This is a genomic window from Streptomyces sp. 5-10 (assembly GCF_014712245.1).
GTDB classification, from domain to species: domain Bacteria; phylum Actinomycetota; class Actinomycetes; order Streptomycetales; family Streptomycetaceae; genus Streptomyces; species Streptomyces violaceusniger.
Window position 1 is genome coordinate 1 of sequence record NZ_JACVYG010000053.1, and the last position, 57,671, is coordinate 57,671.

The 57,671-nt window shown below is 72.7% G+C and carries 49 protein-coding genes, 1 pseudogene and 1 riboswitch (1 of these 51 running past the window's edge); of the genes and pseudogenes, 9 read left to right on the plus strand and 41 right to left on the minus strand.

Annotation, left to right across the window (positions count from 1 at the left end; all coding sequences use genetic code 11):
• On the minus strand, nt 1–1,475 hold a 1,475-nt coding region (locus IEJ02_RS38595; RefSeq protein ID WP_223865170.1), incomplete at its 3' end, for a PucR family transcriptional regulator ligand-binding domain-containing protein.
• A 232-nt stretch (nt 1,476–1,707) separates the two neighbouring features.
• Between IEJ02_RS38595 and IEJ02_RS38600 the strand changes: the two genes are divergently transcribed.
• The 5 genes from IEJ02_RS38600 to IEJ02_RS38620 all read left to right on the plus strand — a co-directional run bounded on the left by IEJ02_RS38600 (nt 1,708) and on the right by IEJ02_RS38620 (nt 8,238).
• Nucleotides 1,708–3,183: a sodium:solute symporter family protein gene (locus IEJ02_RS38600; RefSeq protein ID WP_191069059.1), complete on the plus strand. Its 1,476-nt coding sequence runs from the start codon at nt 1,708–1,710 to the stop codon at nt 3,181–3,183.
• 53 nt (nt 3,184–3,236) lie between these two features.
• Nucleotides 3,237–4,901: a thiamine pyrophosphate-binding protein gene (locus IEJ02_RS38605; protein ID WP_191069060.1), complete on the plus strand. Its 1,665-nt coding sequence runs from the start codon at nt 3,237–3,239 to the stop codon at nt 4,899–4,901.
• A gap of 170 nt (nt 4,902–5,071) precedes the next feature.
• Nucleotides 5,072–5,797 (plus strand): ABC transporter ATP-binding protein, encoded by a 726-nt coding sequence (locus IEJ02_RS38610; RefSeq protein WP_191069061.1) that lies wholly within the window; start codon nt 5,072–5,074, stop codon nt 5,795–5,797.
• Nucleotides 5,779–7,035 carry a hypothetical protein gene (locus tag IEJ02_RS38615; RefSeq protein ID WP_191069062.1) on the plus strand — a complete coding sequence of 419 codons (1,257 nt, stop codon included), beginning with the start codon at nt 5,779–5,781 and terminating at the stop codon, nt 7,033–7,035. Before IEJ02_RS38610 ends, IEJ02_RS38615 begins: the two co-directional genes overlap by 19 nt.
• Before the next feature lie 105 nt (nt 7,036–7,140).
• On the plus strand, nt 7,141–8,238 hold the full coding sequence (locus tag IEJ02_RS38620) for an LOG family protein (protein WP_191069063.1): 1,098 nt from the start codon (nt 7,141–7,143) through the stop codon (nt 8,236–8,238).
• A gap of 69 nt (nt 8,239–8,307) precedes the next feature.
• Here IEJ02_RS38620 and IEJ02_RS38625 read toward each other — a convergent pair whose 3' ends face one another.
• The 9 genes from IEJ02_RS38625 to rpsB form a co-directional block, all read right to left on the minus strand.
• A complete protein-coding gene (locus IEJ02_RS38625) occupies nt 8,308–9,345 on the minus strand; it encodes an ABC transporter ATP-binding protein (protein ID WP_191069064.1) in 1,038 nt (345 codons plus the stop codon).
• A complete protein-coding gene (locus IEJ02_RS38630) occupies nt 9,346–10,959 on the minus strand; it encodes an ABC transporter permease (protein WP_191069097.1) in 1,614 nt (537 codons plus the stop codon).
• Nucleotides 10,960–11,054: 95 nt separating this feature from the next.
• Nucleotides 11,055–12,128, minus strand: a complete 1,074-nt coding sequence (locus IEJ02_RS38635) for a thiamine ABC transporter substrate-binding protein (protein WP_191069065.1) — start codon at nt 12,126–12,128, stop codon at nt 11,055–11,057.
• Nucleotides 12,124–12,228, minus strand: a riboswitch (TPP riboswitch). It overlaps the preceding gene by 5 nt.
• A 73-nt stretch (nt 12,229–12,301) precedes the next feature.
• Nucleotides 12,302–13,408, minus strand: coding sequence for a dual-specificity RNA methyltransferase RlmN (gene rlmN, locus IEJ02_RS38640; protein WP_137979773.1), 1,107 nt, complete (start codon nt 13,406–13,408; stop codon nt 12,302–12,304).
• 72 nt (nt 13,409–13,480) lie between these two features.
• The gene (locus IEJ02_RS38645) at nt 13,481–14,656 is read right to left on the minus strand and encodes a phosphatidate cytidylyltransferase (protein WP_191069066.1); all 1,176 of its coding nucleotides are present in this window, start codon (nt 14,654–14,656) and stop codon (nt 13,481–13,483) included.
• The gene (gene frr / locus IEJ02_RS38650) at nt 14,656–15,213 is read right to left on the minus strand and encodes a ribosome recycling factor (RefSeq protein ID WP_030834259.1); all 558 of its coding nucleotides are present in this window, start codon (nt 15,211–15,213) and stop codon (nt 14,656–14,658) included. The genes IEJ02_RS38645 and frr overlap by 1 nt, the downstream gene beginning before the upstream one ends.
• Nucleotides 15,214–15,317: 104 nt before the next feature.
• Entirely contained in the window at nt 15,318–16,100 is a 783-nt protein-coding gene (gene pyrH / locus IEJ02_RS38655) for a UMP kinase (protein ID WP_137979772.1), read from the minus strand.
• A 155-nt stretch (nt 16,101–16,255) separates the two neighbouring features.
• Nucleotides 16,256–17,092: a translation elongation factor Ts gene (gene tsf, locus IEJ02_RS38660; protein WP_191069067.1), complete on the minus strand. Its 837-nt coding sequence runs from the start codon at nt 17,090–17,092 to the stop codon at nt 16,256–16,258.
• 110 nt (nt 17,093–17,202) lie between these two features.
• Complete coding sequence (gene rpsB / locus IEJ02_RS38665; protein WP_137979770.1) at nt 17,203–18,102, minus strand: 30S ribosomal protein S2; 900 nt, start codon at nt 18,100–18,102, stop codon at nt 17,203–17,205.
• 313 nt (nt 18,103–18,415) lie between these two features.
• Between rpsB and IEJ02_RS38670 the strand changes: the two are divergent.
• Nucleotides 18,416–18,940, plus strand: a pseudogene (locus IEJ02_RS38670) (murein hydrolase activator EnvC family protein); the annotation flags it as partial.
• 315 nt (nt 18,941–19,255) lie between these two features.
• On the opposite strand, the gene IEJ02_RS38675 reads toward IEJ02_RS38670, so the two are convergent.
• The 18 genes from IEJ02_RS38675 to proS form a co-directional block, all read right to left on the minus strand.
• Complete coding sequence (locus tag IEJ02_RS38675) at nt 19,256–19,795, minus strand: TetR/AcrR family transcriptional regulator (protein WP_191069098.1); 540 nt, start codon at nt 19,793–19,795, stop codon at nt 19,256–19,258.
• A gap of 93 nt (nt 19,796–19,888) precedes the next feature.
• Nucleotides 19,889–20,722 carry an RNA polymerase sigma factor WhiG gene (gene whiG / locus IEJ02_RS38680; RefSeq protein ID WP_069866419.1) on the minus strand — a complete coding sequence of 278 codons (834 nt, stop codon included), beginning with the start codon at nt 20,720–20,722 and terminating at the stop codon, nt 19,889–19,891.
• Nucleotides 20,723–20,851: 129 nt separating this feature from the next.
• On the minus strand, nt 20,852–22,291 hold the full coding sequence (gene dprA / locus IEJ02_RS38685) for a DNA-processing protein DprA (RefSeq protein ID WP_223865171.1): 1,440 nt from the start codon (nt 22,289–22,291) through the stop codon (nt 20,852–20,854).
• Nucleotides 22,291–23,913 carry a YifB family Mg chelatase-like AAA ATPase gene (locus IEJ02_RS38690; RefSeq protein ID WP_191069068.1) on the minus strand — a complete coding sequence of 541 codons (1,623 nt, stop codon included), beginning with the start codon at nt 23,911–23,913 and terminating at the stop codon, nt 22,291–22,293. The genes dprA and IEJ02_RS38690 overlap by 1 nt, the downstream gene beginning before the upstream one ends.
• Nucleotides 23,913–24,272, minus strand: a complete 360-nt coding sequence (locus IEJ02_RS38695) for a YraN family protein (protein ID WP_191069069.1) — start codon at nt 24,270–24,272, stop codon at nt 23,913–23,915. Before IEJ02_RS38695 ends, IEJ02_RS38690 begins: the two co-directional genes overlap by 1 nt.
• Before the next feature lie 221 nt (nt 24,273–24,493).
• A complete protein-coding gene (locus IEJ02_RS38700) occupies nt 24,494–24,802 on the minus strand; it encodes a DUF2469 domain-containing protein (protein ID WP_004944840.1) in 309 nt (102 codons plus the stop codon).
• Nucleotides 24,803–24,841: 39 nt separating this feature from the next.
• Nucleotides 24,842–25,372: an NUDIX hydrolase gene (locus IEJ02_RS38705; protein ID WP_191069070.1), complete on the minus strand. Its 531-nt coding sequence runs from the start codon at nt 25,370–25,372 to the stop codon at nt 24,842–24,844.
• Nucleotides 25,365–26,135 (minus strand): signal peptidase I, encoded by a 771-nt coding sequence (gene lepB / locus IEJ02_RS38710; RefSeq protein ID WP_137979765.1) that lies wholly within the window; start codon nt 26,133–26,135, stop codon nt 25,365–25,367. The genes IEJ02_RS38705 and lepB (IEJ02_RS38710) overlap by 8 nt, the downstream gene beginning before the upstream one ends.
• A 96-nt stretch (nt 26,136–26,231) precedes the next feature.
• Nucleotides 26,232–27,029: a signal peptidase I gene (lepB, locus tag IEJ02_RS38715; protein WP_191069071.1), complete on the minus strand. Its 798-nt coding sequence runs from the start codon at nt 27,027–27,029 to the stop codon at nt 26,232–26,234.
• An 82-nt stretch (nt 27,030–27,111) separates the two neighbouring features.
• Nucleotides 27,112–28,305, minus strand: coding sequence for a signal peptidase I (gene lepB, locus IEJ02_RS38720; protein WP_191069072.1), 1,194 nt, complete (start codon nt 28,303–28,305; stop codon nt 27,112–27,114).
• On the minus strand, nt 28,298–29,149 hold the full coding sequence (gene lepB / locus IEJ02_RS38725) for a signal peptidase I (RefSeq protein ID WP_191069073.1): 852 nt from the start codon (nt 29,147–29,149) through the stop codon (nt 28,298–28,300). Before lepB (IEJ02_RS38725) ends, lepB (IEJ02_RS38720) begins: the two co-directional genes overlap by 8 nt.
• Nucleotides 29,150–29,232: 83 nt before the next feature.
• Nucleotides 29,233–29,583, minus strand: coding sequence for a 50S ribosomal protein L19 (gene rplS / locus IEJ02_RS38730; protein ID WP_030834224.1), 351 nt, complete (start codon nt 29,581–29,583; stop codon nt 29,233–29,235).
• Nucleotides 29,584–29,716: 133 nt separating this feature from the next.
• Nucleotides 29,717–30,571, minus strand: coding sequence for a tRNA (guanosine(37)-N1)-methyltransferase TrmD (trmD, locus tag IEJ02_RS38735; RefSeq protein ID WP_191069074.1), 855 nt, complete (start codon nt 30,569–30,571; stop codon nt 29,717–29,719).
• A complete protein-coding gene (rimM, locus tag IEJ02_RS38740; RefSeq protein WP_191069075.1) occupies nt 30,568–31,257 on the minus strand; it encodes a ribosome maturation factor RimM in 690 nt (229 codons plus the stop codon). Before rimM ends, trmD begins: the two co-directional genes overlap by 4 nt.
• Before the next feature lie 81 nt (nt 31,258–31,338).
• Nucleotides 31,339–31,578, minus strand: coding sequence for an RNA-binding protein (locus IEJ02_RS38745; RefSeq protein WP_005311361.1), 240 nt, complete (start codon nt 31,576–31,578; stop codon nt 31,339–31,341).
• A gap of 2 nt (nt 31,579–31,580) precedes the next feature.
• Nucleotides 31,581–32,024, minus strand: a complete 444-nt coding sequence (gene rpsP, locus IEJ02_RS38750) for a 30S ribosomal protein S16 (RefSeq protein ID WP_037948612.1) — start codon at nt 32,022–32,024, stop codon at nt 31,581–31,583.
• A gap of 155 nt (nt 32,025–32,179) precedes the next feature.
• Nucleotides 32,180–32,773, minus strand: a complete 594-nt coding sequence (locus IEJ02_RS38755; protein ID WP_137979763.1) for a hypothetical protein — start codon at nt 32,771–32,773, stop codon at nt 32,180–32,182.
• Nucleotides 32,774–32,970: 197 nt separating this feature from the next.
• A complete protein-coding gene (gene proS / locus IEJ02_RS38760; protein WP_137979762.1) occupies nt 32,971–34,386 on the minus strand; it encodes a proline--tRNA ligase in 1,416 nt (471 codons plus the stop codon).
• Between the two features lie 319 nt (nt 34,387–34,705).
• Between proS and IEJ02_RS38765 the strand changes: the two genes are divergently transcribed.
• A complete protein-coding gene (locus tag IEJ02_RS38765) occupies nt 34,706–35,608 on the plus strand; it encodes a methyltransferase domain-containing protein (protein ID WP_191069076.1) in 903 nt (300 codons plus the stop codon).
• Between the two features lie 97 nt (nt 35,609–35,705).
• Here the strand turns inward: IEJ02_RS38765 and ffh are convergent, their stop codons facing one another.
• The 5 genes from ffh to nsdA all read right to left on the minus strand — a co-directional run bounded on the left by ffh (nt 35,706) and on the right by nsdA (nt 43,554).
• A complete protein-coding gene (gene ffh / locus IEJ02_RS38770; RefSeq protein WP_191069077.1) occupies nt 35,706–37,253 on the minus strand; it encodes a signal recognition particle protein in 1,548 nt (515 codons plus the stop codon).
• 322 nt (nt 37,254–37,575) lie between these two features.
• A complete protein-coding gene (locus IEJ02_RS38775; RefSeq protein WP_191069078.1) occupies nt 37,576–40,164 on the minus strand; it encodes a [protein-PII] uridylyltransferase in 2,589 nt (862 codons plus the stop codon).
• 40 nt (nt 40,165–40,204) lie between these two features.
• Complete coding sequence (locus IEJ02_RS38780) at nt 40,205–40,543, minus strand: P-II family nitrogen regulator (RefSeq protein WP_014055184.1); 339 nt, start codon at nt 40,541–40,543, stop codon at nt 40,205–40,207.
• On the minus strand, nt 40,540–41,832 hold the full coding sequence (locus tag IEJ02_RS38785) for an ammonium transporter (RefSeq protein WP_191069079.1): 1,293 nt from the start codon (nt 41,830–41,832) through the stop codon (nt 40,540–40,542). Before IEJ02_RS38785 ends, IEJ02_RS38780 begins: the two co-directional genes overlap by 4 nt.
• A 207-nt stretch (nt 41,833–42,039) precedes the next feature.
• A complete protein-coding gene (gene nsdA / locus IEJ02_RS38790) occupies nt 42,040–43,554 on the minus strand; it encodes a transcriptional repressor NsdA (RefSeq protein ID WP_191069080.1) in 1,515 nt (504 codons plus the stop codon).
• 451 nt (nt 43,555–44,005) lie between these two features.
• Here nsdA and IEJ02_RS38795 point away from each other — a divergent pair, with 451 nt between their 5' ends.
• Nucleotides 44,006–44,677: a bifunctional DNA primase/polymerase gene (locus IEJ02_RS38795; protein WP_191069081.1), complete on the plus strand. Its 672-nt coding sequence runs from the start codon at nt 44,006–44,008 to the stop codon at nt 44,675–44,677.
• 120 nt (nt 44,678–44,797) lie between these two features.
• Here the strand turns inward: IEJ02_RS38795 and ftsY are convergent, their stop codons facing one another.
• From ftsY to IEJ02_RS38820, 5 genes are all read right to left on the minus strand, one after another.
• Nucleotides 44,798–46,015, minus strand: coding sequence for a signal recognition particle-docking protein FtsY (ftsY, locus tag IEJ02_RS38800; RefSeq protein WP_191069082.1), 1,218 nt, complete (start codon nt 46,013–46,015; stop codon nt 44,798–44,800).
• Nucleotides 46,016–46,050: 35 nt separating this feature from the next.
• A complete protein-coding gene (locus IEJ02_RS38805) occupies nt 46,051–46,701 on the minus strand; it encodes a response regulator (RefSeq protein WP_191069083.1) in 651 nt (216 codons plus the stop codon).
• A 132-nt stretch (nt 46,702–46,833) separates the two neighbouring features.
• Nucleotides 46,834–48,966, minus strand: coding sequence for a sensor histidine kinase (locus IEJ02_RS38810; protein ID WP_223865172.1), 2,133 nt, complete (start codon nt 48,964–48,966; stop codon nt 46,834–46,836).
• Between the two features lies 1 nt (nt 48,967).
• Complete coding sequence (locus IEJ02_RS38815; RefSeq protein ID WP_137979758.1) at nt 48,968–49,282, minus strand: hypothetical protein; 315 nt, start codon at nt 49,280–49,282, stop codon at nt 48,968–48,970.
• A 131-nt stretch (nt 49,283–49,413) separates the two neighbouring features.
• Entirely contained in the window at nt 49,414–49,854 is a 441-nt protein-coding gene (locus IEJ02_RS38820; RefSeq protein WP_191069084.1) for a YqxI family protein, read from the minus strand.
• Between the two features lie 205 nt (nt 49,855–50,059).
• Between IEJ02_RS38820 and IEJ02_RS38825 the strand changes: the two genes are divergently transcribed.
• Complete coding sequence (locus tag IEJ02_RS38825) at nt 50,060–51,046, plus strand: LLM class flavin-dependent oxidoreductase (RefSeq protein ID WP_191069085.1); 987 nt, start codon at nt 50,060–50,062, stop codon at nt 51,044–51,046.
• Between the two features lie 43 nt (nt 51,047–51,089).
• Here IEJ02_RS38825 and IEJ02_RS38830 read toward each other — a convergent pair whose 3' ends face one another.
• The 3 genes from IEJ02_RS38830 to IEJ02_RS38840 form a co-directional block, all read right to left on the minus strand.
• Nucleotides 51,090–52,508: a sugar porter family MFS transporter gene (locus IEJ02_RS38830; protein ID WP_191069086.1), complete on the minus strand. Its 1,419-nt coding sequence runs from the start codon at nt 52,506–52,508 to the stop codon at nt 51,090–51,092.
• Nucleotides 52,509–52,724: 216 nt separating this feature from the next.
• Nucleotides 52,725–57,329 (minus strand): AAA family ATPase, encoded by a 4,605-nt coding sequence (locus tag IEJ02_RS38835; protein ID WP_191069087.1) that lies wholly within the window; start codon nt 57,327–57,329, stop codon nt 52,725–52,727.
• A 239-nt stretch (nt 57,330–57,568) separates the two neighbouring features.
• Nucleotides 57,569–57,671 carry the final stretch of a hypothetical protein gene (locus IEJ02_RS38840; protein WP_055547295.1) on the minus strand. It continues 104 nt past the right edge of the window, so only the last 103 of its 207 coding nucleotides appear in the window; the start codon falls outside the window, past its right edge — the gene reads right to left on this strand; it ends in the stop codon at nt 57,569–57,571.

The following is a 57,671-nucleotide window of genomic DNA, read 5'->3' on the forward strand; positions in this document are numbered from 1 at the left end:
TCGGCGCCGCCGCGCGTCAGGTCCGCGGCCGGTACGGGCGCCCCGACGCCCAGGGTCCAACCGGGCTGCGCCCGTACCTCCCCCTCGCCCGGGACGAGGGCGCACAGCGCGTCCCCGTCGAGGTCGACCAGCGGCGTCCCGAGCCCGGCCGCGAGCGCCGCCGTGGCCAGCAGCCCGTCGTCCCGGCCGCGGCCGCGCCGCCGCCCGTGCACCACGGTCCACAGCCCGCCGCCCTCCGGGGGCTCGGAGGACGCCCCCTGCCGCCCGGGCCGCCCCAACGCGCCCGATTGTCCGGCCTGCCCCGGCGTCCCCGGCTGCCCCGGCTGCCCTGGCGTCCCCAGCTGTCCCGACTGCCCCGACTGCCCTGGCGTTCCCAGGTGTCCCGACTGTCCCGGCGTTCCCAGGTGTCCCGACTGCCCTGGCGTCCCCGACTGTCCCAGCTGCCCTGGCGTCCCCGACTGTCCCGGCGTTCCCGGCTGTCCCGGCGTTCCCGGCTGTCCCGGCGTTCCCGGCTGTCCCGGCGAGGGACTCAGCAGCCCCGCCACCCGCGCCGGTTCGGCGCCGAGCATCAGCCGCACCAGCGCCGATGTGCGCTCGGCCTCGGCCCCGACCACCCGCCGGGCCGTCAGCAGCGACAGCAGCACCACGGCCATCCCCACGATCGCCCCGTCCGCACCGTCCCTCCGGGGTGCGCAGACGCCGAGCGCGAGCCGGTCCTCCGGGCCCGCCGGGCCGCCCAGCCCGTACGCGGTCAGCAGCAGTTCCTCACCGGCCGCGCCGGTCGCCCTGCCCGCCGCCGAGGACGGACCCGAGCGCAGCCGGGCCGCGAGCGCGCCGAGCGCCCTACGGGCCTCGCGCGGCGGCCTCGGCCCGGCGGCCGCGAGCTCCGCGCCGTCCGGAGCGTCCGGGGCGTCCGGTCCGGCCGGGCCGTAGAGCACCGTCCAGGCCCCGAGGTGCTGGCTGAGCTGGCGCAGCACGGCCGGTACGGGGTGCGGGCGCGCCGCGGCGGTGGCCAGCGACTGCTGCGCCTCGGTGAGGCTCCGCAGCTCATGGTGGCGGCGCTCGGCCATCGCGTCCCATACGGCGCTCGCCACAGCCGTGAAGGTCGTCTGCCGGGGCACCTCCACCAGAGGCAGCCCATGCCGGTCGCACGCCTCGGCCAGCGCGCGGGGCACCGTGTCGTGCACCGGCGCGATGCCGAAGCCGAGCGCCGCCGCGCCCGCCTGGACCGTACGGGCCACATAGCGGTCCCAGTAGGTGCCCGCGCCCGCCGCCTCCGGGCAGTGCACCCCCGCGCTGAGCAGCAGCTCCCCGCCCAGCAGATACGGGACGGGGTCCTCCATCTCGCTGGTGTGGACGAAGTACACGGGCGTGTCCGCCTCGCGCCCGCCCGCGACCTGCCGCAAGCCCAGGGCGGGGTGGCGCAGGAGGGTGGAGAGCGGGACGGGGGCCGTCGGGGGGACGCGGTCGTTCATCACGGCGGGCCTCGCGAGGGGATGGTTCGTACATCCCGGGGATCGGGAGTGGAGGAAACGTACACTTCCCGGACGCCTCGGCGACACCTAGGGTCTCCGTCACTCCCCACATTCCCCCGGGGCTCGATCCCCGCGGATCGCCGGGACCTCCCCTATCCCGTGCGTCCCCGCCCACCCGACGTCCCGATCTCCCGACCGCCAGCCGACCCCCGCCGGACCGAGGAGCACCGCCATGACCGCTGTCGACTACACCGTGATCGTCGTCTATCTCGCGGGCATGCTCGCGCTCGGCTGGTGGGGGATGCGCCGCACCAGTTCCACCAGCGACTTCCTGGTCGCGGGGCGGCGGCTGGGGCCGCTGATGTACTCCGGGACGATGGCCGCGATCGTGCTCGGCGGCGCGTCCACCATCGGCGGCGTCGGCCTCGGCTATCAGTACGGGCTCTCCGGCGCCTGGATGGTCATCACCATCGGCCTCGGGCTGCTGGCGCTGTCGGTCTTCTTCTCGGCGCGCATCGCCCGGCTCAAGGTCTACACGGTCAGCCAGATGCTGGACCTGCGCTACGGCGGCTCCTCCGGGCTGATCTCGGGCATCGTGATGTGGGCCTACACCCTGATGCTGGCGGTCACGTCGACCATCGCCTACGCCACCATCTTCGATGTGATCTTCGGGCTGGACCGGGTCGTCGCCATCGTGCTCGGCGGGGCGATCGTGGTCTGTTACTCGACGCTCGGCGGCATGTGGTCGATCACCCTCACCGACATGGTGCAGTTCGTGGTCAAGACGGTGGGCGTGCTGCTTCTGCTGCTGCCGATAGCGGTGGTGAAGGCGGGCGGCTTCGGCGCGATGAAGGCCGAACTCCCCCACGGCTACTTCTCCCCGATGGGCATCGGCGGGCAGACCGTCTTCACCTATGTGCTGATCTACTCCTTCGGCATGCTGATCGGCCAGGACATCTGGCAGCGGGTCTTCACCGCCCGCGACGACCGGGTCGCCCGCCTCGGCGGCACCGCGGCCGGGACGTACTGCCTGGCCTACGCGGTCGCGGGGGCGATCATCGGCACGGCGGCCAAGGTGCTGTACCCCAAGCTGAGCGCCCCGGACGACGCGTTCGCGACCATCGTCAAGGACGCGCTCCCTGTGGGCGTGAAGGGGCTGGTGCTGGCCGCCGCGCTGTCCGCGGTGATGTCCACTTCCTCGGGCGCGCTGATCGCCTGCGCGACGGTGGCCAACAACGACATCTGGGCCCGGCTGCGCGGCCGTACGCTCCGTACGGCCGGCGCCTCCCATGACGAGGTCGGCGGCAACCGCGTTTTCATCCTCATCATGGGCGTCGCCGTGATCGGCATCTCCGTGGTGCTCAACGATGTCGTCGAGGCGCTGACCGTCGCCTACAACATGCTGGTCGGCGGGTTGCTGATGCCGATCCTGGGCGGGCTGCTGTGGAAGCGCGGCACGGGCGCGGGCGCCCTGGCATCGGTCGGTGTCGGCGGCCTCACGGTCATCGCGCTGATGGGGTGGAAGGGCATCCTCGCCAACGAGCCCATCTACTTCGGGCTGCTGGCCTCGCTGGTGGCGTACGTGGCGGTCAGCCTCGCCACCAAGCCGACGGACGCGGCGATCCTGGACGTCTGGCGGCGACGGCTGGCCGGGGAGCCCGCCGCCCCCGCCTCGGAGACCACCAGTCCGGCCACCGCGGGCGCCTGACACCACCTCACGCTCGCTCTTTTCGATACGCATCGTCAGAAAGGCACCATTCCATGCCCACCGCACAGCGCGCGCGTCACGGCGGCGACCTCGTCGTGGAGTCCCTCACCGCGCTCGGGGCGAGCACCGTGTTCGGGCTTCCCGGGCAGCACGCTCTCGGGGCGTTCGACGCGCTGCGGCGGTCCGGGCTCGCCTATGTGGGGCTGCGGGTGGAGAACAACGCCGGGTTCGCCGCCGACGCCTTCGCGCGTGTCACCGGCACGGTCGCGCCGCTGCTGGTGTCCACCGGGCCGGGGGCGCTCATGACGCTCGCCGCGCTGCAGGAGTCGGCGGCGGCGTCCGCGCCGGTCCTGGCCATCGGCAGCCAGGTGCCGACGGCGGGGCTCGGCGGCGGGCGCAAGGGCTATCTCCATGAACTCGTCGACCAGAAGGCGTCGTTCCGCGACGTGGTGAAGTCCGTCCACACGGTCCGCACCGCCTCCCAGATCCCCTCCGCGGTCGCCGCCGCCTGGGCGTCCGCGCTGGAGGCCCCCGCCGGGCCGGTGTGGCTGGAGATCCCGCAGGACGTGCTGCTCGCACCGGTATCCGTACCGCCGGTGACCTCCCTGCGGGCCGAGCCCCGGCCGCTGCCGCCCCGGCCCGAGCTCACGGCGGAGGCCGCCAGGCTGCTGAACGCCGCCGAGCGTCCGGTGATCCTGGCCGGGGGCGGAGTGGTGCGCGCCGGGGCGCGGCGGGAGCTGCGGGCGCTGGCCGAGGCGCTGGACGCGCCCGTGGCGACGACCTTCGGCGGCAAGGGCGCGTTCCCGTGGGATCATCCGCTCTCGCTCCAGTCGTGGCTGGAGGACGCGCACACCACCGAGTTCCTGGAGGACGCCGACGTCCTGCTGGTCGTCGGCTCCGGGCTCGGTGAACTCTCCTCCAACTACCACACGTTCCGCCCGCGCGGCCGCCTCGTCCAGATCGAGGCCGACCTCGGCAAGCTGGAGTCCAACCACCCGGCGCTCGGTATCCACGCCGACGCCCGCGAGGCGCTGGCCGCCCTCGCCGAGGCCATCACCCCCCGCCCGCCGGGCACGGCGGCCAAGGCCGCGGCCGGGCTGCTCGCCCGGGTGCGGGAGCGGATCGACGCGCAGGGTCTGGAGTTGGAGCGGCGGGTGCTGGGCGCGGTGCGGGACGCGCTGCCCGATGACTCCCCCAGCTTCTGGGACATGACGATCCTCGCCTACTGGGCCTGGTCCGCCTTCGATCCGCGTGCGGGCGCCCTGCACTCGGCGCAGGGCGCGGGCGGCCTCGGCTACGGCTTCCCGGCCGCCCTCGGAGCCGCCGCCGCGGACCGCGGCCGGCCGGTGCTGGCCGTGTCGGGCGACGGCGGCGCCATGTACTCGATCGCCGAACTCGCCACCGCTCATCAGTACCAACTCCCCATCACCTGGTTGATCGTGGACGACGGCGGCTACGGCATCCTCCGCGAATACATGACGGACGCGTTCGGCGAGGCGACCGCCACCGAGCTGTCCCGCCCGGACTTCGTCGCACTGGCCGAGTCCTTCGGTGTCCCGGCGGTCCGTACCACACCCGAGCGGCTGCACGCTGACCTCGCCGGCGCCCTCGTGGCCCCCGGGCCGTCGGTCGTGGTCCTGCCCGCGCTGCTGCGGATGTTCGCGCCCACCCACCTCGACCGGCTCGCCGACGACGGCCCCGGTCCCGATCAGCACTGATCGGAGTCCGACACCAATCAGGGCTGATCGGAGGAAATGGGGGCCACCCGCGCCGAGCCTGGGCGCGGGCCCCCACCCGAGTCCTTACCGTGCCAGTGACCCATTGGCTCCGCGCTCGTTTCCCCCAACCGGGGGAACGAGACGATCGCAGGTAAGGCGAGGTGCTCGGGATGGTGGCTCCGCCGGACGACGACATGCTCGCGGCACGCACCGTGTCGTACGCCTATGGAGGCTCGCCCGCCCTCATCGGGGTCTCCCTCGGCGCCCGGAAGGGTGAGATCGTCGCCGTCACCGGTCCGCGCGGCTGTGGCAAGACCACCCTCCTCGCCTGCCTGGCGGGCCAACTCGTCCCGGACAGCGGGGAGGTGTGGTTCAAGGGCGTCCCCGTGCACAGCCTCCCTCCACTCGGCCTCGAACGGCTGCGGCGCGAGCACTTCGGCTGGATCGGCACCGAACCCCAGCTCGTCCCCGAACTCACCGCCTGGGAGAACGCCGCGCTCGCCCTGATGCTGCGCGGCACCGGGCGGCGCGCCGCGAAGAGTGCCGCGTACGAGTGGCTGGACCGGCTCGACGTCGGCGAGTGCGCCCGGGCACGGCCCGCCGCACTGCTGCAGTCGCAGCGCCAGCGGGTCGCGATCGCCCGCGCGCTGGCCGCCGGGCCCAGCGTGCTCTTCGCCGACGAGCCCACCGCCCCGCTGCACCAGACCGACCGCGCCCAGGTGCTGCGCACCCTCACCTCGGCGGCCCGCTCCCACGGCATCACCGTGGTCCTCGCGGCACACGACCAGGAGGTGGCCACCCTCGCCGACCACACCGTCGCCCTGCTCGACGGGCGCCGGGTGGGCTCGGACCCCTCCGAGGCGGAAGGCAGGGCCGCGTGCTCAGCCTCCGCCTAGCCCGCGGCGCCCGCCCGTCGGTGCTGCTGCGGCGGGCGCTGGTCACCGTCGCGGCGGCGGGCGCGAGCTTTCTGCTGCTGAGCGCCCTCGGGTTCGCCTCGGCCCATCCGGACGACTCGCAGAGCGCGGTGGGACGGCTCCTGTGGTGCCTCGTCCCGCTGGCCGCGACCGTCCAGCTGGCCGTCGCCGTGGGCCGCGCCGACCCCAGCACCGGCCCTGGCCCCGGTTTCGCCGCGGCCGGAGTCGGCCCGGCCCGGTCGGCGCTGCTCGCGGCGGTCTCGATGTCGGCCGCCTGCGCGCTCGGCGGTGTGCTGTCGCTGCTGGTCTTCCTCCATCTGCGCGGCGATCTCGGGGACTCCTGGCTGGACTGGGCCGGCAGCGGGGCGGCAGACCGACAGCTCGGCAGCGGCCGGCCGCTGCCCTTGGCCGGTACGGTCACGCTGCTCGCCGTCGTCCCCGTGGTGGTGGGCGCGGCATGTGCGGCCGCGCTGTGGCCCCGGCAGCCGCGCGCGGTGCACCAGCCGGTCCGCGGACCACGGGGCACTCGCCGCCCGGCGGTCCCGGCCCGGCCCACCATCGTGACGGGGCCGGTCGCGCCCCGGCCCCACCAGGCCACCTCCGGACTTCCCTGGGGCATCGCCCTGACCGCGGCCGGACTCGCCCTACAGGCGTACGCGAGCGGTAACGCGCCCCCGCTCCCCGACGCCCTGCTCGCCGTGCCGGGACGGCTCGGCGGCAACCCGCCCGGTGTGGTGGGCGGCTGGGCGCTGGCCGCCCTCGGGCTGGTGCTGGCCGGGCCCGGCCTCACCCATCTGTGCGGCAGGCTGCTGGCCGTCGGGCGGCCGGGCGTGCTGCGGCTGCTGGCCGGGCGCATGCTCCAGCAGGAGGCCGGGCTGATCGGACGTCCGGTCGGTGCGCTGTGCGCCCTGGCCGCCGCCGGATTCGCCGTCCTCGAGCTGTACGGAAGGGCCTCCGGGCCGTCCGGCGCCCATGCCTTCGGCCCGCTCACCGGTCTGGGCGCGGCCCTGGTCACGCTGTGCGCCGCGGCCACGACCCTGACCGCGGTCGTGGAGGCGAGGAGCGCGCGCGAGCGCACGACGGCCGCCCTGGTCCGCCTCGGCGCTCCTGCCCGGCTGCTCCGCGGGGCGGCCGCGCTGCGCGCGACGGCCCTGCCGGCGCTCCTGGTGCCGCTGGTGTGGGTGGTGGCGCATCTCACGGCGATGCCGTTCCACCGCTGAAATTCTCGGGTGTCGGTGTCCATGCCTGGATTGTGCGGCCAGGCGGCCTGGTCACGATTGCCTCAATCCACAGCCCCCCATCTCCGGTGTGATTAGCATGTCGGCGTGCAGGAACCAGACCGGGAAATAGAGTCCATCGAGGAGTTCGACCAGGTCGTCGCCCGCGGCACCCTGGCCGGGTTCCGGGTCCAGTCCGTGGACCTGACAGGCCGTACGGCCGCGCTCCTCTCCACCGACACCAGCGAGTCCGTCTTCCTCGGCTGCCCGATGGAGACCGAGGCGGCGGCGAAGGTCCGGGCCGGGGGCGCGCTGGTGTTCCCGCCGGTGCCGGATCTGCCGTTCGATCCGTACCGCGGCACCCTCTACTCCCCCGCGGAGCTCTTCGAGGGCCTCGCGGAACACGGTTACGTGCGGACGCCGGACGCGCTCGCCTACGCCTGGTTCCAGCGGACCAAGACCGACGGCGACATCTTCTCCTCGATGCTGCGCTCCATCCACGACGACGCGGTCTCCGACGCGCTGGACGAATTCCTCGTCGGGACGCGGGTGGTGGGCGTCATGGGCGGCCACGCGCTGGAGCGCGGCTCCGGCGGATTCGCGGGCGCCGCACGGCTCGGCCGGGCCCTGGCGCGGACCGGTCTCACGGTCGCGACGGGCGGCGGACCGGGCGCGATGGAGGCCGCGAACCTCGGCGCCTACGCGGCACCGCACGAGGACGCGGTGCTGGACGAGGCGCTCGAACTGCTCGGCGGGACGCCCTCCTTCCGGCCGTCCATCGGGGCCTGGGCCGAGGCCGCCTTCGCGGTGCGTGAGCGCTGGCCGGACGGCGGGGCGTCGGTCGGCATCCCCACCTGGTTCTACGGGCATGAGCCGCCCAACGCGTTCGCCTCGCACATCGCCAAGTACTTCGCCAACGCCACCCGCGAGGACGGGCTGCTGGCGCGCTCGACCGCGGGGGTGGTCTTCCTGCCCGGCGCCGCCGGGACCGTTCAGGAGATCTTCGACAACGCGACGCCGAACTACTACGAGTCGCGCGGTGAGCCGACCCCGATGGTGCTGGTGGACCGGGACCACTGGACCCGGCGGCTGCCGACCTGGCCGCTGCTCGAAGCGCTCGCGGAGGGACGGTCCATGAAGGCCCGTATCGCTCTGGTGGACTCGGTGGACGAGGCGCCCGAGGCGCTGCTGTCGATGCTGGGCTGAGCCGGAGTCAAGGAAGCGCCGAGTACCAGAGGAAGGGCTGACTTCCGGGGGAGGCAAGGGGCCCCGGCGTCAGGGCTCGGGGTCCAGGAGCACCACATCGGCCGGGTCGATGGCCGCCCCGACCCTGGCCCCCGCCTCCGGGGCGTCCCGCAGGGCGCAGGACGCCTCCAGATGCGGCGCTGCCGGGTCCGACAGCCGCAGAATGAGCGCCACATGGTCGCCGCGGAAGGTGCGCGCCGCCACGGTGCACGACAGCCCCTCCTCGGGGTCCGTCAGCCGCACCCCGGCCGGGCGGACCAGCAGCCTGCCCGGGCCCGGCCGGGACCCGGGCGGCACGGGCAGCTTGCCCCATACGGTGTCCGCGACCTCGCCGTGCACGATCGCCTGGACCACATTGTCGAAGCCGAGGAAGCGGGCGACGAACTCGGTGGCGGGCCGCTGCCACACCTCCAGCGGGGTGCCGGTCTGGGCGATCCGGCCGTTCTCCATCACCACCACCCGGTCCGCGAGCGCGAACGCCTCCCCCTGGTCGTGGGTGACCGCGAGGACGGTGGTGCCCAGCCGTTCGAAGAGCTCGCGCAGCTCCACCACCAGCCGCTCGCGCAGCCCCCGGTCGAGCTGGCCCAGCGGCTCGTCCAGCATCAGCAGTTTGGGGCGCGGGGCCAGCGCGCGGGCGAGCGCCACCCGCTGCTGCTCGCCGCCGGAGAGCGAGTCGACGGGGCGGCGCTGGGCGCCCGGCAGCCCCACGAGCTCCAGCAGTTCGGCGACCCGGCGGTCCGCCTCCGCCCGGCCCACCTTGCGCATCCGCAGCCCGAAGGCGACGTTGCCGCCCACGTCCCGCTGCGGGAACAGCTGGTGGTCCTGGAACATCAGCCCCACGCCGCGCCGGTGCGTGGGCACCCCGCTCTGGTCACGTCCGGCGAGCCACACCCGGCCGGCGTCGGGGCGCCGCAGCCCGGCCACCACGCGCAGCATGGTGGACTTGCCGCTTCCGCTCGGGCCCAGCACACAGACCGTCTCGTGCTCGGCGACGTCCAGGTCCACGGCGTCCAGCGCGTCGCGCCGGCCGAACCTCACGCTCACCTCGTCCAGTCGCAGCAGCGTCATTCAGAACTCTCCCGAACGGTCGGTGCGGATGCGCTCGAGCGCCAGCAGCGATCCGGCGCAGACCAGCATCAGGATCGTGCTCAGGGCCATCGCCTGCCCGTAGGTGAGCTGTCCGGCCCGGCCCAGGAAGCGGGCGATGGCCACCGGGAGGGTCGGATGGTCGGGGCGCGCGATGAAGACCGTCGCCCCGAACTCGCCCAGGGAAACGGCGAACGCGAAGCCCGCCGCGACCGCCACGGCCCGTCCGACCAGCGGCAGGTCCACCTCCCGCCAGACCCGCCACGGGGACGCCCCGAGCACGGCAGCCGCCTCCCGGAGCCGGTGGTCCACCGCCCGCAGCACCGGCAGCATGGTCCGTACGACGAAGGGCACGCCCACCAGGGCCTGGGCGAGCGGCACCAGGACCCAGGAGGCGCGCAGATCCAGCGGGGGCGCGTCCAGGGCGATCAGGAACCCGAATCCCACGGTGACGGCCGAGGTGCCCAGCGGCAGCATCAGCAGCGCGTCGAAGCCCCGTACCAACCTGCCCGCCTTACGGGTGAGCGCCGCGGCGGCGAGACCGCCCACGACGAGGGCGAAGACGGTGGCGACCGCCGCGTACCACAGGGAGTTCCCGACGGCCTCCATGGGAGCCACGAAGAAGGTGCCCCCGCTGTCGGCGGCCGACCGCAGTGCCTCGTAGTAGGTGAAGCCGTAGCCGTCCGGTCCGTTCAGCGAGCGCTCCACCAGCACCGCGAGCGGTGTCACGATCAGCAGCGCGACCACGGTCAGCACGCCCCACAGCAGCGCCCACTGGGCCGGGCCCTTCGGGCGGCGCGCGGTGCGGCCGGGATCGACCAGCCGCAGGGCGCTCTCCCGGCGCCTCACGGTCCACGCGTGCAGGGCCAACACGGCCGCGACCGCGGCGAACTGGACCAGGGTCAGCACCGCGGCCGTGGGGAGGTCGAGCAGCTGCGCGGTCTCCCGGTAGATCGCCACCTCCAGGGTGGCGTAGCGGGGGCCGCCCAGGATCTGGATCACGCCGAAGGAGGTGAAGGTGAACAGGAACACCATCAGCCCGGCGGCGGCCACGGCGGGGGCCAGCGCGGGCAGCGTCACCCGGCGCCAGGCCGACAGCCGGCTCGCGCCGAGCACCCGCGCGGCCTCCTCCTGGCGTGGGTCGAGCTGGGCCCACAGCCCGCCCACGGTCCTGACGACGACCGCGTAGTTGAAGAAGACATGGGCCAGGAGGATCGCCCAGACGGAGGTGTCCAGCCGCACCCCCCACAGCTCGTCCAGCAGCCCGCCCCGGCCGAGCAGGGCCAGGAAGGCCGATCCGGCGACGACGGTCGGCAGGACGAACGGCACGGTCACCACGGCCCGCAGCAGCCCCTTGCCGGGGAAGTCGAAGCGGGCGAAGACATAGGCGCCGGGCAGCGCCACCGCGAGCGTCAGAGCGGTCGAAGCGACCGCCTGCCAGCAGGTGAACCACAGGACGTCCAGCGTCGCCGGATCGGTCACCACCTCGGCGATCCGGCCGAACCGCCACCGCCCGTCGACGCGCAGCCCCCGGGTGACGATGGCGGCCACGGGATAGGCGAAGAAGACCGCGAAGAAGGCGAGCGGCACCGCCATCAGAGCGAGCCGGAGGGCGGTCGCGCGGCGGCCCCCGCCCTCGCCCTCATCGGCCTTACGGTGGCCGTCGGCCCTCTTACGGTTCTCGCGGGGCTCTACAGGACCAGCGAGGACCATGTCTTGACCCACGGCTCACGGTTCTTGGCGATCTTCTGCGGCGCCAGGGTGGCCGAGTCGGCGATCCTGACCCCGTACCGGGTGAACAGCTCCGGCAGCTTGGCGTCCTCGCGCGCCGGGTTGACGTACATGTTCAGCGGGACGTCCTCCTGGAACCGCTTGCTCAGCAGGAAGTCCAGCAGCGCCTTGCCGCCCTTGGCGTTGCCCGCGCCGTTCAGCAGCCCGGCGAACTCCACCTGCCGGAAGCAGGTGCCCGTCGCCACCCCGGTGGGGGCCTTGGCGGGCTTGCTCTTGGCGTCGGCCACCTCGGCGGGCGGGCTGGACGCGTAGGAGACGACGAGCGGCCGGTCGCCCTTGCCGCCGCCCGCCGAGCCGGAGAACCGGTCGTAATACGCCTGCTCCCAGCCGTCGACGACCTCGATGCCGTTGGCCCGCAGCTTCTTCCAGTAGCCCTTCCAGCCGTCGTCGCCGTACTTCGCGGCCGTGGCCAGGAGGAAGCCGAGACCGGGGGACGAGGTGGCCGCGTTCTCGGTGACCAGGAGGTTCTTGTAGGCGGGCTTGGTCAGATCGTCCAGCGTCCGGGGCGGCGTCAGCTTCTTGTCGGCGAAGTACTTCCGGTCGTAGTTGACACAGATGTCGCCGAAGTCGACGGGGGTGACGCGGTGCTCGGCCCGGTCGAGCTGAAGGGCCGCCGGGACCTTGTCCAGGCCCTTCGCCGTGTAGGGGGTGAACAGGTCGTTGTCGAGCGCGCGGGAGAGCAGGGTGTTGTCGACGCCGAAGAACACATCGCCCTGGGGGTGCCCCTTGGACAGGATCGCCTGGTTGACGGCGGCTCCGGCGTCGCCCCCGGCCTGCACCCGCACCTTGTAGCCGGTCTCCTTGGTGAACTCCTTGAGGACCGCCTTGGAGGCCGCGAACGAGTCGTGCGTGACCAGGGTGACCGTCTTGGAGTCCGAGCCGCTCTTGGTGTCCTCGCCGCAGCCGACGAGCGCGCTCAAGCCCAGTGAACCGAGGAGGGCGGCCGAGATGGCGCGCCGAAGCTGGCTGTTCATGGTGATGCTGACTCCCTACGCCGGTATGACCCGGATCAGGTCCGAGGGTCTGCGGCCGTGCCGCACTCTCAGCGCTCTGAGCGCTCCCCTGTCGGAATGTTCACTTGTACGGATGTTCACTTCTACGACGATCGCATGATGCGACGATGCCCAGGCACCGTATCAGCCGGTGCTCAACGCTCCGAAGCCGCCAGCTGCCCGCAGGCCCCGTCGATCTCCTGGCCCCGGGTGTCCCGGACGGTCACCGGCACCCCATGGGCCTCCAGGGCCGCCACGAACGCCTTCTCGTCCTCGGGCCGGGACGCCGTCCACTTGGAGCCGGGCGTCGGGTTGAGCGGGATGAGGTTCACATGCACCCGGTGGCCCTTGAGCAGCCGGCCGAGCAGATCGGCGCGCCACGCCTGGTCGTTGATGTCCTTGATCAGCGCGTACTCGATGGAGATCCGGCGGCCGGACTTCTCCGCGTACTCCCATGCGGCGTCCAGGACCTCGCGCACCTTCCAGCGGGTGTTGACCGGCACGAGGGTGTCGCGGAGCTCGTCGTCGGGCGCGTGCAGCGACACCGCGAGGCGGCACTTGAAGCCCTCGTCGGCGAACCGCAGCATCGCCGGGACGAGGCCGACGGTCGAGACGGTGATGCCGCGCTGCGAGAGGCCGAGGCCGTCGGGCTCGGGGTCGGTGAGCCGGCGGATGGCGCCGACGACGCGGTTGTAGTTGGCCAGCGGCTCGCCCATGCCCATGAAGACGATGTTGGACAGCCGGGCCGGGCCACCGGGGATCTCACCGTCCCGGAGGGCCCGCATCCCGTCGACGATCTGGTGCACGATCTCGGCGGTGGACAGATTGCGGTCCAGCCCCGCCTGCCCGGTGGCGCAGAACGGGCAGTTCATCCCGCAGCCCGCCTGCGAGCTGATGCACATGGTGACCCGGTCCGGGTAGCGCATCAGGACGGACTCCACGAGCGTGCCGTCGAACAGCCGCCACAGCGTCTTGCGCGTGGTGTCGTCGTCACAGCTGATGTGCCGCACCACGCTCATCAGATCCGGCAGCAGCCCGGCGGCCAGCTTCTCGCGCGCGGCGGCCGGGATGTCGCTCCACTGAGCGGGGTCGTCGACGTAGCGCGCGAAGTAGTGACGCGACACCTGACCTGCCCGGAAGGGCTTCTCCCCGAGGGCGGCGACGGCCTCCCGGCGCTCGGCGGGCGTGAGGTCGGCAAGATGCCGCGGGGGCTTCTTGGCCCCACGCGGCGCGACGAAGGTGAGTTCTCCGGGCTTAGGCATGGTTCACCCAGTGTCGCAGACGTACGAAGGGCCCCGCGCCGGGAGTGGCGCGGGGCCCGTGGGCGGGCGTGGTCAGCCGCCGCCCACGAAGATCACCAGCAGCAGCCACACCACCGGCGCGGTGGGCAGCAGCGAGTCGAGCCGGTCCATGATCCCGCCGTGGCCGGGCAGCAGCTTGCCCATGTCCTTGATGCCGAGGTCGCGCTTGATCATGGACTCGCCGAGGTCGCCGAGGGTCGCGCTGACCGCGGCGGCGAGGCCGAGCAGCAAACCCTGCCACCAGACGCCGTCGTCGATGAGGAACTGCATGCACAGCGCGCCCGCGGCCATCGCGAAGGTCACCGCGCCCAGCAGCCCCTCGCGGGTCTTGCCGGGGCTGATGCGCGGGGCCAGTGGATGCTTGCCGAAGCGCCAGCCCACCGCGTACGCCCCTGTGTCGCTGACCACGGTCAGCAGCAGGAAGGTCAGGACCCGCCACGGGCCGTCGTCGGTGTCGAGCATGAGCGCCACGAAAGTGGCCAGAAACGGTACGTAGAAGGCGGCGAAGACGCCCGCGGTGACATCCCTGAGGTAGTTGTCGGGCGGCTCGGTCATCCGCCAGACCAGCACCGCGAGCGCCGTAAGGGCGACCGCCACCACCGCGCCCTGGGCACCGCGCACATAGCCCGCGACGACCATGGCGACCCCGCCGACGGCGAGCGGCACCAGGGGGACCCGGATGTCCTTGCGCTCGGTGAGCCGCGAGGTCAGCTCCCAGAGCCCGACCACCACCGCGACCGCCACCACGCCGACGAACACGGGCTTGTAGATGAAGAGCGAGGCCAGGATGATCACGCCGAGGCCGACGCCCACCCCTATCGCGGCGCGCAGATTCCGGCCCGCGCTCTTCTTGCCCTGCCCGTCGTCGGCGCCGCGCGTGCCGTCGGCGGAGGCCGGGTCGGGCGCGGGGTCGGGGGGCGTCGGCCGGCGCCCGGCGGGCTGCCGGGGTCCGGGCTGCGGCTCCCGCTCGTCGCGGAAGAGGGGGCCGCTCAGCCGAGCGGCCCCCCGGTCACGGTCGGCGGCCTCGCCGGAGTCGCCGCCTGCGTGGGGCACGGTGGGCATGGGGCGAGTTTGCGCCGCCTCACCCACCTCGTGCGCGGGACCCGCCGAAGAAGTGGGCACCTCCCAGCCATAGCCGGGGGAGGTGCCCTGACCGCCCGGTCCCCGGAGTCCGGCGCTTGGTTGGGCCCCCCAGGAAGAGTCGTTCATCAGACCTCGAGCAGCTCGGCTTCCTTGTGCTTGAGCAGCTCATCCACCTGCGCGACATACTTCGCCGTGGTGTCGTCGAGCTCCTTCTCCGCGCGGCGCCCCTCGTCCTCGCCGACCTCGCCGTCCTTGATCAGCTTGTCGATGGACTCCTTGGCCTTGCGGCGGACGCTGCGGATCGAGATCTTCGCGTCCTCGCCCTTGCCCTTGGCGACCTTGATGAACTCCTTGCGGCGCTGCTCGGTGAGCTCGGGGAACACCACACGGATGATGTTGCCGTCATTGCTCGGGTTGACGCCCAGGTCGGAGTCCCGGATCGCCTGCTCGATGTTGCGGAGCGCGGTCTTGTCGAACGGCGTGACCACGGCCATCCGCGGCTCCGGCACCGAGAACGACGCCAGCTGATTGATCGGCGTCAGCGCACCGTAGTAGTCCGCCACGATCTTGTTGAACATCGCCGGGTGCGCACGCCCGGTGCGGATCGCGGCGAAGTCCTCCTTGGCGACCACAACGGCTTTCTCCATCTTCTCCTCGGCCTCGAGGAGGATCTCTTCGATCACCACTTGCTCCTGGTGTTATCAGTAAGCAGAGCCTCGCCCCTGCGTGCGTCTTCTCCTGCACGGTGTCCGACCGGCAGGCCGTTGTCCATCCCCCGTTCGAGCCGTCAGGCCCGGGAGCCCTGGTCGCTCACAAGCGTGCCGATCTTCTCACCCTTCACCGCACGCGCGATATTTCCTTCGGCCAGGAGCTCGAAGACGAGGATGGGCAGCTTGTTGTCCCGGCAGAGGGTGATCGCGGTGGCGTCGGCGACCTTGAGGTCCCGGGTGATCACCTCGCCGTACTCCAGGGCGTCGAACTTCACCGCGTCGGGGTTGCGGGCGGGGTCGGAGTCATAGACCCCGTCCACGCCGTTCTTGCCCATGAGCAGGGCCTGCGCGTCGATCTCCAGCGCTCGCTGGGCCGCGGTGGTGTCCGTGGAGAAGTACGGCATACCCATACCCGCGCCGAAGATGACCACACGCCCCTTCTCCAGATGGCGCACCGCACGCAGCGGAATGTACGGCTCCGCGACCTGGCCCATGGTGATGGCGGTCTGGACGCGGGAGTCGATGCCCTCCTTTTCCAGGAAGTCCTGGAGGGCGAGACAGTTCATGACGGTTCCGAGCATGCCCATGTAGTCCGAGCGGGCCCGGTCCATACCGCGCTGCTGCAGTTCCGCACCGCGGAAGAAGTTACCGCCGCCGATGACGATGGCGATCTCGGCACCGTCCCTGACCACGGCGGCGACCTCGCGCGCGATGGCGTGCACGACATCGGGGTCGACACCGAGTCCCCCGCCTCCGGCGAACGCCTCGCCGGACAGCTTCAGCAGGAAGCGACCGTGTTGGGCCGCGCCGTGCGCCTTCTTGTCATCGGCGGCCTGTTTGGCGTCCGCGCCGTGATTCATTGGAGATCTCCTCGTGCACATACGAAGAAGGCCACTGCCGGACGGGTCCTGTTACGACCTCTGCGGCAATGGCCTCCTCGTCACATCTGCGGCCGACCGGTCGACGGTTGGCTGCCTACGACCCTATCGGGGTCGCCGGTCATTCGCTGCTCGGCTCAGACGCCGACGCGGAAACGGGCGAAGCGCTTGAGCGAGACACCGGCCTCGTCCAGGACCTTCTGGACGGACTTCTTGTTGTCCTTGGCGAACGGCTGGTCCACCAGCACGTTCTCCTTGAAGAAGCCGGTGACGCGACCCTCGATGATCTTCGGCAGGGCGCCCTCGGGCTTGCCCTCCTCGCGGGCGGTGGCCTCGGCGACCCGGCGCTCGTTCTCGACCGTCTCGGCCGGGATCTCGTCGCGGGTGAGGAACTTCGGGGCGAAGGCGGCGATGTGCTGCGCGACGTCCTTGGCGACCGTGGCGTCTTCCTTGTCCAGCTCGACCAGGACGCCGACCTGCGGCGGCAGGTCAGGGCTGGTGCGGTGCATGTACGCCGCGACGAAGCCGCCGGAGAACTGCGCGAAGCGGTCCAGGACGATCTTCTCGCCGAGGGTCGCGTTGGCCTCGTCGACGAACGCCTGAACGGTCTTGCCCGCCTCGATCTCGGAGGCCAGCAGGGCCTCCAGGTCGGCCGGGGAGGTCTTGGCGACGTGGGCGGCGATGGCGTCGGCGAGGCCCACGAACTTGTCGCCCTTGGCCACGAAGTCGGTCTCGCACTTCAGCTCGACCAGCACGCCGGAGGACTTGTCGTCCGCGATGAGGGAGACGACGGCACCGTTCTCGGCGCTGCGGCCCTCACGCTTGGCCACGCCCTTCTGGCCCTTGACGCGCAGGACCTCGACGGCCTTGTCGACGTTGCCCTCGGCCTCGTCCAGCGCCTTCTTGCAGTCCATCATGCCGGCGCCGGTCAGCTCACGGAGCTTCTTGACGTCAGCGGCGGTGAAGTTCGCCATGATCTGTGAATCTCTTCTCGAAAGTCGAAAGCTCTACGGGTGAACGGCGGGGGCGGCGCCACCGGCACCGTCCCCCGCCGTCATACACCGTCTGAGTGACGTCTGAGTGGTCAGCCCTGCTCGGTGCCCGCGGCGGGGGCCTCGGCCGGCTTGGCGTCCTCGGTCGGCTTGGCGTCCTCGGCGGGCTTGTCCGCGGCGGCCTCGGCCGGCTTGGCCTCGGCCTCGTCGGCCTTCTTCTCGCCCTCGAGCAGGTCGCGCTCCCACTCGGCGAGCGGCTCGCCAGCGGCCTTGTCGGCCTTCTCGTCACCGGTGGCGACACCGGAACGGGCGATGAGGCCCTCGGCGACGGCGTCGGCGATCACCCGGGTGAGCAGGGTGACGGAGCGGATCGCATCGTCGTTGCCCGGGATCTTGTAGTCGACCTCGTCCGGGTCGCAGTTGGTGTCGAGGATCGCGACGACCGGGATCCGGAGCTTGCGCGCCTCACCGACGGCGATGTGCTCCTTCTTGGTGTCCACGATCCAGACGGCGCTCGGCACCTTCTGCATCTCGCGGATACCGCCGAGGGTCTTCTCCAGCTTGGCCTTCTCGCGGGAGAGGACCAGGAGCTCCTTCTTGGTGAGGCCGGAGGCGGCCACATCCTCGAAGTCGATCTGCTCGAGCTCCTTCAGGCGCTGCAGGCGCTTGTAGACGGTCGAGAAGTTGGTGAGCATGCCGCCCAGCCAGCGCTGGTTGACGTACGGCATGCCGACGCGGGTCGCCTGCTCGGCGATGGCCTCCTGCGCCTGCTTCTTGGTGCCGACGAACATGATGGAGCCGCCGTGGGCGACGGTCTCCTTGACGAACTCGTAGGCGCGGTCGATGTACGACAGCGACTGGAGCAGGTCGATGATGTAGATGCCGTTGCGCTCGGTGAAGATGAAGCGCTTCATCTTCGGGTTCCAGCGGCGGGTCTGGTGCCCGAAGTGGACGCCGCTCTCCAGCAGCTCCCGCATCGTGACGACGGCCATGGCCGTACTCCTTGAGGTACTCGGTTCCACAGCGGCCGGGCGGCCGCCGCTCCTGACGTCCCGGCGCGCCTGCCACGGACGGGGCCCTTTCGGGGGTCGTCCGAGGACCGAGGGGCGCGGCCACCGAGCTGACCGATGCGCGATCGGAGCACCGGTGGCGGGGCGTGCGAAGTCGATCCGGTGACCCGGATCGCCATAAGAAGTGTACGGGACCGGTACGGTGCCGGGTGACGGCGTTATCCACAACCAGTGAGTAGTCCCCCGATTCCGTCCATGATCCACCCGTTTCGGGCCGCCGGGCCATCGTGGGGGCATGCGAAGGCTTGTGGTGGGGCGGGCTCTTGCCCTGGTGATTCTCGTGCTGTCGGTGCTGTCGGTGCCGACGGCGCCTCCTGTGGCGTTACCTCTTCCGGCGGCACGGGCCGCGGCGGCGGATCCGCGCGCGGCGCCTACTCCGCGTGCGGAGCCGGAGCCGGGGACGAGACCGGGCGAGGGACGGTCGAGACCGAGCGGGGAGCGGTCGTGGCCGGTCGACGGTGCTCCGGGCGCGGTGCGGCCTGCCGTGCTGAGGGGCTGGCGGCCGCCTCCGGCGCCCTGGGCGGCGGGGCACCGCGGGGTCGACCTCGCGGTGCGCCCGGGCGAGCGGGTCCGGGCAGCGGGCCCGGGGCGGGTGAGCTTCGTGGGCCCGGTCGCGGGCCGTGGTGTGCTGGTGATAGAGGTGTCCGGGCCCGGCTCCCCTCCCCTGCGCACCACCTACGAACCGGTGCGCGCCACGGTGACCAAGGGGGAGCGGGTGACCGCCGGGCAGGTGGTCGGCGTGGTGGCGCCGGGCCCCTTCCACTGCCGGCCGGGCTGCCTGCACTGGGGGCTGCGGCGCGCGGACCGCTATCTCGATCCGCTGTCACTGCTGCCGCCGTCGATGCTGCGGGGCGGGCCGTCCCGGCTGCTTCCGGTGTTCGGGGTGCGCGACGCGCCCACGGTCTCCGCGCTCGCCTCCCCTGCCGGGGACACCCGGCTGCCGACGGCCGCGGCGCTGGTGGCGGCATCCCTCTGGGCCCGGATCCGGCTGGGTCGCCCGGGTCGGTCCGGGTCGCCCGGCCGTCCGGGCCGCATCTCGCGTGCGCCCGCCGGGGGCAGTGGAAGGGCCGGGCGGTCAGCCCCGGACGCCGCGCAGGGCCATGGCGGCGGCCGCCTCGGTGATCCGGTCGGGGTCCTCGGCCGCGCCGAGCTCGATGCGCCGGACCGCGGCGTCCACGACGCCCTGGAGGAGTACGGCCGAGAGCCGGGGCTGCTCATGCCCGAGGGCCGCGAGGGCCTCGACCACCATGGCGATCAGCCCGCCGTGGGCGGCCCGGATCTTCTCCCGCGCGCCCGCATCCAGCTCACCGGCGGAGATCGCCACCACCGCGCGGTGCCGACGGTCGCCGACGAGCGCGAGCTGGCGGCGGACATACGCCTCGATCTTCGCCTCGGGCCCGTCGGCCCGCTCCATGGCGGCCTCGACCTCTGCGGCCCAGACCGGGAAGTCCACGGCGCACAGCTCCTCGACCACGGCGGCGCGGGAGCGGAAGTACTCATAGACGGAGGACCGTGCGAGTCCCGTGCGCTCGGCGAGGGCGGGGAAGGTCAGCGCCTCCGTACCCCCCTCGGACAGCAGGGTGCGGGCGGCCTCCAGCAGGGCCGCGCGCTGCATCGTCCGGTGCTCGGCCACTGAGGCCGCTCGAATCCTGGGCACCCGACCACTTTACGGAAGAGGCCGCCCGGAGGGCGATGCCGGAGGGACGATTCAGCGCCCGACGTCGGCGAGTTTCGCCCGCAGCTGGAGCACCGATTTGGTGTGGATCTGGCTGACCCGGCTCTCGGTGACGCCGAGCACCTGGCCGATCTCGGCGAGCGTGAGCCCCTCGTAGTAGTAGAGCGTGACCACGGTCTTCTCCCGTTCCGGGAGGGTGTTGATCGCCCGGGCGAGCAGCCGGCGCAGCTCCCGGTCCTCGGCCACCTCGACCGGGTTGTCCGCCGCGGTGTCCTCGAGGGTGTCCATGAGGCTGAGCCGGTCGCCACCCTCGCCGCCGACGTGCAGCAGCTCCTCCAGGGCGACCACATTGGCGAGCGACAACTGACTGAAGACACCGTGCAGTTCCTCGAGGCTGATGCTCATCTCGGCGGCCACCTCGGCCTCCGAGGGGGTGCGGCGCAGCTGGGCCTCCAGCGTGGCGTACGCCCGCTCCACGGCCCGGGCCTTCTGGCGGACCGACCGTGGGATCCAGTCCAGCGCCCGCAGCTCGTCGATCATCGCGCCGCGGATCCGGGTGATCGCATAGGTCTCGAACTTGATGGCGCGCTCGGGGTCGAACTTCTCGATGGCGTCGATGAGTCCGAAGACCCCGGACGAGACGAAGTCCGCCTGCTCGACATTGGAGGGCAGCCCGACGCTGACCCGGCCGGCCACATATTTGACCAGCGGTGAGTAGTGCAGGATCAGCTGCTCCCGCAGCCGGCCGTCGCCCGTGGTCTTGTACGACCGCCACAGCTCGTCGAGCGATGAGGGCGCGGCAGGGTGCACCGCGCCGCGGGCCGCGGGCGGCGCCGCGCTGTCAGACCCGGAGATGTGCTGGGGCATTCGTCGCCTTGAGCCGTTCTGCCATGACATGGGTGAGGACGTACGCTTCCGCCGGAAACCTTGTGAGCGTAGCGTGACTAAGGCGTCGCGGTATGCGAACGGCGTCGGCTCGGCGGTGTGCGGATACGGTCATCGCCTCAACCCTTTCACCCGATTGCCCCGATTCGGGGGATCGCCTCGCCGTGCGCCGTCGCTCCGGCGCGGGGCCGGGACCAACTCCCATCGATCGCCATGACGTTCGACGAAGCCCAGGGCGAGCAGTTCATGGAGCCGGCCCAGGGCCTCGTCGCAGCCGGTCCCGGATTCCCGGGCCACGTCCCGCAGGTGGTTGCCGCCCCGTGCCGACAACGCTTCCAGCACCCGTGCCGTCACGGGATGGAGCAGGTCCCGCTCGACCAGCGGCCCCCGCCGCTCCGGGGCGAGGTCTCCGATGCCGCCGATGAGCTCGGCGACTTCGGCGGCATCGGTGACCAGGACGGCCTCGCCGCGCAGCAGTTCGTGCACCCCGGCCGAGAGCCCGCTGGTCACCGGTCCGGGCACCCCCATGGTGGACCGCCCGAGCTGTTGTGCCCGGCGCGCGGTGACCAGCGATCCGCTGCGGTACTGGGCCTCGACCACGACCGTGCCGCGGGTGAGGGCGGCGATGACCCGGTTGCGGAGCACGAATCTGTGGCGTGTCGGATGCGCTCCGGGTGGCAACTCGGCCAGCACCAGGCCCTGTTCGGCGATGCGCTCGATCAACTCGGAGTGCGCTCGCGGATAGGGGACGTCCACACCGGAGGCGAGCACCGCGATGGTGGCCCCACCCGCGGCGAGCGACCCTCGGTGAGCCGCGCCGTCCACGCCGTGGGCCGCCCCGGAGACGACCACCCAGCCCCGCTCGGCGAGCCCGGTGCCGAGGGACGCCGCGACATGCGCGCCGTAGTCGCTGCACGCCCGCGCGCCCACCACGGCGACCGAGCGCAGCGCCCACATCCGCAGGTCGGCCCGGCCGCGCACCCATAACCCGACCGGGCGAGCGTCACCGAGATCGTCGAGCTGGCCGGGCCAGTCCAGGTCCCCGGGGCAGATGAACCGTCCACCGCGCCGGGCGATCAGCGCGAGGTCGGCGACCGGGTCCACCCCGGCCGCCCGGAGGGCGCATCCGGCCAGCCGCTCCCCGGTGGCCCCGGGCGGGGGCTTGCCCTTCCCGGTGAGCGCCCGCCACAGCGCCACCGGCCCCATATGGCGCAGCCAACGCCCCACCGTCTCGTCCCCGGGCTCCACGAGCCGGGTGAGCGCCGCCCGCGCCAGCCGCTCCTCGTCCGGGGTGGCCCGCCGCTCAGCGAGCTCCTGCCCCTCGTCCGGGGTGGCCCGCCGCTCGGGGAGCCCCCGACCCTCGTCCGGGGTGCCCCTCTCATCCGGGACGCCCCATCGCTCGGGCAGCCCCTGCCCTGCGTCCGGAACGCCCCGCCCCTCCGGGCGCCCTTGTCCCTCGTCCCAGCCGCCCTGCCCCTGCCCGCGCCCCTGCCCGGGCTCGGAGAACAGTGCGGGGACGGCGCCGCGGCCGCCCGCCGAAGGAGTCGGCATCAGCACTCCCCCGCCGGGACCGGCACCCCGCGGCTGACCCCGGTGCGCAGCTGCAGCGCCTGGGCGATGTCCGGCGCCATGGGCCGGTCGTGCCCGGCCAGGTCGGCGACGGTCCAGGCGACCCTCAGCACCCGGTCGAGCCCCCGGGCGGTGAGCAGCCCGCGCTCCATATCGCGCTCGGCCTCGCGCAGCGCACCGGGGAACGGCTGCCAGCGGGTGCGCAGCTCATGGCCCGGCACCTCGCTGTTCAGCCGCCAGGGGGTGCCGTGGAGCCGGGCGGCGGACCGCTCCCGGGCCTCCCGGATCCGGGCCGCGACGGAGGCGCTGCTCTCGGCCCCGGCACGCGCCCCGGTGAGCTCGGTCCGGCTCACCGCCTCGACGCGGACCCGCAGGTCCACCCGGTCCAGCAGCGGTCCGGACAGCCGTGCCTGATAGCGGCGGACCGTGGCGGGCGAACACTCGCAGACGTCGCCGATCAGACCGTGGCGCCCACAGGGGCAGGGGTTGGCCGCCAGCATCAGCAGGAAGCGCGCCGGCATCCGCATCATCCCGGCGGACCGGGCCACCACCACATGCCCCGACTCCAGGGGCTGCCGCAGGGCGTCCAGCGCCTTCCCGCTGAACTCGGGGGCCTCGTCCAGGAAGAGCACTCCACGGTGGGCGAGCGAGACCGCGCCGGGTCTCGGCAGGCCGTTGCCCCCGCCGACGAGCGCGGCCATGGTGGCCGAGTGGTGCGGGGCGCAGTACGGCGGGGTCTCCACCAGGGGCTGCCCCGGCGGGAGGACCCCGGCGACCGAGTGGACCGCCGTGACCTCCAGGGCCTCCTGCTGGGTGAGCGGCGGCAGCAGCCCGGGCAGCCGCTCGGCCAGCATGGTCTTCCCGGCGCCTGGAGGGCCGCTCAGGAAGAGGTGGTGCCCGCCCGCGGCCGCGACCTCCAGGGCGATGCGCGCGGCCCGCTGCCCGGCGACCTCGGCCAGATCGGGCCGCCCCGCCCCGGCCCCCGGCACGGCGGCGATGCCGGTGCCCATGCCGGCGCCGGGCACGGTGAGCCCCGCCAGCATCGGGTCGGGGCGGCCCAGCTCCTGGGGTTCCTCCTCCTCGGGCACCGGCTCGTCCGTCAGCACCGCGATCAGCTGGCGCAGGCTCCGTACGCCCAGCACCGAGACGCCCGGCACCAGGGCCGCCTCCGCCGCCGTCTGCTCGGGCACCACGACCTGGCGGTAGCCCGCCTCGGAGGCGGCGAGCACGGCGGGCAGCACGCCGCGGACCGGCCGCACCCGGCCGTCAAGGCCCAGCTCCCCGATCATCATCAGATCGGCGATCTCCCGCGGGTCCACGCGCTCGGCCGCGCCGAGCACCGCGCAGGCCACGGCCAGGTCGAAGCCGCTGCCGCCCTTGGGGACGGATGCCGGGCTGAGCCCGACCGTGAGCTTCCGCTGCGGCCATTCACCGCCGGAATTGACCACGGCCGCGCGGACCCGGTCCCGACTCTCCACCAGGCTCTTGTCGGGCAGTCCGACGAGGGTGAAGGCGGCCACTCCCGGTTCCAGATCGGCCTGGACCTCCACCACCACGCCCTCGACCCCGACCAGCGCCACCGAGCAGGTGCGGGCGAACCCCATCAGGCCACCCCTCGCACATGCTCGACCACGGGCGCGCCCCGGCGGGGCAGCAACACCCCCACCACATCGATCCGCACCCCGCCCGGCGGCGGACCGCCGTGCCGCTCGAGCCAGCGCTCCGCCAGCCACCGCAACCGCTCGGTCTTGTCCGGTCCGACGGCCGCCATCGGATGCTCGTAACCACCCTCGCGGCGCGTCTTGACCTCGCACACCACCAGCGCCCCGGCGTCGAGCGCGACGATGTCGATCTCGCCGTCCCGGCACCGCCAATTGCGCTCCAGGACGGTCATCCCGGCTTCCGCCAATGTGCGGGCCGCCACATCCTCGCCGTAGCGGCCCAGCGCTCCTCGGGCGTTCATTCGGCACCACCTCCGGCACCGACTGTGACGCCCCCGCGTCCCGCTCAGGGATCTTGGAGCATTCCTGTGGACAGCCATCCGGCTGTGGAAAACTCGGCCACCCGGAAGGTGGAGTCAGCCGCACGAAAACGCCGGAGCCGACCGCCCGGAAGCCTGAGCCGACCGCCCGAAAGTCGGAGCCGACCGCTCGGAAGCCGGCGTCAGCCTCCCGGAAGCCGGAATCAGCCGCTCGGAAGATCGAGGTCGCTCTTGTTCAGCTCCTCGATATTCACGTCCTTGAACGTGAGAACCCGTACCTGCTTCACGAAACGGGCCGGGCGATACATGTCCCAGACCCAGGCGTCGGCCATCGACACCTCGAAGAAGACCTCACCCTGGACCGAGTGCACCTGCATCTCGTAGTCGTTGGTGAGATAGAAGCGACGCTCGGTCTCGATCACATATTTGAACAGACCGACGACATCGCGGTACTCCCGGTAGAGCTTCAGCTCCATCTCGGTCTCGTACTTCTCGAGGTCCTCGGCGCTCATGGCATGTTCCCCTTCAGCCGTGCGTCCCCCCATTGTGCGTCAGACGCGCTCAGTCTCCAGGATCACCGGTGCACTCGGGGGTCCCTCGACGAGCAGCGTACGCAACAGCTCCGCCAGCCGTGTCGGGTACACCGGCTCGGTGGCCGAGGCCAGCTCATCCGCCGTCCACCAGCGCAGACCGGCCACGCTCCGCCGCTCCAGCTCCGTCAGCCCGCCACCGGCGCGTGCCGGGGTCTGTTGGGTACGACACAGGTAGTACCACTCGTCCTGGTCCCAGCGCCGCCCGGCGAACGGGAACGAGCAGATCCGCCGCCACAGCAGCGGCCCGAGCCGCACATCGGTGATCCCGGTCTCCTCCGCGAGTTCCCGGAGCGCCGCCTCCTCGCGGCTCTCCTCGCCCTCCAGGCCGCCTCCCGGGGTGAACCACCAGGTCGAGGACGGATCGTCCGGTTCGAAGCCGTGCAGCAGCAGGATCCGGTCCCGCGGGTCCAGCAGCACCACCCGGGCGACCTTCCGCAGCCGCCGCTCGTCCGTGCCGCTCCGCTCGCCTATGTCCGACCCCTCAGCCACTTGCGGCCACCTTCCCCTTCGCCGCCTGGTCCCGCCGTGCGCCACCGCCCGACCTGCGCCGGACGATCGGCCCATGGGCCGCGCCCACCAGGATCAGCACCGCGCCCACGACGACCGCGATCAGGATCGGCCCCAGCGGCCCCGGCTGCGAGATCCCGCCCGGCAGCGCCTTGAAGGCATCGGGCCGCCCCACGGTCCCCCAGGACCCCAGCGGCCAGGCGGTGGCGTCCACCCGGGCGTCCACCGCGCCGCGCTCCACGGCGCCGCCCGCCTCGTCGGTGAGGTGCACCCGCGAGTCCAGGGAGTCGCTGCGATGGTCGCCCAGCAGGAACAGCCGGTTCTTGGGCACGGTGGTGGAGAAGACCGAGGAGGACGCCTGCTCCCCCGAGCGCAGATACGGTTCCTCGAGGACCTTGCCGTTCACCCGCAGCCGGCCCTGCTTGTCACAGCACTCGACCCGGTCGCCGCCGACCCCGATGACCCGCTTCACCATGGGCAGGTCGCCCCACACCTGGTCGTGGAAGACCACCACGTCCCCGCGGCGCACGTCGCCGCCGTCGACCCGCTCCGCCAGCACCCGGGCGCCCTTGCCGATGGTCGGCGCCATGGAGTCGGTGGGGACCGTGTACGGCTTGTAGAGCACCGCGCCCCAGACGAAGCCGCCGAGGAACAGCACACACCCGACGGCCACCGCCAGCCCGGACAGCACGCTGCCGGGCGTGCGCCGCGGCTTGCCGCCCCCCACCCCTTGGGCTCCGCTCATTCCAGTGCTCCCGCCGTACGCAACAGACGTAGAAGATCAGGTTCCGTGTGCCCCGGGGCACACGGAACCGCACCTTACCCGGCGGTACGGGCCCCGTCAGCAGTCGGCGGTCAACCGCTCCGGCCGGCTCTCGGCCTCCGCTCGGACCTTGGCGGTCAGTCGGCGGCGGCGCCACAGGACGATCGGCACCGCACCGGCGAATCCCAGGGCCGAGGGGGCCATCGCGGCGGCCGCGCTCAGACCCGGCTGGTCGAAGGTGCTCGGCACCGGCAGGGTGGTCCAGCGGTTGATCGGCCAGGCGATGACGATCGCGCGCCCGACGACATCGTCCACCGAGACCGTGCCGTTGTGCAGGTTCTGGTGGTAGCGGGAGTCCAGCGAGTCCTGACGGTGGTCGCCCATCACCCAGATCCGGCCCTCGGGCACCTTGATCGGGCCGAACGGCTTCTCGTCGCAGGGGGTGTTCCCGGGAAAGATGTACGGCTCGTCCAGCGGCTTGCCGTTGACCATCACCTTGCCGCCGCGCTTGCAGGAGACGGTGTCCCCACCGACCGCGATGACCCGCTTGATCAGGTCCTTCTCCTCCGCCGACGGCATCAGCCCGATGAAGCTGAGTGCCTTCTGGATGCCCTCGGCGACCGGGCCGGAGCTCTTGGTCTGCGACTCGCCGAGCCAGCCGCCCGGGTCGTGGAAGACGACCACCTCGCCGCGCTCCGGCTCGGAGCCGAACCACGGGGTGAGCTTGTCCACCAGCACCCGGTCGCCCCGCTGCAGGGTGTCCTGCATCGAGTCGGACGGGATCGAGAACGCCTGCACCAGGAAGGTCTTGATCAGCAGCGCCAGAGCCAGTGCGATGATGACCAGGATCGGCAGCTCCTTCCAGAAGGAGCGCACCTTCTTGGGCTTGCCGAGCTTCCCGGGTCCGCCGGGCTTCCCGGGGCCCGGCTTCGACGCCCCGTCCCCGGGCCCGGACGGATCAGCGGCGCCGGGACCGTCCTGGGGATCGGAGGGTTCCGGCCCGCCATCGGATCCGTGTGGGTCCGACGCCCCGGGCGCGGCAGCCGCCCCGTTCGTGGGTGCACCGGCTTCGGGCGCCTCGTCCGCCCCGTTCGTGGGGTGCTCCGCCCCCGTCCCGGGCTGCCTCTCGGGCTCTTCGTGACCGGATCGTGCGCCGACCGCCAAATCCCCCACATCCACTCCTCACGCCTGACTGCCGCCTGCCCCACGAACGGCGCAGGATCACCACTCCCATAACGAGCGGGAGTTCCGCAGGGGTCGGGAGCTGGACCATTCCTTGCTGATCCATGGGGGACAGCCTATGTGCCGAGCCTTCGGCCTGTGTCGCCCCACTCGGCGCGTCCTTCACCGAGGCGTAGGTGCCCGGTTCCTCGAGCCGCCGCATGTGCCCGAACGGCCACGCGATCACCACGGCGCGGCCGACCACCATGTTGTCCGGCACCGTGCCCTGGTACGGCTCGTCCAGATGGACCCGGGAGTCCGCCGAGTTGGACCGGTGATCCCCCATCACGAACATCCGCCCCTGAGGGACCGTCACCTTGAACTGCTTCTGCGACGGCGGGTTCCCCGGGTGCAGATACGGTTCGTTCAGCGGCGTCCCGTTGACGGTGACCTTACCGTTCGTATCGCAGCACTCCACCGTGTCGCCGCCCACCGCGACCACCCGCTTGATCAGGTCCTGCTCGTCGGAGGACGGCAGCAGCCCGATGAAGGTCAGGAACTCCTTGCCCTGCTTGATGACCGGCGGGTCGTCCTTGGGCGGCTTCCGCTCGTCGTCCAGCCACCCGCCGGGGTCCTTGAACACCACCACGTCGCCGCGCTCCGGCTTCGAGCCGAACCACGGGGTGAACTTGTCCACCAGCACCCGGTCGCCGATCCGGATGGTCTGCTCCATCGAGCCGGACGGAATGACGAACGCCTGCACCAGGAAGGTCTTCAGGACGAGCGCGATCACCAGCGCCACGCCCACCAGGATCGGTATCTCCTTGACGGCCGAACGGCGCCGCCTGCGCTTGATACGCCGCTGGATCCTGCGCCGCTCCGCGCGCCCGCCCACCCGGCGCTCGCCCGGCGGACGGGGAGTGCCCACGTCGACGCCGACGGGCGGAACGGCCTGGCGCGCCCTGGCACGAGGACGCCCGCGCCTACCCATGGGCACCACCGGGGGCACCGGACGGTATGCGGCCGGGCGCCGCGGGCACGCTCGTGAAGGCGTCCGTCCGGGGTACGCCGGACCAGCGGCCGAACGGCCAGCCGATCCATTCGGCACGGCCGATCACCTTGTCGACGGGGACCGTGCCCCCGCCCGGGGCGCCCAGATAGTCGCGCGAGTCCCGGGAGGCGTCGCGGTGGTCGCCCATCACCCACAGCCGTCCCTCGGGCACGACGATGTCGAAGCGCACCCGCGAGGGCCTGTCCCCGGGGTGCAGATAGCGCTCGTCCACCGGCTGACCGTTCACCTCGATCCTCCCCCGCTCGTCGCAGCAGGTGACCCGGTCACCACCGATGCCCACCACGCGCTTGACGTAGTCGGACTCGGCCGGTTCGGCCAGCCCGACCGCCGCGGCCGCCTTGCGCAGCAGACCCGTCACCGGATTCCCGGACGGCTCCTCCTCGCCGAAGGAACCGGCTCCGTCGAAGACGACAACGTCGCCGCGGCGCGGATCGTCCCCGAATCGATAGGCGAGCTTGTTCACCAGCACCCGGTCCCCGCGGCGGAGGGTGCTCTCCATGGAACCGCTCGGGATCAGGAACGGCTGCACCACAAAGCCGCTCACCAGCAGCACGAGGGCGGCACACGCGGTCGCGAGCAGCGCCGCCCGCCGCCGGCGCCCGCCACCGGCCGGCCGGCCCCCACGCAGCCATTGCGGCAGCCGCCCGGCGGACGGGGGCTGCCCGGCCCGCGCGGGGGCACGCGAAGAGCGCGACCGCCCCTCGTGCTCCTTCTCGGAGCCCGGGGAGCGGTCGCGCTCCGCGAGCTGTCCTTCGGTGTTCATCGGGCCAGAGCCTATCCGGCCCGGCCGGATGATCCGGCGGTAGCTCAGTAGTCGCGCAAAATCGCCGCGATCCAGCCGCGAGCTCAGTTCTCGCGCTTCTCCTTGATCTTGGCGGCCTTGCCGCGGAGGTCGCGCAGGTAGTACAGCTTCGCCCGGCGCACATCACCGCGGGTGACGACCTCGATCTTCTCGACGATCGGGGTGTGCACCGGGAAGGTGCGCTCCACGCCGACGCTGAAGCTCACCTTGCGGACGGTGAAGGTCTCGCGGACACCGGAGCCCTGGCGGCGGATGACGACGCCCTTGAACTGCTGGACACGGGAGCGGTTGCCCTCGATGACGCGGACGTGGACGTTGACCGTGTCGCCGGGGCGGAAGGTCGGGATGTCGCTGCGCAGCGACGCGGAGTCGACGGTGTCGAGCAGGTGAGACATGATCGTCTGCTTTCCTCGCCGATGCCACAGGTCATCAGCGGAATATCGGATGATGATTCGGAGTGCCGCCCTCATCGGGTGGGCGTCGGTCCCCCTGTGGCAGGGGCGCACAACCCGGACGTACGGCAGCGACCTATTCTTCCACGGGCCGGTCCGGCCGCCCAAATCGGGCCCCACCGGTCGCCCCGCTGGTCGCCCCGCCGGTCCCGGGCAACTCCTCCCAGCCCAGCTCGGCCAGGAGCGCGCGGTCGTGCTTGTCGAGCGTCGCCGGGTCGCAGCGCTCGATCAGATCGGGCCGGTTCTCGCTGGTACGCCGGAACGCCTCGTCCCGGCGCCAGCGGGCGATCCTGCCGTGGTGGCCGCTGACCAGCACCTCCGGGATGGAGCGGCCGCGCCACTCGGGGGGCTTGGTGTAGACGGGTCCCTCCAGGAGGTCGGCCATCGCGCCGGGGGCGAAGGAGTCGTCACGGTGCGACTCGGCGTTGCCCAGCACCCCCGGCAGCAGCCGGGCCACCGCCTCGGTGATCACCAGCACCGCGGCCTCGCCGCCGGCCAGGACGTAGTCGCCGATCGAGACCTCGTGGACCTCCAGCCGCTCGCCGTACTCCTCGATCACCCGGCGGTCGATGCCCTCGTAGCGGGCGGGCGCGAAGACCAGCCAGGGGCGCTCGGCGAGCTCGACGGCGAGGGCCTGGGTGAACGGACGGCCGCTCGGGGTCGGCACGATCAGCGTGGGCTTGACCAGCCCCTCGGCCTCGCCCGACGCCATGATCGAGTCAAGCGCCTCGCCCCAGGGCTCGGGCTTCATCACCATGCCGGGGCCGCCGCCGTACGGGGTGTCGTCGACCGTGTTGTGCCGGTCGTGCGTCCAGGCGCGCAGATCGTGGACGCGCACGTCGAGTTGGCCGCGGGCGCGGGCCTTGCCGACCAGCGAGACGTTCAGCGGCTCCAGGTACTCGGGGAAGATCGTGACGACGTCGAGCCTCATGACGACTCATCCTCACGGCCGCCCGCGGTGCCGCCCTTACGGTCGCCCTCGGTCGCACCGCCGTCCGCGGCCTCGCCCTTACGGCTGCCCGCTGTCTCGCCCTTACGGCCGCCCTCGGTGCCGCCCTTACGGTTGCCCGCGGTCGCGTCCTCACGGCTGCCCGCGATCTCCGCCTCGGCCTCGTCGAGCAGGCCCGGCGGCGGGTCGATCACGGCGCGCTGCGCCTCCAGATCGATCTCCGGTACGACCTCGGAGACGAACGGGATCATCACCTCACCCCCGTCGGGGCGCTTCACGATCAGCAGGTCCTGGTACGGCAGATGGGAGATCTCGGAGATCCGCCCGACCTCCGTGCCGTCCACGGTGACCACGTCGAGGTCGATCAGCTGATGGTCGTAGAACTCCTCGGGGTCCTCGGGAAGCTCCTCCGGGTCGACCTCGGCGATCAGCAGGGTGTTGCGCAGCGCCTCCGCTGCGTTGCGGTCGCGTACTCCCTCGAAGCGCAGCAGCAGCCGGCCGCTGTGCACCCGGCCGGACTCGATGGTCAGCGGCCCGGCCGAGGCGGGCTCGGTGGCCAGCACGGCGCCCGGGCCGAGCCGCAGCTCCGGCTCGTCCGTCCGCACCTCGACGGTGACCTCGCCCTTGATGCCATGGGCACGGCCGATCCGCGCGACAACCAACTGCACGATGCGATGTCCCTTCACACACACGGGCCGGGGACGGCCCAAAGCCCTCCCCGGCCCGTGCCGGTGCTCTTCTTGATCGCCTCAGCGGACCTGATCGACGTCGACGAGGTCGACGCGGATCCCACGGCCGCCGATGGCGCCCACGACGGTGCGCAGGGCGCGTGCGGTGCGGCCGTTACGGCCGATCACCTTGCCGAGGTCATCGGGGTGCACCCGGACCTCGAGCACCCGCCCGCGCCGCAGGTTGCGCGAGGCCACCTGTACGTCGTCGGGGTTGTCGACGATGCCCTTCACCAGGTGCTCGAGGGCCTCCTCGAGCATCCTCAGGCCTCGGTCGACGCGGTGGACTCAGCGGACTCGGCCGCCTCGTCCGACTTCTTGTCGGCCTTCTTCGCCTTCGGGGTGATCGCCTCACCCTTCGGCTCGTCACCGGCGTCCTTGGCGGCCGCCTCGAACAGCGCGCGCTTGTCGGCCTTCGGCTCGGCGACCTTCATCGGGGCCGGGGCGGGCAGACCCTTGAACTTCTGCCAGTCGCCGGTGACCTTCAGGATGGCCAGCACCGGCTCGGTCGGCTGCGCGCCGACCTTCAGCCAGTGCTGCACGCGCTCCGAGTCCACCTCGATGCGCGACGGGTTCTGCACCGGGTGGTACAGACCGATCTCCTCGATCGCCCGGCCGTCACGGCGGGTGCGGGAGTCGGCGACGACGATGCGGTAGTGAGGCGACCGGATCTTGCCCAGACGCTTCAGCTTGATCTTGACTGCCACGGGAGTGGTGTCTCCTGGTCTTGACGTGGTTGAGCACTGCGACGTGCCGCGTGGGGTTGCGGTACCCGAGTGCCCGATGGACGCGTCAGCCGGAGGAGAGAGGGGTCCTGGTCGGCTGTCGAGTACAGCAGACCATTCTGCCACACCGTGACAGGTCAGCCGACCGCGGCCACCGGCTCCGGAATGCGGAACGGCTTCCCGCATCCACCGCACACGATCGGCGCCTGGGCCAGCACCGACGGGACGACGCGGACATTGCGCCCGCAGTCGCACACCGCCTTGACCCGGACCCCGCCACCGGACGAGCCGTGCCGCGCGGCGGGCCCGCGGAAGGTGCGGGAGGTCTCGGCGGTGGTCGCCACGGTGTGCGCCTTGAGCGCGCGCTGGAGGCGGTCGATCGTCGTCCGGTACCGCTTTCTCGCCTCGGGGCTGAGGGTGACCAGCGAGAAGCCGCTGCTGGGATGCGGCTCCTCGGGGTGGTCGAGCCCCAGCTCCTCGGCGATCGCCAGGAACCGGCGGTTGTGGTAGCGGCCGGCGCGTGAGGTGTCACGGACACCGCGGGCAGCGGCGATCCCATGCACTGCCTCATGCAGCAGCCGTTCGAAGGAGAGCTCGGCGCCACATGCGGACGACGATTCTCCGATCAGCGATTCGGGCGCGGCGAGATCCGGCAGCTCGGGGTGGTGCCGTTGAATATCGGCCCACGCCTGCGCCAGCTCTGCGGCGAGAACAGGTGGTGTCGTGCTCACGTCGTGCTAACGAGCGGGACGGGTCCGGTGTTCCGATTCCGGGGCATCCCAAATAATTTGCACGTACCAGTCAGTTCACGGTGATGTACGACGACGAGGGGCGGGTGCGTAAATGTATGGACGAGCCACGCACCGTGCACCAAGCCGGTACGTACCGGTTCAGTAGGCCCTCGGGACGGACGTCAGCCCTCGCGAGGTCAGTAGGCTCTCGCGACGAACGCGACGTTACCGGGAGCGTCGTCGGCGTCCGGTACCGCCCCGTCCGCGGTGACCAGACACCGCACGGACACCGACCGCTCGGCGAGCGCCGCCTCGCCCTCCGGCCCCAGGTCCGCCCACCGGATGCGGGCCCAGCCGCCCGCGGCCGCGGCCTCGGCCGCCTCCTCCATGGTGGTCACGTCCGTGGTGCGCGCCTTACGGCGCTCACGGGCCTGCCGTAGCAGCAGCGCCTGGTCCTCCTCCAGGACCTTGGGCAGCAGCTCCGGCAGCAGCTCGGCGCGCACCGGCTCCTTGCCGCCGGGGATCCGCCTGGCCACCATCGCGGTGCCGCCCTCCAGGTCGCGCGGGCCCACCTCGACCCGGACCGGCACGCCCTTGAGCTCCCAGTCGACCGCGCGCCGGCCGAAGGGGGTGTCCGTACGGTCGTCGACATGGACCCGCACGCCCGCCGCGGTGAGCAGCTCGCCGATCTCGCGGACCTTGGCGAGCACCGCGTCGTCGCCCTTGATCGCCAGCACCACGACCTGGATCGGGGCCAGTCGCGGCGGGATCCGCAGGCCGTTGTCGTCGCCGTGCATCATCACCAGCGCGCCGACCATCCGGGTCGTGCTGCCCCAGGAGGTCTGCCAGACCAGCTCCTGCTCGCCGTCCTTGGACAGATAGCTGGTGTGGAAGGCCCGGGCGAAGTTCTGGCCCAGCTCATGGCTGGTGCCCAGCTGGAGCGCCTTGCCGTCGCCCATCATCCCTTCGAGGGTGAGGGTGTTGAGGGCGCCGGCGAACCGCTCCCGGGCGGTCTTGCGGCCCAGGACCACGTCCATCGCCAGGACGTCCTCCATGAACCGGGCGTAGACCTCGCGGTGGATCCGGGCGGCGAAGTCCCGGGCGTCCTCGTACGACGCGTGCGCGGTGTGGCCCTCCTGCCACAGGAACTCGGTCGTCCGCAGAAACAGCCGCGGCCGCAGTTCCCAACGCACCACATTGGCCCACTGGTTGATCAGCAGCGGCAGATCGCGGTAGCTCTGCACCCACTTGGAGAAGTACTCGTTGACGATCGTCTCGGAGGTGGGCCGGACGACCACCGGCTCCTCGAGCTCCTTACCGCCGCCATGGGTGACGACCGCGAGCTCCGGCGCGAACCCCTCGACGTGATCGGCCTCCTTGGCCAGATACGACTGCGGGATGAAGAGCGGGAAGTACGCGTTCTGGACGCCGACCGCCTTGATGCGGGCGTCCATGTCCTGCTGCATCCGCTCCCACAGCCCGTACCCGTACGGTCGGATCACCATCGTGCCGCGCACCGGGCCGTTGTCGGCCAGTTCGGCCTTGTTGATCACGTCCTGGTACCAGCGGGGGAAGTCCTCCGCCTGGGGGGTGAGCACGGGAGCCTTAGCCATGGCGCCGATCGTACGGCCCGGGGGTACGGAACCGTGAATCGGACCGAAACGAGCCGATCAGTGCCGGCCATCGCCCGCGCCACGCCCGCGGCCGCCCGGCGGCCCGGCGGAGGTCAGGGGGCGGTTCCGGGAGCGAGGCGTACGCACAGGTGTGCGGGGGCGCACAAAGGGGGCACGCAAGCACGGCCGTGAAACCTCTGGACGCGGGGACGGATGCGGAGTTCCCTGGCATTTGGGGGTGGGACGTCACAACGCACGACGGGGGATGTGACACCGAATCTGACGACGGCACTGCTCTTCGCTGATTGGGGCCCTTTCGATGACATCTACGCTCGTACGGCGGCACCGCCCGCGCCCCTCCTCCTCGTGGACGACGGACGCGCACGCTCGCACCCGCGACTGGGCGGAGATCCAGGAGCGGATGCTGGTCCCGCTGTACGAGGCCGTGTACGAACGGCTGGACGTCGGCGCCGGGACGCGACTGCTGGGCCTGGGCTGCGGCTCCGGGCTCGCCCTCCTCATCGCGGCCGCGCGCGGCGCCGCGGTCTGCGGGGTGGACACGGACGAGCGGCGCCTGGACCTCGCACGGGAGCGGCTGACCGCCGCGGGCGCGCCGGACGGCCGGGCGCGGCCCGCCCGGCTCGGCCTCGGCGGCCCGGAGAGCCCCTGCGTGCGGGAGGCCGCGACGGACGCGGCCTTCACGGTGGTGACCGCCTTCGAGCCGCTGTCGGCCCTGGGCGCGGGCAGCCCCGGTGCGACGGTGTCCGCCGCGGCGTCCGCGCTCGCGGCCGCCGCGGCCGACACCGAGCGCGACGGGGCCGTGGTGCTTGCCGGATGGGGCCCACCGGAGCGCTGCGCCACCTCCGACGTGCTGCGGGTGGGCGCCCGGCTGGCCGATCCCATGTGCGCCCCCGGCTACCGCCGGGAGGTGCCCCCTCCCACGCGCTGGCGGCCGTGCGGCCGCGACGACCTGGAGGAGCTGGCCGCGCGGGCGGGCCTGCGACCCGACGGCTCGGGGCGGGTGGCCTGCCCGTTCGGGTACGCCGACATGGACAGCGCGGTGCGCGGGCTGCTGTCGACGAGGCTGTTCGACGCGGCGGAGCGGGCCACGGATCCGACCCAGGTCCGTAAGGAGATCACCGAGGCGCTGCATCCGCACCAGCGGGCGGACGGCACGGTGTGGATGCCGAACGTCTTCCGTTATTTGATCTGCCGCGCCTGAACGGGGCCGTCAGGTAAGGCCCCTGGCGGTGTGCGCAGGGGCCTTACGGTTCGTTCGTACGGGGCGGCTTGGGGGCCGGGGCGGGAGCCTGGGTGGCTCAGCCCATGAACTTCTTGAATTCGTCGGGGAGTTCGAAGTCCTGTCCGCCCTGGCCGCCGCCCGGCAGTCCGAACGCGCCGCCCTGCTCGCGGCGCGCCGCGGCGGCCTGCTCCTCGGCCTTGCGCTTCATGGGGTTGCCCGAGCGCTGCTTGCCCTTGGCCTTCTTCTGCTGCTTGCCCTTGCGCTTGTTGCCGCCGCCCATGCCTGGCATGCCCGGCATCCCGGGCATCCCCGGCATGCCGCCCTGGGCCATCTTCGACATCATCTTGCGCGCGTCGAAGAACCGCTCCACCAGGTTCTTGACCGCGCTCACCTCGACGCCGGAGCCGCGGGCGATACGAGCGCGGCGCGAGCCGTTGATGATCGTGGGGTCCTGGCGCTCGCCGGGGGTCATCGACTTGATGATGGCCGCGGTGCGGTCGACATCCCGCTCGTCCAGGTTGTTGATCTGGTCCTTCATCTGGCCCATGCCCGGCAGCATGCCGAGCAACTTGGAGATGGAGCCCATCTTGCGGACCTGCTCCATCTGCGCCAGGAAGTCGTCGAGCGTGAACTCCTTGGGGCCCTTCGCCAGCTTGGCCGCCATCTTCTCGGCCTCTTGCTGGCTGAAGGTCTGCTCGGCCTTCTCGATCAGGCTGAGCATGTCGCCCATGCCGAGGATGCGGGACGCCATGCGGTCCGGGTGGAACGCGTCGAAGTCGTCCAGCTTCTCGCCGTTGGAGGCGAACATGATCTGACGGCCGGTGACGTGCGCGATGGACAGCGCGGCACCGCCGCGCGCGTCGCCGTCGAGCTTGGAGAGCACCACACCGTCGAAGCCGACGCCGTCGCGGAACGCCTCCGCGGTGTTCACCGCGTCCTGGCCGATCATCGCGTCGACGACGAAGAGGACCTCGTCCGGGCGGACCGCGTCGCGGATGTCGGCGGCCTGCCGCATCAGCTCCTCGTCGATGCCGAGGCGGCCCGCGGTGTCGACGATCACGACGTCGTGCTGCTTGGTCCGGGCGAACTCGATCGAGTCCTGCGCCACCTTCACCGGGTCGCCGACGCCGTTGCCCGGCTCGGGGGCGAAGACGGCGACACCGGCCCGCTCCGCGACCACCGAGAGCTGGTTGACGGCGTTGGGGCGCTGGAGGTCACAGGCGACGAGCAGCGGGGTGTGGCCCTGGGCGTTCAGCCAGCGGCCGAGCTTTCCGGCGAGCGTGGTCTTACCGGCGCCCTGCAGACCCGCGAGCATGATCACGGTCGGCGGCTGCTTGGCGAAGCGGAGGCGCCGGGCGTCGCCGCCGAGGATGCCGATGAGCTCCTCGTTGACGATCTTGATGACCTGCTGGGCGGGGTTGAGCGCCTGGGAGACCTCCGCGCCGAGGCTGCGCTCCTTGACCTGCTTGATGAACGCCCGGACGACGGGCAGCGCCACGTCGGCTTCGAGCAGGGCGATCCGGATCTCGCGTGCCGTGGCGTCGATGTCCGCCTCGCTGAGGCGTCCCTTGCCCCGGAGGTTCTTGAAAGTCGCTGCGAGGCGATCGGAGAGGGTATCGAACACGGTGGTCGCGAATCCTTCGGTCGGATGTCGGGTCGGTGGTCGGCCTCCAAGGGTATCCGCCCGTCGTGCGAACGGTCTGCCCCCGGGTTTGCGACGCGACGCTCGTTCCGGGGGCTCCGCCCCCGTGCCCCCGCCGGGGCTCCGCCCCGGACCCCGCTCCTCAAGCGCCGGAGGGGCTGGGAGGGGGGCCGATCCGCCCCCACGGGCGACGGCGACCCGAGCAAGGCTCAGACCCTCCCCGACCCACTCCTCAAACGCCGGAGGGGCTGAACACGGACCCCGCTCCCCAAACGCCGGAGGGGCTGGACATGAGCCCCGCTCGTCAAGGGTCGGAGGGGCTGGGAGGGGGCGGGCTGGTCAGTGCTCGCTCGACGTTTTGGGCCACCTCGGCCGCGTGCATGGGTTTCAGGGGGGCGCCTGAGTCGTCTGTGACATAGAACGCGTCCACCGCGTTGGCGCCGAGGGTGGAGACGTGGGCGCTGCGGACCGCGACGCCGGCGTGTTCCAGGGCGCGGCCGATGCGGTGCAGCAGGCCGGGGGCGTCCTGGGCGCGGACCTCGAGCACGGTGGCGAGCTGGGAGCTGCCGGGGGCGACCGTGACCCGGGGTGGTGGGGCGTGCACCCCGCGGCGGCGCGGGTACTTGCGGTAGGCGGCCTCGCGCTCGGCGAGGCGGGCGACGATGTCGAGCGAGCCGTCCAAGGCGCGGAGCAGGTCGTTCCGGAGCCGGGCGGCCTGCGGCAGCGAACCGTACTCGGCCGCCACCCGCCAGCTCAGCAGCAACACCCCGCCCACGGCGCCCGCCGCGTCCAGCTCGGACGGCAGCGCGACGGCGCGCAGGTCCGCCGCGCGCACCGTAAGGCGGTGCAGGGCCAGGACGCCGGCCGCCGTGGCGAGGACGCCGGGCTGGTCGGGGACGGCGATGAGGAGCTCCACGCCGATCGGCTCGGGGCCGGTGGCCCCCTCCTCCGGCGGCGCTTCGGTGGCATCCGTAAGGAGGCCCGTTTCGCCCGGCGGCAGTGATTCGGAGCGTGCGTGCAGGGCCAGCACCGGGCCGCCGGTGCGCCATGCCTCGACCGCGAGGCGCTCCTGCTCGGCCGTGGTCTGCTGTGGGGTGGACCAGTCGTCCGCGGGTTCGCCCGCGAGCACCGCCGAGACCCGCTTGACCAGGTCGGCGACGAGGGAGCCGCGCCAGGCGCTCCAGGCCGCGGGGCCGGTGGCGAGGGCGTCGGCCTCGGTGAGGGCGTGCAGCAGTTCCAGCGTGGAGGCGCTGCCGACGGCCTCGGCGACCGAGCGCACCGTGGCCGGGTCGTCCAGGTCGCGCCGGGTGGCGGTCTCCACCAGCAGCAGATGGTGGCGCACGAGGGTGGCGAGGACCGCGACGTCCGCGCGGTCGAAGCCGATGCGGGCGGCGACGTCGCGGGCGATGGTTTCCCCGGCCACCGAGTGGTCGCCGGGCCAGCCCTTGCCGATGTCGTGCAGCAGCGCGGCGACCAGCAGCAGATCGGGGCGGCCGACCCGGCGGCTGAGGGCGCTGGCCCGGACCGCGGTCTCGACCAGGTGCCGGTCCACGGTCCAGCGGTGGACGGGGTTGCGCTGCGGACGGCAGCGCACCCGCTCCCAGTCCGGCAGCAGCCGGGTGATCAGCCCCTCGGCCTCCAGGGCCTCCCACACCCCGACGGTGGACTCGCCCGCGCCCAGCAGCGTGATCAGCTGCTCCCTGGCCTCGGGCGGCCACGGCACGGGCAGCGGCCGGGCGGCGGTCGTCAGCCGCCTTACGGCGTGCGGGGACAGCGGGAGTCCGGCCTGGGCGGCGGCCGCGGCGGCCCGCAGGGGGAGCACGGGGTCGCGGTCGGGGCGCGCGGCGCGGGCCAGCACCACCTCGCCGTCCTGCTCCACCACGCCCTCGGCGAGCGGGCTGCGCTCCCCCGCGTCCGCGCCGCCTCCGGCACCCCCGCGCCCGCCGCGCCCGCCGAGGAGGCCGCGCAGCCGGGGCCGGGCGGCCGAGCGGGCGCGCAGCACCCGTTCGACCTCGCGCCAGGTGACATCGGAGGCGTAGGAGATGATCCGGGCGGATTCGTAGATCTGGCGCAGCAGGGCGTCGGCGTCCAGCAGTCCGAGGACGCCCGCGACCTGGTCCTGCTCCTGGAGGGCGAGGCGGTCGGTGGCGCGGCCGGTGGACAGGTGGAGCGCGTCGCGGGCGTCCAGCAGCCGCCGCCGCGCCTCGTCGAGGCCCTCGCGGGGGGCGTCGGCGAGCCAGGAGGCGGCGATGGCGCGCAGCGCGGTGGCGTCGCGGAGCCCGCCGCGGGCCTCCTTCAGATCGGGTTCGAGCAGGAACTGGAGCTCTCCGTGGCGTTCGGCGCGCTCCTGGCACAGCGCGTGGAGCTCGGGCAGCCGCCGCGGGGCCTGGGCGCGCCAGTCGCCGAGGACGGCGGTGCGCAGATCGGCGGTGAGCGCGGCATCGCCCGCGATGTGGCGGGCGTCGAGCAGGCCGAGCTGGACCTTCAGGTCCTCGGCGGCGGTCCCGCGGGCCTCGTCGGGGGTGCGCACGGAGTGGTCGAGGGCGAGGCCCATGTCCCAGACCGGGTACCAGATGTGGTCGGCGAGCGCGGCGAGGGCCGAACGGTCGGCGGAGCCGTCGTGCAGCAGCAGCACATCGAGGTCGCTGCGCGGGGAGAGCTCGCCGCGTCCGTAGCCGCCGACGGCCACCAGGGCGACGCCCCGCTCGATCCCGGCGGTCTCCGCCCCGCCGGTGAGCAGCGTGGCCAGCCACTGGTCGGTGAGGTCGGCCAGGGCGGCGCGGCGCGGCGGCCCGGACCGCGACTCCTCCTGGAGGAGTCGCAGCCGCGCCGCCGCGTAGCCGCCGGGCCCCGAGTCGGCGGTGTGGGTCGTGGTCTCGAGGCTGTCCGTCAACTCGGCTCCCTGTCCGTGTGCCACTGGTGGTCCGGAGGGGTCAGAGGGCGTCCGGGCCGCGCTCCCCGGTGCGGACGCGGACCGCGGTCTCGACGGGGACGCTCCAGACCTTGCCGTCCCCGATCTTTCCGGTGCGGGCGGCCTTGACCACGACGTCGACGAGGTCGTCGGCGTCCTCGTCCTCGACCAGGACCTCTATGCGCACCTTGGGCACCAGGTCGACGGTGTACTCCGCGCCCCGGTAGACCTCGGTGTGGCCGCGCTGACGGCCGTAGCCGCTGGCCTCGGTGACGGTCAGGCCCTGGACGCCGAACGCCTGCAGCGCCTCCTTGATCTCGTCGAGCCGGTGCGGCTTCACTACTGCGGTGATGAGCTTCACGCGTCCACCTTCTTGTCGTGCGGCTTCTGCGGCGCGGACGCGCCGGACTGGCCCGCGGCGGGCACCGTACTACGGGGGGAGCCACCGACCGCGCTGAAGTCGTAGGCGGTCTCGGCGTGGAACGCCTGGTCGACGCCGCCGAGTTCGTCGTCCTCGCTGGCCCGGAAGCCGATGGTGACGTCGATGAGCTTGGCCAGGACCCAGGAGACGGCGAAGGAGTAGAGCAGTACCGTGAAGGCGCCGAGGGCCTGCTTGCCCAGCTGGCTCACGCCGCCGACGCCGTCGGTGGCCAGGACGCCGACCAGGAGGGTGCCGATGAGGCCGCCGACCAGGTGCACTCCGACCACGTCGAGCGAGTCGTCGAAGCCGAGCTTGTACTTGAGGCTGACGGCCCAGGAGCAGACCACGCCGGCCACCAGGCCGATCACGATGGCGCCCCAGGCGTTGACCGCCGCGCCCGAGGGGGTGATGGCGACCAGGCCCGCGACCGCGCCGGAGGCGGCGCCCAGGGTGGTGAACGCGCCGTGCCGGATGCGCTCGTAGGCGAGCCAGCCGAGCATGGCGACACCGGTGGCGATCTGGGTGTTGAAGGCCATGTTGGCGGCGGTCCCGTTGGCGGCGAGGGCGGAGCCGGCGTTGAAGCCGAACCAGCCGAACCACAGCAGACCCGAGCCGAGCATCACCAGCGGCAGGTTGTGCGGGCGCATCGGGTCCTTCTTGAAGCCGATGCGCTTGCCGACCACCAGGGCCACGGCGAGGCCCGCGGCGCCCGCGTTGATGTGGACCGCCGTACCGCCCGCGAAGTCGATGACCTCCTTCTTGAACAGCCAGCCGTCGGCCTGCCAGACCCAGTGCGCGACCGGGAAGTAGACGACCGTGGACCACACGGTGATGAAGAGCGTCCAGGCGCCGAACTTGACGCGGTCGGCGACGGCTCCGCTGATCAGCGCGGGGGTGATCACCGCGAACATCAGCTGGAAGAGCGCGAAGGCCAGGACCGGGATCGCGTCCGGCTTCTCGCCCCACAGCGAGGTCGGCTCGATGCCCTTGAAGCCGATGTGGTCGAGATTGCCCAGCAGCCCGCCGCCGACGTCATCGCCGAAGGTGAGCGAGTAGCCGAACAGCACCCACAGCAGCGAGACGACACCGAGCGAGATGAAGGACATCATCAGCATGTTCAGGGCGCTCTTCACCCGCACCATGCCGCCGTAGAAGAAGGCCAGGCCGGGGGTCATCAGCATCACGAGCGCGGCGCTGATCAAGACGAACGCTGTATTTGCGCCATTCAATGTGGACGTCTCCTCGAAACGACGGCCCGTGCGGGCAGGACATCGGTGGGCCGGTAATCGCCTCGAGGTTGGCGCAGCGCCGTTTCAGCCAATGCCGCTCGATGTTTCACCGCAGTGACGAAGGACGCCGGAGTGTTACGTGGCGGTGAACCGCGGTGGGCGGGCCGGAGCCCGCCGTTACCGTGTCGCGATCATCGCCGGGGCCGCTCAGACGGCCTGGCCGGGACCCGTCGTCTCGGGGGTGTCGGGCATCAGGGTGGCCAGCCGCTCACTGAGTTCGGTGATCGCCGGCACGTCGCCGAACTGGCGCACCGCCGTGTCCACGGTCTTGCGCAGCCGGTTGTTGACCCGCTCCGAGCGCACCCGCTTGGCGAGCGGCAGCGCCTCGTGGGCGGCCTCGGCGGCCTGCTCGGGCTCCTTCTGGAGGAGGTGGACGGTGGCCATGCCGATCAGGTTGAGCGCATACGAACGCTGGGGGCCGGACTCGTTCTCGGTCTCCTGGCCGAAGAGCCGCACGGCCTTGCGCATCACCGGGTCGGCCATCTTGGCGTAGGTGGGGCTGCGGCCGGCCACATAGGCGAGATCGCGGTAGGAGTGGGCGTTCTCCGCGTTGAGCTCGGCCTCGGAGAAGAAGCGGATCCAGTCCGGGTCGCCGTCGCCCCCGGCGCATTCGGCGAAGGTGTCCTCGGCCATCTTCACCGCGCGGTGGCACTTGCTGGGCTGGCCCATATTGGCGTAGGCGCGGGCCTCCATCGCATACAGCATGGCCTGGGTGCGCGGCGTGGCGTTCTCCCGGCTGCCGTACTGCGCGAGGTGGATCAGCTCCAGCGCGTCGTCGGGCCGCCCGACGTGGATCATCTGACGGCTCATGCTGGAGAGGACGTACGAGCCGAGGGGGCGGTCGCCGGACTCCTTGGCGGCGTGGAGGGCGAGCACGAAGTACTTCTGCGCGGTGGGCTGGAGCCCGATGTCATAGCTCATCCACCCGGCCAGCTGGGCGAGCTCGCCCGCGACCTTGAACAGCCGCCGGGAGACCGCGTCCGGATGCGGCTCCTGGAGCAGGTCGGTGACCTCGTGCAGCTGGCCGACCACCGCCTTGCGGCGCAGCCCGCCCCCGCACTGGGCGTCCCAGGCGCGGAACATCACGATGGTGGACTCCAGCAGCTCCAGCTCGGGCTCGGAGAGCCGGGAGACCCGGCGCGCGCGCCCGCCGTCGGCCGCCCGGGCGCCGCCGGGCTGCCCGCCCGTCGAGGGCACCAGCCAGCGCTGCATGGGCTCGATGAGGGCGGGGCCCGCGGACAGCGAGAGCGAGGTGCCGAGGAAGCCGCGGCGGGCCAGCATCAGATCGCTGCGGGAGAACTCGCCGATCAGCGCGACGGTTTCGGGCCCGGCCCAGGGAAGGTCCACTCCGGACACGGACGGTGACCGGTGGACGGCGCGCAGCCCGAGGTCCTCGATGCCGACCACACAGCCGAAGCGCTCGGAGAACAGCTCGGAGAGGATCTGCGGAATCGGCTCGCGGGGCTGCTCGCCGTCCAGCCAGCGGCGCACCCGCGAGGTGTCCGTGCTGATGTGATGGGCACCTAACTGCCGTGCTCTGCGGTTGACTTGGCGCGCCAGCTCCCCCTTCGACCAGCCGCTGCGCACGAACCACGACCCCAATTGCGCATTGGGGCGCTTCCCAGCACCGCCGCCGCCGTCGCCCACCCGGAACGCCCCCATCCCACGAATCTTCCCGGACCGCCACCAGAATGCCTTCTGTCACGGTCAGTTGTCCCCGGGATGCGGCGCATCAACCGTCCGGACGGGGAACCGCCTCATGCCAGTGGCATGTACCGATCCGTACTCCGCCCGCCGTCAGCTCGCATTCGAGCGAGCGCCGCTTCCAGGGACTGTGCACTGAAAGTAATCCTACGATCACGCCTCCGGCGAGGCAGTTCCCGAAAACGCCACCATTCGCCACCCCTTCGAATGAACCCGGTTGCCGTTTCCCACGATTCACTTGACACCGAGGTGACGGGAACAGGTGAAGGGGTGCACATGGGGGCGCGCGGGTCGCGTCTCACCACCTCCGTCACATCGGAGCGCACACCGCCGCACCTCATCCGGCGACGGAGCGTCATCGCGGCGCTCCGACTCGTAACCATCGAGAGCGGGACCCGTTGGAGGGGGCATGGGCTTCACGATCGGCGGCATCCGGGACATGCGGTCCGGCTCACGGCGCCGCGGCCGTACGTCCGAGTCCACGACGGTGGCGGAGTACACCGGTCTGTGGGGCTGGGACGTGGTGCCGGGCGCGCGGGCGGCACGGGGCTCGGGGGGCGGCAGAAACGAATGTTCATGCGGTGACCGGGCCTGCCCGTCCCCCGGCGCGCATCCGCTCGCCTTCGCCCCCGGCGTCCCGGCGGGCGCCACCCTGGACGCCGCCGCGGCCGCGTGGGAGCGGGTCCCCGGGGCGGCCGTACTGCTGCCCGTGGGCCGCTCGTTCGACGTCCTGGAGGTCTCGGAGTACGCGGGCGGACACGCGCTGGTCCGGCTGGAGCGGATGGGGCTGCCCCTCGGCCCGGTGGCCGCCACCCCGCACGGGCGCGCCCAGTTCTTCGTCGCCCCGGGCGCCGCCGCCGAACTGCCCGAGCTGCTGTACCGCATGGGGTGGGACGACGCCGACCTCGATCTGCGCTGCCTGGGCCCGGGCGACCACATCACCGCCCCGCCCTCGGACCTCGGCGGGCTGGGACCGGTCCGCTGGCTGCGCCCGCCGACCCTCGACACCGCGGGCCGCCCGCCGCACGCCCGGCTGGTGCTGGGGACGCTGGCCTATCTGAGCCACCGGGCCGGGGGCTGACCCCGCCGGGCTGCCGGGCCGCAGGGCCGCAGGGCCGCCCGTTACGCGAAACGCCGGACGGGCCGGGAATTCAACCCCGGCCCGTCCGGCACGCTACGGGTGATCCCCCCACCACCGGCCTCAGCCGCCGATCAGCGCGTCGACGAACGCCTCCGGCTCGAACGGCGCGAGATCGTCCGCGCCCTCGCCCAGGCCCACCAGCTTGACCGGGACGTTCAGCTCACGCTGGACCGCCACCACGATGCCGCCCTTGGCGGTGCCGTCCAGCTTGGTCAGCACGATGCCGGTGATGTCCACCACCTCGGCGAACACCCGCGCCTGCACCAGGCCGTTCTGCCCGGTCGTGGCGTCCAGGACCAGCAGCACCTCGTCCACCGCGCCGTGCTTCTCCACGACCCGCTTGACCTTGCCCAGCTCGTCCATCAGACCGGTCTTGGTGTGCAGCCGCCCGGCGGTGTCGATCAGGACGACATCCGCGCTCTCGGCGATGCCCTCCTTCACCGCGTCGAACGCGACCGACGCCGGATCCCCGGCCTCCGGCCCCCGGACCGTACGGGCACCGACCCGCTCGCCCCAGGTCTGCAGCTGATCGGCGGCGGCGGCACGGAAGGTGTCGGCCGCGCCGAGCACCACGGACTTGCCGTCGGCCACGAGCACCCGGGCCAGCTTGCCGGTCGTGGTCGTCTTACCGGTGCCATTGACGCCGACGACCATGACGACGCCCGGCTTCTCCTCACCGTTCGCGCCCACACCGCTCTCGGTGTGCACCGAACGGTCGGCCTCGGTGCCGATGAGGTGCAGCAGCTCCTCGCGCAGCAGACCGCGCAGCTCGTCGGGCGTACGGGTGCCGAGCACCTTCACCCGCTCCCGCAGCCGTTCGACCAGCTCCTGGGTCGGCGCCACACCGACGTCCGCGGTCAGCAGCGTGTCCTCGATCTCCTCCCAGGTCTCGTCGTCGAGGTGCTCCCGGGACAGCAGCGTCAGCAGCCCCTTGCCCAGGGTGTTCTGGGAGCGGGACAGCCGGGCGCGCAGCCGGACCAGCCGACCGGCCGTCGGCTCCGGGACCTCGACCGGCGGGACCTCGGGCGCGGGTGCCTCCGCGGTCGCGGCCGGGGCCTCGGCCCCCGGAAGATCCACCTCCTCGATGGTTCTGCGTGGTTCCTCACGCGGGGTTTCGGCCTCCTCACCGACGTGCGGTTCGGCGGGCGGCGCGGTGACGGTGGGGCTGCTCGGCGGGGGCGGGGGCAGCCGCTTCTTCTTGCGGCCGCTGATCACGAGCCCGCTGATCGCGGCGACCGCGACCACAGCGATGACTACGGCAAGGATGAGGTATTCCATAACGCCACCCAGTATCAGCCACGAGGCGGAGCGAGTCATTCGCCTCCCAGCCCGGCCTGCCGGGCGCGCACGATCGCCTGGGCTCGGTCGCGCACCTGGAGCTTGGCGAAGATCGATCCGACGTGATTGCGCACCGTCTTGTCCGTCACCACCAGCCGCTGGGCGATCTGGCGATAGCCGAGCCCGGCCGCGAGCAGATCCAGCACCTCGAGCTCCCGGGCGGTCAGCGTCGGGAACGCCTCCTTCGCGGACGCCGAGCCCGACGCGCCGACCAGCGCGCCGAGCCGCTCGGCCATCCGCGGGCTGAAGACCGCGCCGCCGCGCGCCACGGTGTGCAGCGCCCGCAGGATCTCGTCCCGGCCCGCGCCCTTGAGCAGATAGCCGCGGGCCCCGGCGCGCAGGGCGGCCAGCAGACTGTCGTCGTCCTCGGACATCGTCATGACCAGCACCCGGGTCTCGGGGTGGTCGCACAGAATCCGCCGGGTGGCCTCCAGCCCGGACCGGCCCGGCAGCGCGAGATCCATCATCACCAGATCCGGACCGGTGCGCACGGCCTCGGCCATCGCCCCGTCCGCGCAGGCAGCCTGGCCGACGACGGTGAACGCGTCATCGAGATTGACGGCGGCGGCCAGGCCCTCCCGGAAGAGGGGATGATCGTCCACCAGCAGTACCCGCCACTGCGACACGCTTCGCTCGCACCTTTCTTTTTTGAGGCTCGGTTCTCCCCCAGCTACCGCTGGGAGGTACCCCCAGCCGGAAGACCCCAGCCATCGGAAGCTTTACGGCGCCCGGCCGGAAGACCCCAGCCACCGGAAGCCTTACGGCGCCCGGCTCATCGGTCTGCTGGTCTTGAGGAGGGCCCGGCACGCCTCGTGGCCCGTGGGCTTCCGGCGCTCCTCCGGGTTGCCGTGTTCGCCCGGTCCGGCCAGGGGCAGCACCGCGTGGACCACCGTGCCGGTGGCCGATCCGGTCACCGAGCAGGAGCCGCCGATCTCCTCGGCCCGTTCGGTGACCGAGGCGAGGCCGACACCGGGCACCGCGGTCTCGCGCAGGCCGCTGCCGTCGTCGGTGACCTTGACCTCGAGGGTGTCCGGGCCCGCGGTCAGCTCGACGCTCACCTGGCGTGCCCGGGCGTGCCGTACGGCGTTGGTCAGCGACTCCGCCGCGATCCGGTACGCGGCCGTCTCCACGCCGGGCGACAGCGGGGGCAGTGCGGCGGGGCGGCTGGCCACGCTGACCCGCAGGCCGTCGACTCCCAGCCGGTGCGCCAGGTCGCGGACCGCACCGGCCAGTCCGCGCTCGGCCAGCGCGGCCGGGGCGAGGCCCGCGGTGATCCGCCGGACCTCGACCAGGGCTTCGGCGAGCGTCTCGGCGGCCTCGCACAGCTGCGGGGTGGCGGGGTGGCCGGGCGGGCACGAGGTCTGCGCGATGTCCAGGCGCAGCCTTACGGCGGCCAGTTGGGGGCCGAGTCCGTCGTGGATCTCCCGGCGCAGCCGGCGGCGCTCCTGTTCGCGGGCGAGCACCAAGCGCTCGCGGGCGGCCTGGGCCTCCTCGGCCAGGCGCAGCGCGGCGAGCGCGGGGGCGGCCTGGTCGGCGAGGAGGGAGAGCAGTCCGCTGTCGCGTTCGGCCGGGGTGCCGGAGCCGTCGCGGGAGACCTCCAACCGGCCGACGGTGCGGCCGTGGTGGCGCAGCGGATACGTCTGGACCGCGCCGGTCAGCGGGGCCCCCGCGGCGGCCAGCCGCCGGGGCCCGGCGCGGGTGTCGACGCTGACGGCGGCGCCCGAGACGCCGAGGTCCTCCACGGCGCTGCGGCAGATCTGCTGGGGCACCTCGCCCGGGTGCGGGGCCTGTTGCAGCCGTACGGCGAGGGCGCTCACGGCTTCGTGCGGGCGGGCCCGGGGCCCGTAGAAGGCGCGCTCGACGCAGAGGGTGAGCTGGCGGGCGCTCGGCCGCAGCCCCCAGCCCAGCACCAGGGCGCATCCGGCGGTGACGGTCGTGGCCCCGCTGCGTACGGAGGGGAGTCCGGCCTGGACGGCGACGACCGCGCAGACCACCACGGCGGCCAGTGAGGTGAGCACGAAGGCGCGGGCGAGGCGGTGGCTGGTGGAGCGGTCCAGCCGCCATATGCCGGTACGGGCGACGCCGAGGCAGATCGCGGCGGCCCATACGGCGCTGCCGACCGTACGGGCCACGATGGTGGGCACGCCCTCGCCCCACTGGGACAGCAGGAGCGAGACGCAGGCGGGGTAGGCGGCGGCCAGCAGCGCCCAGTCGCGCCGCTCGGCGCCGCGCGAGACGGCGGCGCGGCAGCACAGGGCGGCGGTCACCGCCGCCGCGACGCTGCGCAGCACCCAGGGTTCGGCCTCGGCGTAGGCGTCGAGGTGGTCGAAGGCCCACTGGCCGCTCGCGGTGGAGAACGCGGGGTTGGCCACGGAGCCCACCCGTGGCTCGCTGATCAGCCACAGCCCCGCGTACCCCAGCCAGTAGCCGGACGCGCCCAGGCTCATCACCCACCACTGCCACCGCCGGCGCCCGCCCCGCGGAAACAGCCACAGCGGCAGCAGCAGGACGGTCAGCGGGCGGCAGGCCATCTTGGCGGCGGCGAGCAGCAGGGACAGCACGGCGCCCGTGGTGCCCAGGTCGGCCAGGCCCAGCAGTCCGGCGGCGGCCGAGGGCAGCAGCCACAGGCCGCCGGCCACCAGCAGGACGCCGCCGTAGCGCCGGGCCGAGCGCTCGGCGAGCAGCAGCACGCCGACGCCCAGCACCGGGACGCCCACGGCGACCCTGGTCAGCACGGTGGCGCCCCGGGGGTGGGGGTAGGCGAGCGCGAGCCACTCGTCGTTGACCCGCAGCAGCCCGGCCACCCATCCGGCCAGGACCACCACGATCAGCGCCGAGACCCCGCCCGCGGCGCACACGGCGCGGTCCTTCGGCAGCGCGGCCTGTCGCATCTCAGCCGGCGGCCGGCCCGGCGGTCAGGGCGCGCGCCGCGCCGGAGCCGCCGCCTCTGACCCACAGCGTGACGTAGTTGTCGTTACGGCCGGGGCGGCACTTGTACTCGCCCCACTTGTGCCGTTCTACACCGTCCTTGCCCGCGCGCTTGCAGGCCGCGGTGGTGTCGTAGTGCCCCGCCTCCCGCCAGTCGGTGTCGGCGGACGTGGCGGCGAGGGAGGAGGAGGCGGTGGCGGGGGAGGCGGCCGCGGTCCACATGACGGCCCCGGCGCTCAGGCCGAGGGCGATCGCCGCGCGGATTCGGGTAGGGCGCATGGTCGTTCTCCTTGTGTCTCGCCCCGAGCACTACCCGCCACCACGGCCGCGAAGTGCGCGGATGCCCCGGCCCACCCGAACCGGTGACCTCCTAGCACCCCCGTTTCCATCGGCGGCGCCGGTGTCGGCGCTCACCCCACGAGCAGAATTACGGCCACCGCGATCGTCTCCGCCTCTCCGTAAGGCAGTCCGAAGCGCATCAGGGCGAGCATGACGGGCTGCGCCGCCCAGACCTCCAGCGTGTCGAGGAAGTTCGCGAGCCGGTGGGCGTAGCGGCGCACCATCGCGGTCTCGCGGGGGCTGAGCCTGCTGAGCAGCTTGGCCAGCAGCGCGCCCCCGTGGCGGAGGGCGGTCACCAGGAGCCGCTGCCGGATGAGCCGCGCGGCTTCGGGGTCGAGGTCGGGATCGGGACCAGGGCCGGTGCCGGTGCCGTCGCCGTTGCCGTTGCCGGAGAACAGCGTGGCCTTGGCGGATTCCAGGGGCCCGGGGTCGCCGGCGGTCTGCCGGACCCGGGTGATGAGGTCGTCGATGTCGGCCGCGGTGATGAGCGATTCCCCCGTGCTGATCGTCACGCGCCCCTCCTCAGTTGGCGTATGCGGGCTGCGGCCCATGGGGCGGGCCGGCCCCCACCATCGGCCGCCCCGCGTCCCAGGCGCATGAGTCATCCGCCCCGGCCGTGCCCGTGCGGTGGGCCGAACGGGCCATGACGGTGGTGATTTGACGGTCCGTCAGCTACCGTCCGGCTGCCGCGCCCCATGACGAAGGAGGACATCCGCCATGCCCGTCACGGTCGTACGCCTCAACCTCGTCGATCCCGACGCGACCCCGCGCGGCCTGTCCGAGCGGTACCGCGCCGCCCTGGAGATGGCGGCCTTCGCCGATGAGCGGGGCGTCTCCACCCTCCAGACCGAGGAGCACCACGGGTCCCCCGACAACTGGCTGCCCGCCCCGCTGGCCTTCGCGGGCACGCTGCTGGGCGCCACCCGCCAGATCACCGTCACCGTCTCGGCGCTGATCGCGCCGCTGTACGACCCGCTGCGGCTCGCCGAGGACCTCGCCGTGCTGGACCTGGCCAGCGGCGGGCGGCTGATCACGGTGGCGGGGATCGGCTACCGGCCGGAGGAGTACGCGGCCCTGGGCACGGACTGGAAGCGGCGCGGCGCGCTCCAGGACGAGGCGCTGGAGACGCTGCTCGCGGCCTGGACGGGCGAGCCCTTCGAGCACCGGGGCCGCACCGTCCGGATCACCCCGCGCCCGTACACCCGGCCGCATCCGCCGCTGCTGATCGGCGGCAGTTCCCAGGCGGCGGCCCGCCGCGCGGCGCGCCTGGGCCTGCCGTTCTTCCCCAGCGCGCATCTGCCGGAGCTGGAGGCGTACTACCACGCGCGGCGGGAGGAGTACGGCACCGAGGGGTGGTGTCTGATGCCCCCGGCGGTCACCCCGCTGCTGCATCTGTCGGAGGACCCGGAACGGGCCTGGGAGGAGTACGGCACCCATTTGCTGTACGAGGCGCGCCGGTACGCGTCCTGGCAGCAGGGCACGGTGCGCTCGGCGGTGCGTTCACGGGCCGATGACGTGGCGGCGCTGCGCCGTGAGGGCGTCTACCGCATCGTCACCCCGGAGGAGTGCCTGGCGTTCGCGCAGGAGGGCGGCGAGATGGCGAGTCTGGTGCTCCATCCGCTGTGCGGCGGGATGCCGGTCGAGGAGGGCTGGCGGTCCCTGCGGCTGTTCGCGGAACGAGTGCTGCCCCGCCTCAAGGACTGAGGCGGGGCAGTTCTCCTGTACGAGGAGTGGGCGGCGGGGGGATTTAGCCCATCTCCTCCAACGCCTTGCCCTTGGTCTCCGGCACCCACTTGAGGATGAACGGGATCGAGAGCAGGGCGAAGGCCGTGTACATGACGTACGTACCCGACAGGTTCCAGTCCGAAAGGCTCGGGAAGCTGGCGGTGATGGCCCAGTTGGCGATCCACTGGGCGGAGGCGGCGACACCGAGGGCGGCGGCGCGGATCTTGTTCGGGAACATCTCGCCGAGCAGGACCCAGACCACCACACCCCACGAGAGGGCGAAGAAGAGCACGAAGGCGTGGGCCGCGATCAGCGCCAGGACGCCCTCCGTGTGCGGCAGCTTGCCGTCCACCAGGTGCGCCGAGAAGGCCCAGGCCACCAGCCCGAGGGAGACGGCCATGCCCACGGAGCCGATGAGCGCGAGCGGCTTGCGGCCGATCCGGTCGACGAAGATCATCGCGATCACGGTGCCGAGGATGTTGATGATCGACGTGGTGAAGGAGTAGAAGAACGAGCTGCTCGGGTCGACGCCGACGGACTGCCACAGCGTCGAGGAGTAGTAGAACGCCACGTTGATGCCGACGAGCTGCTGGAAGACCGAGAGCCCGATGCCGATCCAGACGATGGGCAGCAGACCGAACCGGCCGCCGAGGAGGTCCTTGAAGGTCGACTTCTCCTCACTGCGCATGGCCTGGTCGATCTCGGCGACCCGCACATCGAGGTCCACGGCCTTGCCCTCGACCTCCTCCAGGACCTGCTTGGCCTGGGCGGTGCGGCCGACGGAGATCAGGAAGCGGGGCGACTCGGGGATGGCGAAGGACAGCAGCCCGTAGAGGACGGCCGGGACGATCATGACGCCGAGCATCCACTGCCAGGCCTCCAGACCGGCGATCTGCCCGCGCTGGTCGCCATCGGCGAGGTTGAGGATGCCCCAGTTGACGAGCTGGGAGACGGCGATGCCGACGACGATCGCGGCCTGCTGGAACGAGGCGAGCCGGCCGCGGTAGGCGGGCGGGGCGACCTCGGCGATGTAGGCCGGGCCGATCACCGAGGCCATGCCGATGCCGACACCGCCGAGCACCCGCCAGAAGGCCAGGTCCCACAGCGAGAAGGGCAGCGCCGAGCCGACCGCGCTGATCGTGAAGAGGGCGGCGGCGATCTGCATGACGCGGATCCGGCCGATCCGGTCGGCTATCCGGCCCGCGGTGGCGGCGCCGATGGCCGAGCCGATCAGGGCGATGGCCACGACCTGGGCGAGGGCCGCGGAGCCGATGTCGTACTTGCCGCGGATGGCTTCGACCGCTCCGTTGATCACCGAGCTGTCGTAGCCGAAGAGAAAGCCGCCCATCGCGGCGGCTGCGGTGATGAAGATGACGTGGCCGAGGTGATCCGGCTGGGCCTTGCGGCCCTCGGCTCCCTGTGCCTGCACGGTGGTGGACAACGTGAACTCCTGACGCCCGTCCGGCAGCGCTGCCGGACGTGGGGGGACGGCTGACCCTTCCAGCGGAGGCTACTAAGCCGTCAACCACCACCTGAAGGTAAAAGCAACGTTGCAGAGACTATTCATTCAAGTTTCGAAGTCAATAGGGTGTGACGAAGAAATCGCTCCAGCACGCCGACACGCGGGGGCAGGTCTTGACTTCAAGTGTTGAAACGGTCACCGCAAGCGCTGGCTGATGACCTTCGAGACGCCGTCACCCTGCATGGAGACGCCGTACAGCGCGTCGGCGACCTCCATCGTCCGCTTCTGGTGGGTGATCACGATCAGCTGGGAAGCCTCCTGGAGCTCCTGCATGATCCGGATCAGCCGCTGCAGATTGGTGTCGTCGAGCGCCGCCTCGACCTCGTCCATCACATAGAACGGGCTCGGCCGCGCCTTGAAGATCGACACCAGCAGGGCCACGGCGGTCAGCGAGCGCTCACCGCCCGACAGCAGCGACAGCCGCTTGACCTTCTTGCCCGGCGGCCGGGCCTCCACGTCCACGCCCGTGGTCAGCATGTTCTCGGGGTCGGTCAGCACCAGTCGCCCCTCCCCGCCCGGGAACAGCCGCGAGAAGACGCCCTCGAACTCGCGCGCGGTGTCCCGGTACGCCTCCGTGAAGACCTGCTCGACCCGCTCGTCGACCTCCTTGACCACCTGGAGGAGATCGGCCCGGGTCTTCTTGAGGTCCTCCAGCTGTTCGCTCAGGAACTGATGCCGCTCCTCCAGCGCCGCGAACTCCTCCAGCGCCAGCGGATTGACCTTGCCGAGCTGCTGGTACGCGCGCTCCGCGGCCTTCAGCCGCTTCTCCTGCTGCGCTCTGACGTAACCCACCGGCTGGTTGCGCGGATGCTCCGGATCCTCCGGGAGGATCTCGCCCTCGGCGGGTGGGGACGGCGGGACGGGCTGGTCGGGGCCGTATTCGGCGATCAGCCCGGCCGGTTCGACCCCCAGCTCCTCCAGCGCCTTGGTCTCCAGCTGCTCGATCCGCATCCGCTTCTCGGCACCCAGCACCTCGCCCCGGTGCACCGAGTCGGTCAGCTTGTCCAGCTCGCTCTTGAGATCACGCCCCTGGCCGCGGGCGGCGTCCAGCTCCCGCTCGCGCTCGGCCTTGGCGCGCTCCGCGGCGTCCCGCTCCTGCTCGGCCCGCACCAGCGACACCTCGACATGCGCCAGCAGCTGGCGGGCGCCGGAGGCCACGGCCGAGGCCACCTCGGCCTCGTGGCGCAGCCGGGCGCGCCGCTGCTCGGCGCGCGCCCGTGCCTCGCGCTCGGCGCGCGCGCCCCGGTCGAGCGCGTCGGCCCGCCCCGCGAGCCCCTTGACGCGCTCCTCATGCGTACGGACCTGGAGCCGCGCCTCCATCTCGGTCTGCCGGGCGTTGGCGCCGTCGGCCGCCAGCCGGTCGCGTACGGAGGTGTCGGGCTCCTCCTCGCCCGGCTCCTCCTCCGCCACGGCCAGCCGCTCGGCCAATTCTTCGGCCTCCTCGGTCGCCCGCTCCAGCGACTCCTCGGCCCTGGCGACCGCCGCGGCGCTCCGCTCGGCCTCCCCGGCGGCCCCGCGCGCCTGCCCGGCCAGCCGGCCCAGCGACTGCGCGACCCGCGACTTCTCGCGGTCCGCCGCGCTCCGGCGGCCCGCGAGCTCCTCCACGAGCGCCAGGCACTCGGCCCGCCGCTCCTGCGCCGCGCGCTGCGCCCCGGCCAGCTCCTCGCACCGTACGGCGAGCCGCTCGAGCTCCGCTGCGGCCTCGTCGACGGATGCCTGCACCTCCAGCAGCGTGGGCGCCCCGGCGGACCCGCCCTGAGCGAAGTGCGCCCCGAGCAGATCGCCCTCGGCGGTCACGGCCGTCAACTCCGGCCGCCGCGCGAGCAGTTCCTCGGCCTCCTCCATGGTCTCGACCACCACCATGCCGTCGAGCAACCGCCTTACGGCGGGCAGCAGCGCCGCGGGCCCATCCACCAAATCCGCCACCCGCGGCAACGCTTCGACGGCCGCGGCCTTCCCGCCCGGCTCGTCCCCGGGTACGGCCCCCGGCACGGCCGCCTCTCCCCCGGCGGGCTGCGGCACCCGCGCGGAAACGGCCGACGCGGACGCCCCACCGGCGGCGGCGACCGTGGCCCCGGGCCCGGTCGCGGCTGGGACGCCGCCGGACGCCGTAAGAGGCTCGCGCCCCTCGCCCCCGGACCCGCTCGCGGGTTCCGCGTCGTCCCGGCGCGCGGGGTCGTCGTCGGAGCCGGAGGACTCGGCCACCGGACCGTCCTGGCACCGCGTACCCGGCACGGCGGCAACGCCGTCACCCGCGCCGGACGACGCCCCCGCAGCATCGGCGACGGCCCGCGGCACACCCGGACCGCCGGGCGCCGACGCGGCATCCGGCCGAGAGCCGTCGTCGAAGCCGAAGGACCCGCCCACCGGACCGTCCTGGCACCGCGTACCCGGCACGGCGGCAACGCCGTCACCCGCGCCGGACGACGCCCCCGCAGCATCAGCGGCGCCGTCCGGCGCACCCGGACCGCCGGCCCCGGACGAGGTACCCCCGGAGTCCGCCCAGCCCGGCCGAGAGCCGCCGTCGAAGCCGAAGGACCCGCCCACCGGACCGTCCGGCGCCCGCGTGCCCGGCACGGCGGCAACGCCATCACCCGCGTCGGACGACGCCCCCGCCCGTCCGTCGGGCGTGGGCGCGGAAGCNGGCGCCCGCGTGCCCGGCACGGCGGCAACGCCATCACCCGCGTCGGACGACGCCCCCGCCCGTCCGTCGGGCGTGGGCGCGGAAGCCGGGGAACTCGTCCCGGGCGTGGGCGGTTCGGCGCCCGCGCCCGGCGTCCCGCTCGCTTCCGCAGCGCCACGCTCCGGCCCGGACGGCGCGGCGACGGAGCCGGGCGCCACCGGAGCGGCGGCCGGGCCCGGCGGGGTCGGCCGGCCCGGCTCTCCCGGCACGGGCCCCTCGGCGCGCGTGCCCGGTACGAGAGCTCCGTCCGGCGCGGGCTCGCCGTAGCTGCGCGGCGCCGACGCGGCGGACGGGGGCTGCGCGAGGTTGGCCGACAGGGGCTCCTCCCCCTCGGCGTCCGGCGTCGTCAGCAGCAGGGCGGCGCGGCCGGCGTCGTCGGCGCGCAGGAGGCGGATCGCCTCGGCGGCCGCGTGGGGGCCGCTGACGGCGATCGCGTCGGCGGCGGCGCCCAGGGCCGTGGCGACGGGGACCTCGAAGCCGGGGGTCACGGTGAGGAGTTCGGCGGCGGGGCCCAGGAGTCCGCCGAGGCGGTCGGCGGCGGCCATAAGGGCGCCCGTGCCGTCCTTACGGCGCAAGCCGAGGGCGAGGGCGTCATGGCGGGCGGAGGTCGCGGCGCGCTCGCGTTCGGCGGCCGTCGCCGCCTCGCGGGCCGCGCTCAGCGCGGCCTCCGCCTCGGCCAGCTCGCGCTTCGCGGCCTCGTGGCGCTCCGCCAATTCCGCGTCATCCGCGTCGAGTCCGTCGACCTCCGCCTTGAGCTGCTCGTACTCCTCCTGCGCGGCGACCGCCCGGGTCTGCGCCTCGTCGCGGGACGCGGCCAGCCGCTCGATCTCGGCGCGCGCCGAACCGGCCCGGCCACGGGCGGCGTTCACCTGGCCCTGGAGCCGGGCGAGCCCTTCGCGGCGGTCGGCGATGGCGCGGGCCACGTCCTTGAGCCGGCGCTCCTCCTCGGCCAGGCTCCGCTCGAGCTCGGCCCGGTGCGCCACGGTGTCCTCCAGCGCCCGGCTCGCCGCCTCCAGGGCGGCCTCCAGCTCGGCCTCCTGCTCCCGGATGCGGGCCGCTTCGCGCTCCATGTCCTCGGGGTCGCGGCCGCGCCGCTCCTCCCCGGGGGCGGAGGTGGCGCTCTTGACCCGGGCGTCCGCCAGGCTGATCGTGCCGCGCACCCGCTCGGCGAGCTGCGAGAGCTCGTACCAGGTCTGCTGGGCGTCCCGGAGCCGGGGCGCGAGCCGACGCACCTGCTCCTCCAGCGCCGCCTCGCGCTGCTGCGCGGCGCGCAGATCGGCTTCCGCGGCCTCCTTGCGCCGCTTGAGCTCGGCCTCGTCGGCGACCTCGGCGCGCAGCGCCTCGCGCAGGGTCACCAGGTCGTCGGCGAGCAGCCGCAGCCGGGCGTCGCGCAGATCGGCCTGGATGACGGCGGCCCGCCGGGCCACCGCGGCCTGCCGGCCGAGCGGCTTGAGCTGGCGGCGCAGCTCGTCGGTGAGGTCCTGGACGCGGGCGAGGTTGGCCTGCATCGCGTCCAGCTTCCGCAGCGCCTTCTCCTTGCGCTTGCGGTGCTTGAGGACACCGGCGGCCTCCTCGATGAAGGCACGGCGGCCGGTCGGGTCGGCGTGCAGCACCCCGTCCAGCTGGCCCTGCCCGACGATGACGTGCATCTCCCGGCCGATGCCGGAGTCGGAGAGCAGCTCCTGGATGTCCAGCAGCCGGCAGGTGTCCCCGTTGATCTGGTACTCGCTGCCGCCGTTGCGGAACATGATCCGCGTGATGGTGACTTCGGCGTAGTCGATGGGCAGCGCGCCGTCGGCGTTGTCGATGGTGAGCGAGACCTCGGCGCGGCCGAGCGGGGGACGGCCGGTGGTCCCGGCGAAGATGACGTCCTCCATCTTCCCGCCGCGCAGGGACTTGGCACCCTGTTCGCCCATGACCCAGGAAAGGGCGTCCACGACATTGGACTTGCCCGAGCCATTGGGGCCGACGACGCAGGTGATGCCCGGCTCGAACCGGAGCGTCGTGGCGGAGGCGAAGGATTTGAACCCTCGCAGGGTCAGGCTCTTGAGATGCACGCCTTTGGACTCTACCCGCCGCCCTTCCTCCGGCACCGTCCCCCGACGGTGGCGCGGCGCACCCGCCCCGGCTTTTTCTCCGTTTCAGCAATGATCGGTTTCACCGCTGGGAGAGAGGGGCACATCAGTCGGTAAGGGTGGCTCGGAGGCACACTGGGGAGACGACGAAGGGACGCCGAAGCGTCCCTTGAGGATTCTCAAGCGGCTGACGATGCAGCCCGACCGGCCCTGGGGCTGGGTCAGGCGAGCGCAGGCTCCGCCTGGGATACGTCGATGCTTTCGAGCAGCGAGTCGCCGTGACGAGCGGCGGCGGACAGCGCGTCGTTCTCGGCCTGAATCCGG

Bases quoted from the DNA above. Each gene is read 5' to 3' on its own strand.
- IEJ02_RS38625 (WP_191069064.1), bottom strand. From the start codon at position 9,345: ATGACGCTGCTGCGACTGGACGAGGTGAGCGTGAGGTTCGGCCGGCGC.
- IEJ02_RS38745 (WP_005311361.1), bottom strand. From the start codon at position 31,578: ATGCTCGAGGAGGCCCTCGAGCACCTGGTGAAGGGCATCGTCGACAAC.
- tsf (WP_191069067.1), bottom strand. From the start codon at position 17,092: ATGGCGAACTTCACCGCCGCTGACGTCAAGAAGCTCCGTGAGCTGACC.
- IEJ02_RS38610 (WP_191069061.1), top strand. From the start codon at position 5,072: ATGGTGGCTCCGCCGGACGACGACATGCTCGCGGCACGCACCGTGTCG.
- IEJ02_RS38810 (WP_223865172.1), bottom strand. From the start codon at position 48,966: ATGCGACAGGCCGCGCTGCCGAAGGACCGCGCCGTGTGCGCCGCGGGC.
- IEJ02_RS38635 (WP_191069065.1), bottom strand. From the start codon at position 12,128: ATGAACAGCCAGCTTCGGCGCGCCATCTCGGCCGCCCTCCTCGGTTCA.
- pyrH (WP_137979772.1), bottom strand. From the start codon at position 16,100: ATGAATCACGGCGCGGACGCCAAACAGGCCGCCGATGACAAGAAGGCG.
- nsdA (WP_191069080.1), bottom strand. From the start codon at position 43,554: ATGGGGGCGTTCCGGGTGGGCGACGGCGGCGGCGGTGCTGGGAAGCGC.
- IEJ02_RS38765 (WP_191069076.1), top strand. From the start codon at position 34,706: ATGACATCTACGCTCGTACGGCGGCACCGCCCGCGCCCCTCCTCCTCG.
- IEJ02_RS38600 (WP_191069059.1), top strand. From the start codon at position 1,708: ATGACCGCTGTCGACTACACCGTGATCGTCGTCTATCTCGCGGGCATG.
- rplS (WP_030834224.1), bottom strand. From the start codon at position 29,583: ATGTCTCACCTGCTCGACACCGTCGACTCCGCGTCGCTGCGCAGCGAC.
- IEJ02_RS38605 (WP_191069060.1), top strand. From the start codon at position 3,237: ATGCCCACCGCACAGCGCGCGCGTCACGGCGGCGACCTCGTCGTGGAG.
- trmD (WP_191069074.1), bottom strand. From the start codon at position 30,571: ATGAGGCTCGACGTCGTCACGATCTTCCCCGAGTACCTGGAGCCGCTG.
- IEJ02_RS38825 (WP_191069085.1), top strand. From the start codon at position 50,060: ATGCCCGTCACGGTCGTACGCCTCAACCTCGTCGATCCCGACGCGACC.
- lepB (WP_191069073.1), bottom strand. From the start codon at position 29,149: ATGAACACCGAAGGACAGCTCGCGGAGCGCGACCGCTCCCCGGGCTCC.
- IEJ02_RS38795 (WP_191069081.1), top strand. From the start codon at position 44,006: ATGGGCTTCACGATCGGCGGCATCCGGGACATGCGGTCCGGCTCACGG.
- rlmN (WP_137979773.1), bottom strand. From the start codon at position 13,408: ATGCCTAAGCCCGGAGAACTCACCTTCGTCGCGCCGCGTGGGGCCAAG.
- IEJ02_RS38815 (WP_137979758.1), bottom strand. From the start codon at position 49,282: ATGCGCCCTACCCGAATCCGCGCGGCGATCGCCCTCGGCCTGAGCGCC.
- IEJ02_RS38675 (WP_191069098.1), bottom strand. From the start codon at position 19,795: ATGCAGCGCGCGGCCCTGCTGGAGGCCGCCCGCACCCTGCTGTCCGAG.
- lepB (WP_191069072.1), bottom strand. From the start codon at position 28,305: ATGGGTAGGCGCGGGCGTCCTCGTGCCAGGGCGCGCCAGGCCGTTCCG.
- proS (WP_137979762.1), bottom strand. From the start codon at position 34,386: ATGGCTAAGGCTCCCGTGCTCACCCCCCAGGCGGAGGACTTCCCCCGC.
- IEJ02_RS38700 (WP_004944840.1), bottom strand. From the start codon at position 24,802: ATGAGCGCCGAGGACCTCGAGAAGTACGAGACCGAGATGGAGCTGAAG.
- ftsY (WP_191069082.1), bottom strand. From the start codon at position 46,015: ATGGAATACCTCATCCTTGCCGTAGTCATCGCTGTGGTCGCGGTCGCC.
- rpsB (WP_137979770.1), bottom strand. From the start codon at position 18,102: ATGGCCGTCGTCACGATGCGGGAGCTGCTGGAGAGCGGCGTCCACTTC.
- whiG (WP_069866419.1), bottom strand. From the start codon at position 20,722: ATGCCCCAGCACATCTCCGGGTCTGACAGCGCGGCGCCGCCCGCGGCC.
- IEJ02_RS38690 (WP_191069068.1), bottom strand. From the start codon at position 23,913: ATGGGGTTCGCCCGCACCTGCTCGGTGGCGCTGGTCGGGGTCGAGGGC.
- IEJ02_RS38630 (WP_191069097.1), bottom strand. From the start codon at position 10,959: ATGGCGGTGCCGCTCGCCTTCTTCGCGGTCTTCTTCGCCTATCCCGTG.
- lepB (WP_137979765.1), bottom strand. From the start codon at position 26,135: ATGAGCGGAGCCCAAGGGGTGGGGGGCGGCAAGCCGCGGCGCACGCCC.
- IEJ02_RS38695 (WP_191069069.1), bottom strand. From the start codon at position 24,272: ATGAACGCCCGAGGAGCGCTGGGCCGCTACGGCGAGGATGTGGCGGCC.
- IEJ02_RS38645 (WP_191069066.1), bottom strand. From the start codon at position 14,656: ATGAACGACTCTTCCTGGGGGGCCCAACCAAGCGCCGGACTCCGGGGA.
- dprA (WP_223865171.1), bottom strand. From the start codon at position 22,291: ATGCCGACTCCTTCGGCGGGCGGCCGCGGCGCCGTCCCCGCACTGTTC.